Genomic DNA, 57,671 nt, shown 5'->3' with positions numbered 1-57,671 from the left:
GCCCTTCGAGCAGCGGCATGGTGACGATGTTCTGCGCTTCCTGACCATAGGCACGCTGCAGCTCGCGCCCCATCAGCAGGTTGAACTTCTGGTCGGTCCCGCCCAGTTCGACGTCCGCCTTGAGCGCAACCGAGTCGTACCCCTGCACCAATGGATAGAGGAACTCATGGATGGCGATGGGCTGATTGCTGGAGTAGCGCTTGTCGAAGTCGTCGCGTTCCAGCATACGGGCCACGGTGTACTGCGATGCCAGCCGGATGAAGTCGGCCGGCGTGAGCTGGTCCATCCACGTGGAATTGAACGCCACCTCGGTCTTGGCCGGGTCCAGGATCTTGAAGACTTGCTGCTTGTAGGTCTCGGCGTTGTCCAGCACCTGCTCGCGCGTCAGCGGCGGACGCGTGGCGCTCTTGCCGCTGGGGTCACCGATCATGCCGGTGAAGTCACCGATCAGAAAGATCACCTGATGCCCCAGCTCCTGGAACTGGCGCAGCTTGTTGATCAACACCGTATGCCCCAGGTGCAGGTCCGGCGCGGTCGGGTCGAAGCCGGCCTTGATGCGCAGCGGCTCGCCACGCTTGAGCTTCTCGACCAGTTCCGACTCGACCAGCACCTCTTCCGCACCGCGCTTGATAAGCGCCAGCTGTTCTTCAACCGACTTCATACACAGACCCGCAAGGCTCAGATTCAAAGGGAGCCAACCATACAAGATCGGCCATCAAAAACAAGTTCGACACACGATGTGACTCATAGCAGGCCTTGAGGCGTCTGCCGCCCTTGCGCCGAAAAGGATTTGGTTATATTTTATACAGTTATTTCATCTTCATCATGTCATTCATCTATTCCTTTTCACCTTTTCAAAGTCACCTCACCTATGACCAACGACACGCCTAAAGCGCCTCCGCTTTATCCGAAGAGCCATCTATTGGCCGCCAGCGGCCTCGCCGCCCTGCTCAGCCTGGCGCTTCTGGTCTTCCCTACCAGCGACGTGGAAGCCAAGAAGACCACCCTCAGCCTCGAACTGGACAGCCCGGTCGAGCAACTCAAGGACGACTCGCGCACGGCTCCGCTCGTTCAGTCGAACAACCAGCAGGCCTCGCCCTTCGCCCAGATCGACACACCGGAAGCGGTGGCCAAGCCTGCCCAGGAGACGGCCACTACAGCCCCTGCCAAAGCCCCGCCAAGCCATCGGGAAGTGAAGGTCGCCAAGGGCGATACGCTGTCCACACTGTTCGCCAAGGTCGGCCTGCCTGCCAACGTGGTTCACGACGTGCTTGCCAGCAGCAAGCAGGCCAAGCAGTTCAGCCAGCTCAAGCATGGCCAGGTGCTGCAGTTCGAATTCGACAAGGACGGTGCACTGGCCCTGCTGCACACCAAGGTCAACACCCTCGAAAGCATCCGTCTGGCGCGCACCGACAAGGGCTTCGCCTTCGAACGTGAAATCAGCAAGCCGATGGTACGCACGGCCTATGCCCATGGCGTGATCAACAGCTCGCTGGCCGCCTCGGCGCAGCGTGCCGGTCTGTCCCACAGCATGACCATGGACATGGCCCGCGTCCTGGGCTACGACATCGACTTCGCCCAGGACATCCGCCCTGGCGACGAATTCGACGTGGTCTACGAACAGAAGGTCATGGACGGCAAGGTCGTCGGTACCGGCAACATCCTCTCCGCCCGCTTCACCAACCGTGGCAAGACCTACACTGCGGTGCGCTACACCAACAAGCAGGGCAACACCAGCTACTACACTGCCGACGGCAACAGCCTGCGCAAGGCCTTCATCCGCACCCCGGTGGACTTCGCCCGCATCAGCTCGCGCTTCTCGGCCGGTCGCAAGCACCCGATCCTCAACAAGATCCGGGCACACAAGGGCGTCGACTACGCGGCGCCACGCGGCACGCCGATCAAGGCCGCAGGCGATGGCAAGGTGCTGCTGGCCGGACGTCGAGGCGGCTACGGCAACACCGTGATCATCAAGCATGGCAATGCCTACCAGACCCTCTACGGACACATGCAAGGCTTCGCCAAGGGCGTTACCACCGGCAGCACCGTGAAACAGGGCCAGGTGATCGGCTACATCGGTACCACGGGCCTGTCCACCGGCCCGCACCTGCACTATGAGTTCCAGGTCAACGGTGTGCACGTGGACCCGCTGAGCCAGAAAGTACCCATGGCCGACCCGATCGCCAAGGCCGAGCGTCAGCGTTTCCTGCAGCAGAGCAAACCCCTGATCGCCCGCATGGACCAGGAAAAAGCCACCTTGCTCGCCTCCAACAAGCGCTGACCATGGCCCTCTATATCGGGGTGATGTCCGGCACCAGCCTGGACGGGCTGGACATTGCCCTGGTCGAGCAAGGCCAGTCCATTCACCTGTTGGCCAGCCATTACCTGCCCATGCCAGGCGATCTTCGCCAGGCCTTGCTCGCCCTGTGCGCCAGCGGGCCGGATGAAGTGGCTCGTTCGGCCCTGGCCGAGAACCACTGGGCCAACCTGGCAGCCGACGGGATCAATGCCCTGCTCGCCCAGCAGAGCCTGTCAGCCAAGGACATTCGCGCCATTGGCAGCCACGGGCAAACCATCCGCCACGAACCCGCGCGGGGCTTCACGGTACAGATCGGCAACCCGGCCCTGCTGGCCGAGCGGACCGGCATCAGTGTCGTCAGTGATTTCAGGCGCCGCGACGTCGCCGCAGGCGGCCAGGGCGCGCCCCTGGTACCGGCCTTTCACGAAGCGCTGTTCGCCGCCCTCGAACAACCGATCGCGGTCTTGAATATCGGCGGCTTCAGCAACCTCAGTCTGGTCGAACCAGGCATGCCCGTGCGCGGTTTCGACTGCGGTCCCGGCAATGTCCTGCTGGATGCCTGGATCGAGCGTATCCAAGGCCAGCCCTACGATGCCGGGGGGCAATGGGCCCAAGAGCACCGGTCGCGAGGTCTTCAACCTGCCCTGGCTGGACAGCCACCTGGCAGCACAGGGTTCGATCGCCGACAACGACGTTCAGGCGACCTTGCTGGAACTGACCGCACGCAGCATCACCGACGCGCTCCAGCAAGCGCAGCCCCAGTGCCAGACGGTGCTGGTGTGCGGGGGTGGCGCACGCAACAACGCGCTGATGCAGCGTCTGGCCGACCTCTTGCCGGGGGTTCGTGTCGACAGCACGGCCGCCCAAGGGGTCGACCCGGACTGGATGGAGGCCATGGCGTTCGCCTGGCTCGCCCATTGCTGCCTGGAAGGTATCGCCGCCAACCGCCCCAGCGTGACGGCAGCGCGAGGGCTGCGCGTGCTGGGTGCCCTCTACCCTGCCTGATGCCGAGGCCCAGAAGACAGACAGCAAAACGCCGCGCAATCGCGCGGCGTTCTGGCCTCAAGCGCCCACTCAGATCGAGAAGGACGAACCGCACCCGCAGGTGGTGGTGGCATTCGGGTTCTTGATGATGAACCGCGAACCTTCCAGGCCTTCCTGGTAATCCACCTGGGCGCCTGCCAAGTACTGGAAGCTCATGGGATCGACCACCAACGCCACGCCTTCGCGCTCGACCACGGTATCGTCGTCGGCCACGTCCTCATCGAACGTGAAACCGTACTGGAAGCCCGAGCAACCGCCGCCCGTGACGAAGACGCGCAACTTGAGACGATCATTGCCTTCCTCGGTCACCAAGGTCTTGACCTTGTGCGCGGCCCCTTCGGTGAACTCCAGGATGGTAGGGGTGAAGGTTTCGACACTCATCAGACTCTCCCGGCGCAAGGCCGCCATAACACGTGATGGCGTGCATTATCCGCTTCCCCTAGAAAATTGGTCAACTATGGGGGCGTGAGTGGCAAGGTTTGAGCTACAAGCTTCAAGCTTCAAGTGGAAGCGAATCGCGGCGTTTCGCTGATCTGCTCCTGCTTGTAGCTTGTAGCTTGTGCCTCCCCATGGGCCTAGGGCAGCATGCCCGCGTGGGACAGGCCCAGACGCTCGTCCAGCCCAAACAGGATGTTCATGTTCTGCACTGCCTGGCCGGAAGCGCCCTTGACCAGGTTGTCGATGACCGACAGCACCACGACCAGGTCGCCATCTTGTGGACGGTGCACGGCGATGCGGCACATGTTGGCGCCCCGCACGCTGCGCGTCTCCGGATGACTGCCCGCTGGCATCACATCGACGAACGGCTCGTCGGCATAGCGCTTCTCGAATAGCGTCTGCAGGTCGACCGAGGTGTCGGCCACGGTCGCGTACAGGGTGGCGTGGATGCCGCGAATCATCGGGGTCAAGTGCGGCACGAAGGTCAGGCCGATCTCGCCGCCTGCCGCCAGTCGCAGCCCCTGGCTGATTTCGGGCATATGACGATGCCCTTTGACGGCGTAGGCTTTCATGTTCTCGCCTGCTTCACAAAACAGCGAGCCGACGGCGGCGCCACGCCCGGCACCACTGACGCCGGACTTGCAGTCGGCGATCAGGCGCAGCGGATCGGCCAGGCCAGACTCCAGCAGGGGCAGGAAGCCCAATTGCGTGGCCGTCGGGTAGCAACCCGGCACCGCGATCAGGCGTGCCTCACGAATCTGCTCGCGGTTGACTTCGGGCAGGCCATACACCGCCCCAGGCAACCGGTCCGGCGCGCCATGGGGCTGGCCATACCATTTTTCCCACTCGACGACGTCTTGCAGACGGAAGTCGGCGGACAGGTCGATGATCCGGGTGCCGGCATCCAGCAGCTCACCGGCCAGGGCATGGGCGACCCCATGGGGCGTGGCGAAGAACACCACGTCGCAAGCCGCCAAGGTCTTGGTGTCCGGTACGCTGAACTTCAGGCCATCGTAGTGGCCTCGCAGATTGGGGTACATGTCCTCGACCGGCAGGCCGGCTTCCGAGCGCGAGGTGATGACCACCACGTCGGCTTGTGGGTGCTGCGCCAGCAGACGCAGCAGTTCGACACCGGTGTACCCCGTGCCGCCGACGATACCGACCTTGATCATGACGCGTGCCCCTCTCAACGAACCGACTGTAAAGCCACGATGATAGGGATGCGCACGCCTGCTCACAACCGTTGTGATGGCTCCGACGCCCGATGCTCTCTACTATCTGACCACCGTGAAAAACCTCGAGGAAACCAACGATGCTCTATTTCTGGATCAAGGCGCTGCATATCGTCAGCATGGTGTGCTGGTTCGCCGGGCTGTTCTACCTGCCGCGGCTGTTCGTCTACCACGCCCAGAGCACCGACAGCGTCAGCCAGGAGCGCTTCGCCGTCATGGAGCGCAAGCTGTACCGGGGCATCATGAACCCCGCCATGATCGCCACCTACGTGTTCGGCATCTGGCTGCTGGTGATCAACCCAGGCTTCCTGAGCCAGGGCTGGATGCATGCGAAACTGACGCTGGTGCTGTTGCTGACCGGCTACCACCACATCTGCGGCGCACAGCGCAAACGCTTTGCCCTGGGTGAGAACCGCCGCAGTCACGTCTACTACCGCTGGTTCAACGAAGTGCCCGTGCTCATCCTGCTGGCCGTCGTGATCCTGGTGGTCGTCAAACCGTTCTGACCCCGCGCTGGGCGCCGGGCATGGCCGCCTGACCCGCGCCCACTCAGGCGCCCTTCAAAAGCCAGCGGCCGTCCTAGGCTCGCGGTACACTGGCGCTCTTTTGACCGCCCAGGAGCCGCGCATGACCCGTTACGCCATGATCACCGGCGCCTCCAGCGGCTTGGGTCTTTCCCTGGCCGAGGCCTTGGCGCGGCGCGGGCGCAACCTCATCCTGGTGGCACGCCACCGCGAAGCCCTGGAGCCCATTGCGCTCGAGCTGACCCAGCGGTTCGGCGTCGAGGTGCTGTTTCGTGCCTGCGACCTGAGTGAGCCGCTGCGGGTGTCGGGTTTCGTTCTCGAACTGGAAGAGGGCGAGCACCGTGTCGACCTGCTGGTCAACTGTGCGGGCCTGCGCTCCTACGGGCCGTTCCTGGCACAGGAGTGGGCCGACGAACAGGACCTGCTCGAAGTCAACATCATGACCCTGACACGTCTTTGCCACGCCGTGGGCAACCTCATGGCGCTGCAAGGCGGTGGGCAGATCCTCAACGTGGCGGCGCTGGCGGCCCATGCTCCAGGCCCATGGATGGCGGGCTACGCGGCCAGCAAGGCCTACGTCCTGAGTTTTTCCGAGGCCCTGCGCGAGGAACTCAAGCGGATCGGCATCCAGGTCTCGGTGCTCTGCCCGGGCCCGGTGCATTCGCCACGACGACGCATTCCACGGCTGGACGGCAGCCGCCGCTGCCTGAGCGCCGAGGAAGTCGCGCTGTACACCGTCCGAGCGCTGGACAAGAACCGCGCGCTGATCCAGCCGGATGGCCGCTACCGCTGGCTGGCGCTGGCACCGCGGCTATTGCCGCGCTGGCTGACCCGCAAGCTGGCAGGTGCCATCCATCAGCGCTATCGACCGCTGGAGACCGAATAGCACTGGGCGCAGGCGATCGCGCTGGTTACACTCGGCGCGACCCTCACCATGGAGACGTACTGTGGAGACTCTCTTCACCAAGATCATCAACCGGGAAATCCCGGCCAGGATCATCTACGAGGACGACCAGGTCCTGGCCTTTCACGACATCGCTCCGCAGGCCCCGGTGCACTTCCTGGTCATCCCCAAGAAGCCCATTCGCACCCTCAACGACCTGCAGGAAGACGACAAGCTGCTGGCCGGTCACATCCTGTTCACGGCGCAGCGCCTGGCCAAGGAACTGGGCTGCGAGGACGGTTTCCGTGTCGTCATGAACTGCAATGAATTGGGCGGCCAGACGGTCTACCACATCCACCTGCACGTGCTCGGCCAGCGCCAGATGAACTGGCCGCCGGGCTGATCCGGCGCACGCTCGTACCGGGCGATTGAGGTACACTGTCGGGCACACTCTTGCGGAGGTGCCCGATGGCTACCGAACGTCACTACTCGCCGCTCGACCGCGTGCTGTTACAGGCCGACACCGCCCTGCGCACGCTCTTGCCCTTCAGCGGCCAACCGTCCCGTCCCTCGCCCGCCGTCGTCAAGCCTGACGTCCAGCTGGACGAGCCCCAGGCCCGGCATGTCGCCGGCCTCATGCGGATCAATCACACCGGCGAAGTCTGTGCCCAGGCGCTGTACCAAGGGCAGGCGCTGACGGCGAAGCTGCCGCAGGTGCGCAAGGCCATGGAGCATGCCGCCGACGAAGAGATCGATCACCTGGCCTGGTGCGAGCAGCGCATTCGTCAGCTCAACAGCCATCCCAGTGTCCTCAACCCGCTGTTTTATGGGATGTCGTTCGGCATTGGCGCCTTCGCCGGCTTGGTGAGCGACAAGGTCAGCCTGGGGTTCGTCGCCGCGACCGAGCGGCAGGTGTGCAAGCACCTGGATGAGCACCTGGCGCAACTGCCCGCCGAAGACGAGAAGTCCCGTGCGATCCTCGAACAGATGCTCACCGACGAAGCCCACCACGCCGAGTCCGCGCTCGACGCCGGTGGCTACCGCTTCCCTGCGCCGGTGCGCTTCGGCATGAGCCTGTTGGCCAAGGTCATGACCAAGAGCACCTACCGCATCTAACGCGGCATTCGGGGGCCTGCGCGCCCCCGATCCTGCGTGCCTCAGTCCAGTTCGACGATTTCGTAGCCGTGGGTGACCTCTACCCCGGCACGTTCGAGCATGATGGACGCCGAGCAATACTTTTCCGCCGACAGCTCCACGGCACGCTTGACCTGCGTTTCCTTCAGCCCACGCCCCTTGATCACGAAGTTCATGTGGATGCGGGTGAAGACCTTGGGCTCTTCGTCGGCCCGATCGGCCTCGAGGAACGCCTCGCAACTTTCCACGCGCTGACGCGACTTCTTCAGGATGCTCACGATGTCGAAGCTGCTGCAGCCGCCCAGGCCTAGCAGCAGCATTTCCATCGGACGCACGCCCAGGTTCCGTCCTCCGGCCTCGGGTGGGCCGTCCATGACGACCACATGCCCGCTGCCCGACTCACCGAGGAACATGGCCTCGCCGGCCCACTGGATACGCGCCTTCATTGTGCCTGACTCCTGACTGACAAAAGGCCCTCAGCTTAGACGCTGTCGGTTCGCTTGGAAACGGTAAAGTCGCCTCGGTTAGCTACCGACGTGCAGTACACCGTCTGATAAGCTGGCGCCAATTAGCTGGCGGCTCACCGTCAAACAATCGATAGAAACTCTTCGTGCATGCGTGGACAGGACTCCGTGATGGTCGCCTCAGCGTTGGCTCCTCGAATCAAGAACATCGACAAGTTGCTGGCGCACTGTCAGCGACGCCGCCATGCGGCCAAAAGCAATCTCATCAACGCCGGCGACATCGCCGACAGCCTGTCCTTCATCCTCAAGGGTTCGGTCACCATCCTGATCGAAGACGACGACGGTCATGAAATGATCATCGCCTACCTCAACGTCGGCGACTTCTTCGGCGAACTGGGGCTGTTCGGCCCGGACGAAGAAGCGCGTCAACGCAGTGCCTGGGTACGTGCCAAGACCGATTGCGAGATTGCGGAAATCAGCTACGGGAAGTTTCGCGAATTGGCCGATCAGGATCCGCAGATCCTGTACGCCCTGGGCGCGCAGATGGCGCAACGGTTGCGCAACACCACACGCAAGGTCGGCGACCTGGCCTTTCTCGACGTGACCGGCCGCGTGGCCCGTTGCCTGCTGGAGTTGTGCCAGCAGCCTGACGCGATGACCCATCCAGAGGGCATGCAGATCAAGGTGACTCGCCAGGAGATCGGCCGCATCGTCGGCTGCTCCCGGGAGATGGTCGGACGCGTGCTCAAGGACCTCGAAGAGCGCAACCTGGTGCAGGTCAAAGGCAAGACCATGGTCGTGCTGGGTGCCCGCTGACCCTCAAGGCGTCACTCGCAGGGCAAGTCCTGCAGCACGTGCCGATACACCTCGACGAAGTCACGTGCCCAAGGCGCGTCGGGCACCACTTCGCTCAAGGCGATGTGACTCTCGACCCGGCAGCGTTGCGCCAGCGCGCAACAGGTGTTGAAACGGTTCACGGCCTGAATCATCGAGGCGCGCTCGTCCTCGAGCAGCAAGGCGCCATGGACCAGCACGACCGGTCGCTTGCCGCCCAGCCCCTGGCGCCAACGCTGAGCCGTACCGACCCACTTGCGCCCCTGGATGTTGACGTTGTAGCGGCCATCGCAGAAGGCGCCTTCCACCTCGCCCAGCGACGTGTCCACGCCCCAGACCCCGAGCAGATCGCACAGCGGAAGGCACAGCCGCTCGTAGGCCCGCTCGATCCGACCCTGATCGCCTTCACTGCGCGGCGCCACATAGACCAGCGCCAGGTTGACCGTCGCAGGCGATTGCGGCACGGGTTCGCCGCCGGTCTCGCGCAGCAGGATCGGCCAACCCGCGTCGGCGAGCTGCCGACGGGCGGCGTCGAAGCCCTCCAGACGGCTCATGCGCCGAGGCATGACCAGCGCTCGGTCGGTAGGTCGCCAGACCAGTAAGCCAGATTCGCGTTGCCCCTGACAGACCTCCGTCAGCAACGCCTGCTCGGCCTGCAGGCCCTGTTCCACCGCAAGGTTCAACACACCGTCCGTCATCGCGCTTCCTCGTCCGTGCCGTCGTGCGGCCTCAACAGTCCCTGTCGCGTGAAACCGGCCAGCAGGCTCAGTCCAGCGTGCCGCTCGACCCCTGCACCGGCAGTTCGGGGAAGAACAGACGCTGCAACTCCTGCCCCGGCAACTCGGCCCGCATGAAGGCCTCGCCGACCAGGAAGGCATACACCTCGTTGATCTTCATCAGGTCGACGTCGGCCCGGTTGAGCACGCCGCTCTCGGTGATCGCCAGGCGGTCGCGCGGAATGCGCGGCAGCAGGTCCAGCGTGGTTTCCAGGCTGACCTCGAAGGTGTGCAGGTTGCGGTTGTTCACGCCGATCAACGGCGTGTCCAGCGTGGCGAGCGCACGCTCCAGCTCGTCGCCGTCATGCACTTCCACCAGCACGTCCAGACCCACGTGCCGGGCCGTCGCGGCCAGTTCGGCCATGCGCACGTCGTCCAGTGCCGATACGATCAGCAAGATGCAGTCGGCCCCCAACGCGCGGGCTTCCACCACCTGATAGGGGTCGATCAGGAAGTCCTTGCGAATGACCGGCAGGGCACAGGCCGCACGCGCTTGCTGCAAGTACGCATCGGCGCCCTGGAAGAAATCGATGTCGGTCAGCACCGACAGGCAGGTCGCACCGCCCTTCTCGTAGCTGGCCGCGATGTCGGCCGGCTCGAACTGCTCGCGGATCACGCCCTTGCTCGGCGAGGCCTTCTTGATCTCGGCGATCACCGCCGGTTTCTTCTGCCCGGCCTGCTCGATCAGCGCCCTGGCAAACCCCCGCGGCGCATCGGCCGCGGCGGCCAGCCGCTCGAGTTCGTCCAGCCCCACCCGGCGGCGGCGCTCGGCCACTTCCTCGACCTTGCGCGCCAGAATCTTCTCCAACACCGTCGGTACGCTCATACTTCGTTCTCCTGCTTGAATACCGCAGTAAAGGCGCCCAGCTCCTGCACTTTTTCCCAGGCGAGCCCGGTGTGCAGCACATCGTGCGCCAGATCGACCCCTGACTTGAGGCTCATGGCATGGTCGGCCGCGTACAGCGCAGCGCCTGCGTTGAGCACGATCATTTCGGCCGCCTTCTGTCCTTCTTCGGTCTTGCGCCGGCCCAGGGCATCGCGGATCAGCGCCAGGGAGGCCTGCGGACCGTCCACTGCCAGACCATGCAGGCTCTGGCTCTTGATACCCAGATCTTCAGGCTCGACCCAGTACTCGGAAATCTCGCCCTTGTTCAGCTCGGCGACGAAGGTCGGCGCCGCCAGACTGAACTCGTCCAGACCATCCTTGGAGTGCACCACCAGCACATGCGTGCTGCCCATGCGCTGCAGCACTTCGGCCAACGGCCTGCACAGGGCCTGGCTGAACACGCCGACGACCTGGTGGCGCACACCGGCCGGATTCGTAAGCGGGCCCAGCATGTTGAACAGGGTGCGCAGGCCCAGGTCGCGTCGTGGCCCGGCAGCATGCTTCATCGCCGAATGGTGGCCCTGGGCGAACATGAAGCCGATGCCCAGCGCATCGACGCAGCGCGCCACCTGCACCGGGGTGAGGTTGAGGTAGATCCCGGCGGCTTCCAGCAAGTCGGCACTGCCGCTCTTGCCCGAGACCGCCCGGTTGCCATGCTTGGCCACCGGGCAGCCTGCCGCGGCCAGCACGAAGGCAGACGCCGTGGACACGTTGAAGATGTTGGCGCCATCGCCCCCGGTGCCGACGATGTCGACCACGCCCTCGAGGCTTGCCAGCTCGACCTTGTCGGCCAGCTCGCGCATCACCGACACGGCGCCGACGATCTCGTCGATGCTTTCGCTCTTCATGCGCATGGCCATGAGAAAGGCGCCGATCTGCGACTCGCTGCACTGGCCCGTCATGATCTGGCGCATGACATCGCGCATCTCGTCGGTCGACAGGTCCAGCTGGCCGACGATGCGGCTCAATGCATTCTTGATATCCATGGTCTGTCCTTAGCGCTGTCCGCCGGTCTGCTTGAGGAAGTTGGCGAACAGCTCGTGGCCTTGTTCGGTCAGGATCGATTCAGGGTGGAACTGCACGCCCTCGACGTTCAGGGTCTTGTGGCGCAGGCCCATGATCTCGTCCACCGAGCCGTCCTCGTGCGCCGTCCAGGCCGTGACCTCCAGGCACTCGGGCAAGGTCTCGCGCTTGACCACCAGCGAGTGGTAGCGCGTCACGGTGACCGGGTTGGCCAATTCGGCGAACACGCCCAGGTCGCGATGATGAACGGGGCTGGTCTTGCCATGCATCACCTGACGGGCGCGCACCACCTCACCGCCGAACGCCTGGCCGATGGACTGATGGCCCAGGCAGACGCCCAGGATCGGCAGCTTGCCGGCGAAATGCCGGATGGCGTCGAGGGAGATCCCGGCTTCGCTCGGGGTGCAGGGGCCGGGAGAGACGACGATGCGCTCCGGGGCCAGGGCCTCGATCTCGGCGAGGGTCAGCTCATCGTTGCGGATGACCTTGACCTCGGCCCCCAGCTCGCCCAGGTACTGGACCACGTTGTAGGTGAAGGAGTCGTAGTTGTCGATCATCAGCAGCATGGGGCACCTGTGCACTCGAGTCGATGAGAGAAACACCCTGGGGCAGCGACCTGCCGCGAACCTGCGCCGACCACCCGGCGCCATACAGCGCGCAGGGCAAGCCACACATCGCTGGCAGGGCGCGTGCGGGGTATCGTGCAAGGCATGGAACGGTGAATCGGCATGGGGCGTTCTCCTGGGGGTTGGAGCCGCCGTACCGGTGAGCTGTCTGGAATCTGGAACCTGCTGGCCGATGACGGCGGCAGGGTCCGGTTTCAAACCGCAACGACTTGCCGCTTCCTAGAGGAAGCGCCACCAACGGGTGAATGCAGTCGTCACGTGACAGGTCATGCTACCTAACCATCGAGGGTGTGCGAGCATGGCGTGATGCCATGGCCTGCGTGAAATGTGGCCCGAGTATAGCGTCGCGCCGAAGCGAGCGTCGATCACTTTTTCCGAGGTTTTTCCGCCTGATCGCAGGCTGTCCGCAGGCGCCGGATCTGCGCTGCATCGAGCGCCGGCCTCTGTACTGGGTCACAGGATGACGCACCTGTTCGAAGCGCTTTTTTCACCTCGATCGAAGCCCCCGCGTCTATCAGCGTACATGACGAGTTGCCTGGGAAATTTCCTAACCGAACTTGGGAAGCGTCTCCTATACCGGAGAAAACCGACTGCACCAGCATGCGCCTGGTTCACCGGCCGCGTTTCCAGGGTCGGCTATCGTTCCCTCACAACATCGATAACAAGGACCATCCCATGCGCACTCCCCCCTTCCTGCGCGCGCTGCTCGGCACGCTCATTCTGTCGGCGGGGCATGCCCTGGCCGCCCCGACGCCTTACTCGGGCATGGTCGTGTTCGGCGACAGCCTGAGCGACGCCGGTCAGTTTCCCGATACCCAGCACCTGCCCGGGGGCATGCGCTTCACCAATCGAGGGCCGGACGGTACGTATGGGCAGGTCTCGCCTACCCTGCTGGGCCAGCAACTGGGTATCGCACCGACGGCGCTACTGCCCTCCACCTCACCGCTGAATCCCACACTGGGCCTGCCGGATGGCGACAACTGGGCGGTCGGTGGCTATCGGACCGACCAGATCCTCGACTCGATCATCGGCACCTCCCTCGTGCAAAGTCCGGAAGCCGGCATCGACAGACGTCGGCCAGGCTACCTGGCCAATGGACGCAGGGCCGACCCCAACGCGCTGTATTACCTGACCGGAGGTGGTAACGACTTCCTGCAGGGACGGGTCACCAGTCCGGCAGGTGCAACTGCGGCCGCCTCGCGCCTGGCGGCCAGTGCCCAGGCGCTGCAACAGGCTGGCGCCCGCTACATCCTGGTCTGGCTGCTGCCCGACCTGGGGCAGACGCCCATTTTCAGTGGCTCGCCTCTGCAAGGGGCGCTGTCCCAACTGTCCGGGGCCTTCAACCAGGCGCTGGTCGGACAGCTGGGGCAAATCGATGCGCAGATCATTCCGCTCAACGTACCCGGGTTGCTGCAGGAAGCCATCCGCGACCCTGCGGCGTTCGGCCTGGCCCCGGACCAGAACCTGGTCGGCACCTGCTACAGCGGCAACAACTGCCTGCAGAACCCGGTCTATGGCATCGACGGCCTGACCCCCGACCCTGAGCGCCTGCTGTTCAACGATGCCGTGCACCCGACCACGGCAGGCCAGCGCCTGATCGCCGACTACGCCTACTCGATCCTCTCGGCACCCGGGGAACTGTCGCTGCTGCCCGACATGGCGCTGGGCAGCCTGGCGGTCCACCAGGACACCCTGCGCAGCCAGTGGCAGGCCCCCTGGCAGGCGACAGGCCAGTGGCAGGCGATCGTCGCCGCCAGCGGTCAGGACCTGGACATCGACGGGCAGCGCAGCGCCGCCAGTGGGGACGGCCGCGGCCACCAGCTGACCGTGGGCGGCAGCTACCGCGTGAACGAGGACTGGCGGCTGGGCGTGGCCGGTGGCGCAGGGCGACAGTCGCTGGAACTCGGCGCGCAAGACTCGCGCTACCGGTTGCACAGCTACCTGGCGACGGCCTTCGCCCAGTATGCGCATGACCGCTGGTGGGCCGATGCTGCCCTCACGGCTGGCCACCTGGACTACGACGACCTGAAACGGAGCTTCGCCCTGGGCGTCGGCCAGCGTACCGAGCGCGGCGACACCGACGGCCATGCCTGGGCCGCCATGGGCCGCCTGGGCGTGAACCTCATGCCCGAGACCAGCCGCTGGCAACTGTCGCCCTTCCTCAGCGCCGACTATGCCCGAGTCCATGTCGGGGGGTACGGCGAGCGCAGCGACCGCTCCACGGCTCTCGACGTCGAGACGCAGACACGTACGTCGAAACGCCTGGGCGCCGGCCTGCAAGCCGGCCTGGACCTGACGCCTCGCACGCGGCTGTTCGCAGAAGCGGCACGGGAGCACGAATTCGAAGACGACGCCCAGTCGGTGACGCTGAATCTCAAGCGCCTGCCAGGCAACCGCTTCAGCCTGGCCGGCTATCGCCCGGACAGCCAGCTGACGCGGGCCAGCCTGGGCCTCACCCAGGAGGTGGCGCCGGGCGTGCGCCTAGGGGCTCATTACGACTGGCGCAAACAGGGCGAACTCACCCAGCAAGGGGTGAACCTGGCCCTGAGCCTGGACTTCTGAGGCGGTTCACGGGGTCGGCCGCGCGACAGGATAGCGCCCCGTCGCACGGCTGACGGCGATCACGCCTGGCGCGTGGACTGCTCGGCGAGCGCCACGGCCCGGAACATGGCGCGGCGCTTGTTGATGGTTTCTTCCCACTCCAGCGCCGGTACCGAGTCGGCGACGATCCCGCCACCGGCCTGCACGTGCAGTTCGCCGTCCTTGATCACGGCGGTGCGAATGGCGATTGCGGTGTCCATGTTGCCGTTCCAGGCAAAATAGCCGACCGCACCGCCATAAACGCCGCGCTTGACCGGCTCCAGCTCGTCGATGATCTCCATGGCACGGATCTTCGGCGCCCCCGACAAGGTGCCGGCTGGCAGGATGGCGCGCAGGGCATCCATGGCCGTCAGGTCTTCGCGCAATTGCCCGGTGACGTTGGAGACGATGTGCATCACGTTGGAGTAGCGCTCGATCACCATCTTCTCGGTCAGGCGCACGCTGCCGGTCTGCGAGACACGTCCGGTGTCGTTGCGGCCCAGGTCGATGAGCATCAGGTGTTCGGCGATTTCCTTCTCGTCCGAGAGCAGGTCCTGCTCGAGCGCACGGTCGGCTTCCTCGGTCGCGCCCCGTGGCCGGGTGCCGGCGATCGGACGGACCGTGACCAGGTTGTCCTCGACCCGCACCAGCACTTCCGGCGAGCTGCCGACGACGTGGAAGTCGCCGAAGTTGAAGAAGTACATGTACGGCGTGGGGTTGAACGCTCGCAGCGCCCGGTACAGGTCGATGGGCGCTGCCTGGAAGTCGATCGACATGCGCTGGGACGGCACCACCTGCATGCAGTCGCCGGCCAGGATGTACTCCTTGATGGTATCGACCGCGCGCTCGTAGTCCTCGCGGGTGAAGCTGGAGCGGAACGCCGGTTCGGCAGCCTGTGGCCCACCCAGGTCGAGCCCACGACGCGGCAGGAGCGGCTCGCGCAGCGTGGCCAGCAAGGTCTGAAGGCGTGCCTGCCCTGCCTCGAAGGCGTTGTCCTGGGCCGGGTCGACCAGCACGATCGCATGCATCTTGCCCGCCAGGTTGTCGAACACCACGACGGCGTCGGACACCATCAGCAGGATGTCCGGCACACCCAGCGGATCGGGGTTGGGGCATGGGCCCAGGCGTGTCTCCACGTACCGCACGCAGTCATAGCCGAAATACCCGACCAGCCCGCCGTTGAAGCGCGGCAGGCCCGGAATGTCGGCGACCTTGTAGCGCTCCTTGAACTGCTCGACGAACGCCAGCGGGTCCTCGACATCATGGCACTCGACCTGCACGCCATCCTGCAGGACGCTGACCTGGTGATCGTGCACCCGCAGCACCGTGCGCGACGGCAGCCCGATCATCGAATAGCGCCCCCACTTCTCCCCGCCCTGGACGGACTCGAGCAGGTAGGTGTTGGGCTGGTCGGCCAGCTTCAGGTAGATCGACAGCGGCGTGTCGAAGTCGGCCAGGGTCTCGAAGGCCAGGGGAATGCGGTTGTAGCCGGCAGCGGCCAGGCGCAGGAATTCGTCGCGGGTCATGGGTCAGCCTCGTGGCAAGCAGCAATGGGTCGGGCAGGTGGAGCGGCCGGCGGTGCGCCGGCGGGCGAACGTCAGGCGCGCCAGCGCCAGCGGGCCAGTGCCTTGATGACTTTCATCCAGAGTGTGCCGTTGACCATCACGTCGGGATCCTTGTCCTGGGAGGCGTGAAGAGGCGTCAACGTTATCCCACTGTCGGTGACGACGCAACCAGGCACCAGCGCGCGCAGGTCATCGATCACCAGGTCCGGGGATTCCTCTTCGATCGGACGACCATGGTTGTAGCCGTAGCTCAGCGCCGCACAGGGCACGCCCGCCGCCTTGGCCGCCAGGACGTCGCTGCGCGAGTCGCCCACGAACAGCGATTCGCCCGGCTGGGCGCCGGCCATCTGCATGACCCGCAGCAAGGCCGCCGGGTCGGGCTTTTTCTGTGGCAGGGTGTCGCCGCCGATGATCCAGCGGAAATACCGGCCGAGCTTCATCTGGTCCAGCAAGGGCCCGACGAAGCGTTCGGGCTTGTTGGTGATCAAGGCCATCTCCACGCCCTGCCGGTTCAACCAGCGCAGGGTATCGACCACGCCCGGGTAGAGCGTGGTCAGCGTGTGCGGCTCGTCGTAGGCCTGCATGAACAGCTCGAGCCCGTGCGCCGCGTCGGCGTCGCTCACCTGGGCGTGCTCCAGGCTGCCGGCCAGGGCACGGCGGACCAGCACTTCGGCACCGTTGCCGACCCACTGGCGCACCGCCTCGAGCCCGGCCGGCGCACGCCCCAGGGCGACCAGCATGCGGTCGACCGCAGCGGCCAGGTCCGGCACCGAATCGATCAGGGTGCCGTCCAGGTCGAACATCACAAGCTTCGGCAGCGTCCCGGGAAACAGCTGCTCGAAGCCGCTCATGGGCGGGCCTGAGCCAGTTCGGCGCGCATCTGCGCGATGACGCTCTGGTAGTCCGGCGCGTTGAAGATCGCCGAACCGGCGACGAAGGTGTCGGCGCCGGCCGCTGCGATCTCGCGGATGTTGTTGACGTTCACGCCGCCGTCGATCTCCAGGCGGATGTCACGCCCGCTGGCATCGATCAGAGCCCGCGCTTCGCGCAGCTTGTCGAAGGTGCCGGGGATGAACTTCTGGCCGCCGAAGCCTGGGTTGACGCTCATCAGCAACACCATGTCGACCTTGTCCATCACGTACTTGAGCACGTCCAGGCCCGTGGCCGGGTTGAACACCAGGCCGGCCTTGCAGCCGCCGTCGCGGATCAGTTGCAGCGAGCGGTCGATGTGCTGGGTCGCTTCGGGGTGGAAGGTGATGTAGCTGGCGCCGGCCTCGACGAAGTCGCCGATGATACGGTCGACCGGGCTGACCATCAGGTGCACGTCGATCGGCGCGGTGATGCCGTATTTGCGCAGCGCCGTGCAGACCATCGGGCCGATGGTCAGGTTGGGCACGTAGTGGTTGTCCATCACGTCGAAATGGACGATGTCCGCCCCGGCCGCCAGGACCTTGTCGACCTCTTCGCCCAAGCGGGCGAAGTCGGCGGAAAGAATGGACGGGGCAATAGCGTAGGGCTGCATGGCGCACCTTTGGGCAGAATCACGGTGGCGCGCATTGTACCCCAGGCAGGCGGGTTGTCGCTGATTGGCGTCAACCCGGTTCGGCTGCCCTCCTCTGCCGTGGCCCGATGTGTCAGGTCGGCTGCTGGGTGCGCAGTTTCTCGCTGCGTCCGCGCAGCCACTCCAGCGTCAGCAGCAGGACCACGGAGAACGCGATCAGCAAGGTCGCCGCCGCCGCGATGGTCGGGCTGAGGTTCTCGCGGATGCCGCTGAACATCTGCCGCGGCAAGGTGGCTTGCTCGGGCCCGGCGAGAAACAGCGTCACCACCACCTCGTCGAACGAGGTGGCGAAGGCGAACAGGGCGCCGGAAATCACGCCCGGCGCGATCAGTGGCAAGGTCACCCGGCGGAACGCCAGCAAGGGCGATGCGCCCAGGCTGGCGGCGGCGCGCACCAGGTTGTGGTTGAAGCCCTGCAAGGTCGCCGACACGGTGATGATCACGAACGGCACGCCCAGCACCGCGTGCACCAGGATCAGCGACAGGAAGCTGTTGCCCAGACCCAGCGGTGCGAAGAACAGGTAGCTGGCCACACCGATGATCACCACCGGCACCACCATCGGCGAGATCACCAGCGCCATCACCAGCGACTTGCCCGGAAAGTCGCCTCGGGTCAGGCCGATCGCCGCCAGGGTGCCGAACACCATGGCCAGCACGGTGGCCGCCGGCGCCACGATGATGCTGTTCTTCAAGGCCCGCATCCATTCGGCCGAGGCGAAGAAGTCCTGGTACCACTGCAGGGAAAACCCTTGCAGCGGGTACACCAGGAAGCTGCCGCTGTTGAACGACAGCGGCACGATCACCAGCACGGGCAGGACCAGGAATAGCAGGATCAGGCCGCACAGGATGCGCAGGCCGTAGAACCAGGCCCGCTCGAGGGGCGACAGGTAAGGATGGGTCATGGCGAAGGCTCCTCAGCTCAGGCGCAGGCGGCTGGCGCCGACCAGCCAGCTATAGATCAGGTACAGCACCACGGTCGCCAGCAGCAGCAGGCCGCCCAGCGCGGTGGCCATGCCCCAGTTGATGCTGGTGTTGGTGTAGAACGCGACGAAGTAGCTGACCATCTGGTCGTTCGGGCTGCCGAGCAGCGCCGGGGTGATGTAGTAGCCGATGGCGAGGATGAAGACCAACAGGCAGCCGGCGCCGATGCCGGCATAGGTCTGCGGGAAGTACACCCGCCAGAAACTGGCGAACGGGTGGCAGCCCAGGGAGATCGCCGCGCGCATGTAGCTGGGCGAGATGCCTTTCATGACGCTGTACAGCGGCAGGATCATGAACGGCAGGAGAATGTGCACCATGGAGATGTACACCCCGGTGCGGTTGAACACCAGCTCCAGCGGCGCATCGATGATGCCCATGGCCATCAGCGCACTGTTGATCAGCCCGCCCGATTGCAGCAGCACGATCCAGGCCGCCACGCGCACCAGGATCGAGGTCCAGAACGGCAGCAGCACCAGGATCATCAACAGGTTGCTCTGGCGCGTGGGCAGGTTGGCCAGCAGGTAGGCCAGGGGGTAGGCCAGCAGCAGGCAGATGACCGTGATCACCGCGCCCATCCACAGCGTGCGCGCGAAGATGTCGAGGTAGATGGCCTGGTCGGGCGTGGCCTTGGCCACCTCGCCCAGGTCATCGATCCGATGGTCCACCGAGGCCAGCAGGTAGAACGGCGTCACCGTGCTGGTGTTGCGCCGGATGGCCTGCCAGTACGCCGGGTCGCCCCAGCGCTCGTCGAGCATCTGCAAGGCCTCCTTGTACGACACGGGCTCCTGCTTGAACGGCAAGGCGCGCGCCGTCTTGGCCAACAGGCTGCGGTAGCCGGCCAGCTCCATGTTCAGGCGCTTGGACAGGTCGCCCAAGGTCTGGCGCTTGCGCGCTTCGGCCAGGTCCTGGCTCAGTGCCCGGTAGGCCTCCTCACCCGGCAGGCCCTTGCCATCCCAGGCCGAAACCGCTTCGACCGTACGTGGCAGTCCGGCGACCACCTCCGGGTTGGCGACGCTCTTGAACAGCAGCGCGGCGATGGGGACCAGAAACACCAGCAGCAGGAACAGCGCCAGGGGCGCGATCAGGGCCTGGGCCTTCCAGCGGTTGACCCGCTCGGCGCGCTTGAGCCGCTGCTTGAGGGTTGGACCGGCGCCTTCGTTGACGGGCACTGCAATGGCCATGGCGAACTCCGAAATCAGAAAAGCGAGCGGCGCGGCCCCGTACGACACGGTCCGCGCTCCTGGGGTGCGGCTTACTTCTTCGCCGCCCAGGCGTTGAAGCGTTGCTCCAGGGCCTCACTGTTGTCGGCCCAGAAGGCCACGTCGATCTGCACCTGATTGGCGATGTTCTGCGGCGTGGTCGGCATGTCCTGCTTGATCGTGTCGGCGAGCAGGCTGACGGCTTTGGTGTTGGCCGGCCCGTAGGCGATGTTCTCGGAATAGATCTTCTGCTGCTCGGGCTGGACCGAGTAGGCGATGAACTGCTTGGCCTGCTCCTGGTTCTTGGCACCTTTGGGAATGGCCCAGGCATCGAAGTCGTAGATGCCGCCGTTCCACACCACCTTGAGGTTGCTGGCTTTCTGTACCGCGGCGATGCGACCGTTGTAGGCCGAACTCATCACCACGTCGCCCGAGGCCAGGTACTGCGGCGGCTGAGCGCCCGCTTCCCACCACTGGATGTTGGCCTTGAGCTGGTCGAGCTTCTTGAAGGCACGGTCCTGACCTTCCTTGGTACCAAGCACGCTGTAGACATCCTTCGGCGCCACGCCATCGGCCATCAGCGCGAACTCCAGGGTGTACTTGGCGCCCTTGCGCAGGCCACGCTTGCCGGGGAATTTCTCGGTGTCCCAGAAATCTGCCCAACTGGTCGGCGCGCTCTTGAGCTTGTCGGCGTTGTAGGCCAGCACCGTCGACCAGACGAAGAAGCCGACGCCGCACGGCTGGATGGCGCCCTTGACGTAGTCGCTCTCGGCGCCGAAGAGGGCCGGATCGAGCTCTTCGAACAAGCCCTCGTCGCAGCCGCGCGCCAGCTCCGGCGACTCGACCTCGACCAGGTTCCACGACACGCTCTGGGTGTCGACCATGGCTTTGACCTTGGCCATCTCGCCGTTGTACTCCCCGGCGACGATCTTGCCCTTGCCGGCCTTTTCCCACGGCTCGTAGAACGCCTTGACCTGGGCGGCCTTGTTCGCGCCCCCGAACGACACCACCGTCAGGTCGGTCGCCGAGGCCTGGGCGGCGGCCAGCAGGCCAAGGGTCAGGGCGGTCAGTTTCAGCTGTTTGCGCATTCTTGTTCTCTCCGCGGTACAGGGTTGGGTGAGGCAGGTGTGTTCAGTGGAGTTCGGTCACAGGGTCGAGCGCACGGGCATGCTCCACGGCCCAGCCCAGGGGGATGACGTCACCCACGGCCAGGGCCGGATCGAGTTCGGCGATGGGCTGCTTGACGAAGAAGTCGGCCTTGCCGCACACCTCCAGACGCACGCGCACGTGGTCGCCCAGGTAGATGAATTCGGCCACGCGCCCCGAGAACCGATTGACGCTGGCTTCGCTCTGCCCACCGAGGCGAACGCGCTCCGGCCTGATCGACACGGTCACCGGCTCGCCGACCTGCCCGACGTTCACTGCCAGGGCCTCGACCTGCTCGCCCTGGGCCAGGCGCACCTGGCAGCGGTCGCCGCTGCGTGCGACCAGGGTGCCGCCGAGGCGATTGTTCTCGCCGATGAAGTTGGCCACGAAGGTATTGCTCGGCGCCTCGTACAGGGTGCGCGGATCGGCGATCTGCTGGATCTCGCCCTGATGGAACACCGCCACGCGGTCGGACATGGTCAGGGCTTCGCCCTGATCGTGGGTCACGTAGACCACGGTCACGCCCAGGCGCTGGTGAATGTGCTTGATCTCCATCTGCATGTGCTCGCGCAGTTGCTTGTCGAGCGCACCGAGCGGCTCGTCCATCAGCACCAGCTGCGGCTCGAACACCAGCGCTCGTGCCAGCGCCACGCGCTGCTGCTGGCCGCCGGACAGCTGGCCGGGGTAGCGCTTGGCGAAGGTGTCCAGCTGGACCATGCCCAGCACCCGCTTGACCCGCTCGTCGAGCTCGGCCTTGCCCATGCCGCGCACGCTGAGCGGGAACGCCAGGTTTTCCGAGACGGTCATGTGCGGGAACAGGGCGTAGTTCTGGAACACCATGCCGATGTCACGTTTGTGCGGCGGCACACGATTGATCGAACGCCCGGCCAGCTGGATTTCGCCGGCGGTCGGGGTCTCGAAACCGGCCAGCATCATCAGGCTGGTGGTCTTGCCCGAGCCGGAAGGACCGAGCAAGGTGAGGAATTCGCCCTTGCGGATGTCCAGGTTGAGGTCTTTGACGATCAGCGACTCGCCGTCGTAGCTCTTCTGCACACCACGGAAGCTGACCAGCGTCTCGCCACTCGCGGCCCTCGGACTCGCCTCGCTCATACCTGCACCTTCTTGTTGGAATGACTGCCGTGTTCGCAGACTAGAGAAGGTCGAGCGCCAGGAAAATCGGGGCTGATGAGAGATTGCCATCATCCCGGTGGAAGGCTGGGGGTAGGGATTGCCCTACAGCAGTGGCAAGCGGCAAGCGGCAAGCGGCAAGCGGCAAGCGGCAAGCGGCAAGCGGCAAGCGGCAAGCGGCAAGCGGCAAGCGGCAAGCGGCAAGCGGCAAGCGGCAAGCGGCAAGCGGCAAGCGGCAAGCGGCAAGCCAGAGCGTCAGCGCCGCCTCGCCGTTCCGTCAACACCTGATTTACCGCGCCACCGTCCGCTTGTAGCTTGTAGCTTGTAGCTTGTAGCTTGTAGCTTGTAGCTTGTAGCTTGCAGCTTGCCACTCACACCAACCGATGCTCCATGGCATACCGCACCAGTTCGGCCAGCGAGTTGACCTTGAGCTTCTGCATCAGCCGCGCCTTGTGGGTGCTGATGGTCTTGCTGCTGAGCGCCAGCTGGTGGGCGATGTCGTTGACGTTGGCGCCTTGGGCCAGGCGTTCGAAGACCGAGAACTCGCGTTCCGACAGCAGCGTGTGCAGGGGGCGGGCGTCGGTCAGGCCGACTTCGAACACCATGCGGTCAGCCAGGGCCGGGTCGATGTAGCGCCCGCCCCCAGCCACCCGGCGGATGGCCGTAAGCAACAGCGCCGGGTCGCTGTCCTTGGTGGCATAGCCTGCCGCCCCGGCCTTGAGCGCGCGGGCCGCCATCTGCGCCTCGTCGTGCATGGACAGCATCAGGATCGCCGGTGCAGGCGCCAGGGCGCGAATCCGGGGAATTGCCTCCAGGCCGCTGCTGCCGGGCATGGAAATGTCCAGCAGAACGACGTCGCAGGGCGTGTGCCGCAACGTCTCGAGCAAGTGCTCCACGGTGCTCGCCTCGCCCACCACCTGCAGGTCCTTGGCCAGGCCGATCAGTTGCTTGATGCCCTCGCGGACGATGGTGTGGTCTTCGGTCACCACTACACGAATCACGGTCGTTTCTCCTGCAAGGGAAGGGTCACGCTCAGGCTGGTGCCCTCGCCGGGCTCACTGTCCAGCGTCAGCTCGCCGCCGAGCATCAGCACGCGCTCGCGCATGCCGACCAGCCCGAAGGAGGTGGGTCGCGGGCAGTGCGGGTCGAAGCCGACGCCATCATCGGTGACGGTCATGCTCAGGCGCTCGCCTCGGCAGGTCAGGGCGATCTGCACCGTATGGGCCTGCGCATGGCGTATCACGTTGGTCAGCGCCTCCTGAAGAATACGAAACAGGCCCGTGGCCTTGGCGTCGCTCAAGGCCGGCGGGTGATCGGGCACCTGGACCAGGCACGGGATCTGTGTGCGCGCCTCGAAACGCCGCGCCTGCCACTCGATCGCCGAGGCAATGCCCGCGTCCAGAATCGGCGGGCGCAGGGCCGAGGCCACATCCCGCACCAGCTGGAACAACTGCGCGATCAGCCGCTTCATGGCTTCAAGGCGCTCGCCCAGGCCAGGGTCGAGCCCGGCATAGGCCAACTCGCACATCGACACCTCGAGCTTGAGCACCGTCAGCATCTGCCCCAGCTCATCGTGCACCTCACGGGCGATGCGCGCCTTTTCCTCTTCTCGCACGCTCTCCAAGTGCGCCGACAGCTCACGCAACTGCTCCTGGGAACGCGCCAGCGCCAGCTCCGCACGCTTGCCCTGGGTGATGTCCCAGACGACCCCGTCCCACACCACCCGGCCGTCGTCCAGGCGTCGGCTGCTGGCCTTGATGTCGGCCCAGCGCTGTTCACCGGTACGGGTCAGGATACGCCCCTGCCACGACCAGTCCTGATCGTTGGCCAGCGCCAGGTCCTGCACGCGATGATAGTCGGCGCGGTCCTCGGGGTGCACCAGGTTTCGCAGGCCCATGCCCGGCTGCTGGATGGCGGCGGGCGTGTAGCCGACCAGGGCCTCGCTGCCTTCGCTGACATAAGGGAACTCCAGCTCGCCCTCGGCCGGGTCGCGTTCGAGGCGAAACACCAGCCCCGGCACGTTGCCGGCAATGCCCTTGAGCCGTGCCTCGCTTTCCCGGACGGCCTCGAGGGAACGCTGGCGCTCGGTGACGTCGGTCATGAACACCACCAGGTATTCCGCATCGCGAAAGCGCAGGAAGCTCAGTGACAGGTCGACCGGCAGCAGGTTGCCGTCCGCTGCACGGCAGTGGATCTCGACCTGTTCGACCTGGTCGCGACCGGCGCGGGCCTGGTTCCACACGGCGAGCCAGCGGTCCATGTCCAGTGTCGGGTCCAGGTCGCGCAAGGTGCGCTCCAGCAGCGACGGTGTCGTGTCGCCGAACAGGCGCTCGGCGGCCTGGTTGGCATAGCGGATGCGACTGTCCCAGGTGATCCAGAGGATGCCGACGGTGTTCTGGTCGATGGAAAACTGGCTCAGGCGCAAGGCCTCCTCACGGGCCTGGCGCTCGATCAACTGGTCACGCAAGGCGGACACCTGGCGCTCGGCCTGGCGCATCTGCCGCCGCTGCCATGACAGCGTGGCCAGGCCGACCAGTAACAGCAGGCCGAACAGGCACGCCAGGTTGCGCCAGAACTCGGGCGACTCGCCCACAGGGGACGCCGGCGGTTGCAGCCAGCGGTGATGCAGCTGCTCCAGTGTCTTGGCGGGCATGGCTTGCAGCCCTTGCTCAAGGATGTCGGCCAGCATCGGCCAGTCACGACGCGAGCCGAGGCGCAACAGCTGCGGCAGACCGACGTCGCCCAGCACCACGAGGTCGGTGAACTCGCCTTCGCGGGACAGGCGGCCGAACTGCGCCTCGTCCAGCACCGCATAGCTCGCCTGCCTGCCGACGACGCCTTGCAGGGCCGCGCGCTCGTCCGGGACGCCTTGCAGGTTGAGGCCCGGGTAGGTGGTGCGCAACGCATCGGCCAGTGCGCTCGGCATGCGCACCGCCACGCGCGCCTCGGCGCCCAGGCGCTCCAGGTCGACCTGGGGGGTCCCGCCTCGCAGGCCGATCAGTCGCTGGGGGATCCGCATGTAGGGGTCGGAGAACAGCCACAGGCGCAAGCCCGCAGGCGTCTGGACCTGACCTGGCGCGAAGTCGACCTCGCCGGCCTGAAGCGCACGCTCGAGCGCCGCCTGATCGGGAAAGTGCCGCCAGGTCAGGTCGAGGGACAAGGCCTGGGCCAGCCAGCCGACCAGCTCCACGTTGGCCCCATAGAGCTGCTGCAATCGGCGGTCGAACTGCGCATAGGGTGCTTGCAGCACCAGTCCGACGCGCAGGTCGCGGTGCGTGTCGAGCCAGCGCTGCTGCGCAGGTTGCAACACGACCTGTGCCGGGGGCGCATCCGCAGCGATGACCAGCCAGGGCAACAGCCACCCACCCACGATCCACAGCCAACGCATTCGCTTCATCTGTCTTGTTCGTCCTGGCGCATCGACTTGGCGTGGCCGACTGCGGAAAATACGATTAGGCTGGCGGTAACATTCTGGCCTGGGAGAGCGCCATGTCCACACTGTACCGCACTGCGCTCGGCATGCTTTGCCTGACCTCACTGTTCGGCCTGGGCGCATACGCCGCCGACCCGGCGCCTGAGGCCAGCCCGACGCCCGATGCCAGCACGGCGCCAGCGCCGGCGCCCACGCGCCCGCCCCTGCTCGAACGCAGCCAGGAAGAGGCCGCAGCGCTCGAACGCCAGGTCCCCAAGGCTGAACAGCAGACGCTCGACGCCGGCGAAGAACGCTTTCTGGCCCTGTGGAAGCCGGCCAATAGCGGCGACCCCAAAGGCGCGGTGATTCTCGTCCCAGGCGCGGGCGAGACGCCCGACTGGCCACGCTCGGTGGGGCCTTTGCGGCAGAAATTCCCCGACGCCGGCTGGCACAGCCTGAGCCTGTCGCTGCCCGATCTGCTGGCCGACGCCCCCCAGGCGCGCGTGGAGCCCTCCCCCGCCCCGCCCAAGGCTGCAGGTCAGGACGAGCAGGCGCCGGCCAAGGATACCCCTGCCGACGCCAACGCCAATGTCGCCCAAGCCACCGCACCCGATGCCGACGTGGCCGAAAGCACCGATGCCGTCGACGCCAGCGACCAGAACGATGCGGCGGACGCGGCGCGCATCTTCGCCCGCCTCGACGCGGCCGTGGCCTTCGCCCAGCAGCAGAATGCCCGCACCGTGGTCCTGCTCGGCCATGGCAGCGGCGCCTATTGGGCAGCGCGCTACATGAGCGAAAAACAACCGGCGCAGGTCGCCAGGCTGGTGCTGGTCTCGCCGCAGACCCCCGCGCGGGTCGAGCATGGGCTCGACAGCCTGGTGCCGACCCTCAAGGTACCGACGGCGGACCTGTACTACGCCACCGACGAGCAGGCCCGCCGTGCGGCGGCCCAACGCCTGCAGATCAGTCAGCGCGAGAAGGACAGCACCTACCGGCAGATGCTGCTGATCGCCTTGCCGGGCAACCTGGCGGTCGAGCAGGAGCAGCTGTTCCGACGCATACGCGGCTGGCTCAGCCCTCATGGCGCCAGCTGAGCCGGCAGCATCCCGGTCAGGCGCGCCGCTCAGCGTGCTTGGCGCGATTTGACCAGGGCATAGGCCTGGTGCAGTTCACGGGTGCGCTCGGTGGCCTGCCGTACCTGGGCCTCGGTGGCACCACTACCGGTCAGCTTGTCGGGGTGGTGCTGGCTCAGCAGCCGACGGTAGGCGTGCTTGACCTGCTGGGCACTGGCCGTGTCGGTGACGCCCAACAGTCGCAAGGCCGCCCTATGGTCCATGCCTGCGACAGGGGCCGGCGTGCTGGCGCGAGGCTGATAGTCACGCCCCAGGGCCCGTACCTGGGCCAGGCTCAGCCCGAGCGTCTTGCCCCAGCTCAGCAGCAGCTCACGTTCCCGAGATCCGGCCTGGCCATCGGCCCAGACCATGCGCCAGCACGCCCGCAGCGTGCCTTCGGCGGCATGGTCCTGGGTGCTCAGATGGCGCAGGTGATGGGTCAGGCGATCCTTGCCGACCTTGCCACGGTTGAACGCCGCGATCGCTCGCTGGCGTCCCGGCTCATCCAGACCGAGGCGCGCCATCTCGTCACGCGCCTGGCGGATGTGGGCCTCATCGACTCGGCCATCCTGCTTGGCCAGGCGCCCTAGCAGGACGAACAGCAACTCGTCGTCCTGCAGCCGGGAGCGACCCGCCAGCCGCTCGCGCAGATCGCCCCAGCCCTGTACACGCCAGCGGCGATCCAGCACCTGGCCCAACAGTCCGCCGAGCAGCGCCCCTGGAATGCTGGCGACAGCGAACCCGGTCCCGGCGCCCAGCAACGTGGCTGGCCACCACACCTCAGGCGCGCTCCGCGAGTACACGCTCGACCTGGGCCAGACGCTCCGGGGTCCCGACATCGATCCACTGTCCACGGTAATGCTCACCGCTGACCTGGCCCTGGGCCATGGCCCGACGCAGCAGCGGGGCCAGCTTGAAGGCACCGGCCTGGCAGCCGTCGAACAGCGCAGGGTGCAGCACCGACAGCCCGCTGAAGGTCAGGCACGTACCCTCCTCCGACGCATCGCTGACCTGGCCCTGCGCCAGGCTGAAATCACCCTGGCCGTGGTGCTCGGGGTTGTCGACCAGCACCAGGTGGGCCAGCCCGGTCAGGGGGCGACGCAACCCGGCCAGGTCGTAGTCGGTCCAGACATCACCGTTGATCAGCACGAAGGGCTGGTCACCCAGCAGCGGCAACGCCTTGAAGATGCCGCCGCCGGTTTCCAGCGGCTCGGCCTCGGCCGAATGGGCGATGCGCAGGCCCCAGCGACGGCCATCGCCCAGGTAATCCTCGATCTGTTGTCCGAGCCAGGCATGGTTGACGACCACCTCGTCGAAGCCGGCAGCGGCCAGACCCCGCAGGTGGTACTCGATCAGCGGCACGCCTGCCACCGGCACCAGCGGCTTGGGCGTGTGCAGGGTCAAGGGGCGCATGCGCTCACCCTTGCCGGCGGCGAGGATCATCGCCTTCATGGACGCGCTCCGGCCGCAGCCTGCCACTCGCCGATCAGGCTCTGCAGCTCGGCCAGCTCGGGACGACGGGCAATCACTTCTTCTATATAGGCGAAGAACCGCGGCACATCGGCCAGGTAACGCGGCTTGCCGTCGCGGTGACAGATCCGCGCGAAAATGCCGATCACCTTCAGGTGCCGCTGCACGCCCATCAGGTCGCTGGCCCGGTGAAAGGCCTCGAACGTCGACTGCACGGGGATGCCGGCGGTCCGGGCCCGCTCCCAGTAACCGCGCAGCCAGCCCTCGACCCTGACGGCAGGCCAGCTCAGGAAGGCATCCTTGAACAGGCAGGTGATGTCGTAGGTGACCGGGCCGTAGACCGCGTCCTGGAAGTCCAGCACGCCAGGGTTGGGCGTGCTGAGCATCAGGTTGCGCGGCATGAAGTCGCGGTGCACCAGCACCTGGGGCTGGGCCAGGGCGCTGTCGATCAGTTGCTGGCAGACACGTGCCCAGGCCGCCTGCTGGTCGGCGGTCGGGGTCAGGCCCAGTTCACGGCCGACGTACCACTCCGGGAACAGCTGCAGCTCGCGGCGCAGCAGGGCGTCGTCGTAGTGGGGCAACGGCGCTTCGCGCGGCAGACGCTGGATGGCCAGCAGGGCGTCGATGGCGTCGGCGAACAGCGCATCGGCGTTGTCCGCATCGATCACGTCCAGGTAGGTCTGCAGGCCCATGTCCCCGAGCAGCAGGAAGCCACGCTCCAGGTCCTCGGCATGCAGGACGGGCACATGCACCCCGGCGCTGGCCAGTAACCGGTCGATCTCGACGAACGGTCGGCAGTTCTCCTGGGGTGGTGGGGCGTCCATCACCACGAACGAGCGGCCCTCGCCCTGCCAGCGGAAGTAGCGGCGGAAGCTGGCGTCGCTGCTGGCGGCGCTCAGCGTACCCGGGGAGACGTCGCCCCAGCCTTCGCGTGCGTAGAGCTGGCGCAAGGCAGTGTCGAGCCACGGGGTGAGGTGTTGCAGGCGTGCATCGTGTTCGGGCATTACGTGGGTCTCCGACGGCCCTAGCCGTCAAGCGGGTCATGCTTTATTATCCAGCATCTTTTTCAGACCATCGAGAGGCGTGCGGCCCCACACGCGGGCAGATGGCACGCAGGAAGCCCGGACTAATAAGATGGCATTGAAATCCCCCGCGTTTCGTAGAAAGTTCCCGTTGCTGGTGACAGGCGGCCTGCTGGCGCTGCAACCTCTGGCCACGCCGTACGTGGTGGCTGCCGAGCAGTTCGACTGCCAAGTGTCCGCCTCTGGAGGCTGGGACTGCAACCCCAAGACCCCGGCTGCCACGCTGCCGCCGCGCCCCGTACACAATGGCGCTGCCTTGTCGTCCGGCACTGCCGCACGCGACAGCGACGCCAGTCAGTCCGCGTCCGACGACGAGGCGTCCAAGCCGGTGCTGGTCACCGAGAGCAAAGGCCGTGGCCTGAAATCGCGCAGCGAAGACTACAGTCACCTCGACTGGGTCCCGCGCGAGAAGCTCACCCCTGCCCAGCTGGCCGAGACCGGCCCCTACTGCGGTGGCGCCTACATCGAGCCGACCCGTCCAGGCATGAACGACAGCACGCCCAAGGACGAGTCGCCGACCTACCTGAACGCCAAGGTCTCCCGCTACCAGCAGGATCAGCAGATCGCGACCCTGGCCGGTGACGTGGTCATGCGCCAGGGCAGCATGCAGCTGCAGGCCGATGAAGCCAACCTCTACCAGACCGAGAACCGCGGCGAGCTCAAGGGCAACGTCAAGCTGCGCGACAACGGCTCGCTGGTGGTCGGCGACAAGGCCCAGGTGCAGCTCGACACGGGCGAGGCCCAGGTCGACAACGCCGAGTACGTGATGCACAAGTCGCGCATTCGCGGCAGTGCGCTGTACGCCAAGCGTGGCGAAAACGCCATCATCCGCTTGAAGGACGGCACCTACACCACGTGCGAGCCGGGCAGCAACGCCTGGCAGCTCAAGGGCAACAACATCACGCTGAACCCGGCCACCGGTTTCGGCACCGCGACCAACGTCACCCTGCGGGTCAAGGATATTCCGGTGTTCTACACACCGTACATCTACTTCCCGATCGACGACCGTCGCCAGTCCGGCTTCCTGCCGCCGTCGTTCAGCAGCAGCAGCGACACCGGCTTCACCCTGGTCACGCCGTACTACTTCAACCTGGCACCGAACTACGATGCCACGTTGTACCCACGCTACATGACCAAACGCGGCATGCTCGTCGAAGGCGAGTTCCGCTACCTCACCGAATCCAGCGAAGGCCAGATCGGTGGCGCCTACCTCAACGATCGGGAGGACGACCGCAAGGACCAGACCGATTACAAGGACCAGCGCTGGATGGTCAACCTGCAGCACAAGGGCGGCCTGGACGATCGCCTGATGACCGAGGTGAACTACACCGACATCAGCGACCCGTTCTACTTCCAGGACCTGGAGTCCGACCAGATCGGCGTCGAAGACAAGGACATCCTCGACCAGCAGGGCGCCGTCACCTGGCGCGGCGACAGCTACACCGCGCGCCTGAACCTGCACGCCTACGAGATGGCCACCATCTCGCAGATCACGCCGTACGACCGCCTGCCGCAGATCACCTTCAACGGCATGCTGCCGTACCACCCGAACGGCCTGGATTTCAGCTACGAGACCGAGGCCGTGCGCTTCGAGCGTGACCTGAAGAACGATTTCGTTCTGGACAAGGACGGCAATCCGGACACTAGCGTAGGCATTCCAGGTCGCCGTCTGGACCAGAACGTTACCGGTATCGCCCGGGCCAACGGCACACGTCTGAACGTCGCACCGGCCATCAGCCTGCCGATGGAAGCCAGCTACGGGTTCATCACGCCCAAGCTCAAGTACGCCTACACCCAGTACGACCTGGACCTGGACGGCAAGGGCAAGCAAGAGGCCCTCGTACAGGCGAACGATCCTGCCTACGGCAACTACAGCAGCTCGGTCAGCCGCAGCGTTCCGATCCTGAGCGTGGACAGCGGCCTGTACTTCGACCGCAACACGCAGTTCTTCGGCACCAACTACCGCCAGACCCTCGAGCCGCGGCTGTTCTACCTCTACGTCCCGTACAAGGACCAGAAGGACATCCCGATCTTCGACTCGACGGAGAACACCTTCAGCTACGCGTCGCTGTTCCGCGACAACCGCTTCGCCGGCACCGACCGCATCGGTGACGAGAACAAGCTGTCGCTGGGCGTGACCAGCCGCTGGATCGAAGACAACGGCTTCCAGCGTCAGCGCGTGAGCATCGGCCAGGCGCTCTACTTCAAGGACCGCAAGGTCCAGCTGCCGGGCATCAACTACCGCGATCGCCAGAACGCACGGTCGGACGTCTCGCCGTATGCCCTGGAATACGAATACGCCTTCAACCGCGACTGGCGCTTCAATTCCGATTTCAACTGGGATCCGGACAGCCGCAGCACCCAGTCGGGCAGCGCGATGTTCCACTACCAGCCGGAAGACAACCCGAACAAGGTGGTCAACCTCGGTTACCGCTACCGCAACGACATGGTCACCTACGACTCGCTGACCGGTAAGTGGAAAGTGGGCGGTGGCGACTACGGTCAGCCGGGCGATGCGAACTACATCAAGGACTACTACAAGATCCAGCAGCATGACTTCTCAGTCATCTGGCCGATCGTCCCGCAGTGGAGCGCGATCGCACGCTGGCAGCACGACTACAACCGCAACCGTACCCTGGAAGCCTTCGGTGGTTTCGAGTACGACAATTGCTGCTGGAAACTGCGCGTGATCAACCGGTACTGGATCGACTACGACGATTACAGCCAGGCGATTCCACAGAACGAGAAAGGCGACCACGGCATCTTCCTGCAAGTCGTGCTCAAGGGCCTCGGCGGTGTAGTGGGCAAAAAGGTCGAGTCCTTCCTCGACCAGGGCATTCAAGGTTACCGCGAACGTGAAGACCAAGCTTTTTGATCGAATCCGCCCAGCGCTGCTGGGCCTCGCCATGCTGAGCGGCGCGGTACATGCCGCGGTTCAGCCCCTGGACCGCGTCGTGGCCATCGTCGACAACGACGTGGTGATGCAGAGCCAGCTGGACCAGCGCACCCGTGAGGTGCAGCAGACCATCGCCAAGCGTGGCGGCGGTGTGCCGCCGGCCAGCGCCCTGCAGCAGCAGGTGCTGGAGCGCCTGATCGTCGAGAACCTGCAACTGCAGATCGGCGAGCGTTCGGGTATCCGCATCACCGACGAGGAACTGAACCAGGCCATCGCCACCATTGCCCAGCGCAACGGCATGACCCCGGATCAGTTCCGTGCGGCGCTGACCCGCGACGGCCTGTCCTTCGACGACGCTCGCGAGCAGGTCCGTCGCGAGATGGTGATCAGCCGTGTGCGCCAGCGCCGGGTGGCCGAGCGCATCCAGGTCTCCGAGCAGGAAGTGAAGAACTTCCTCGCCTCCGACCTGGGCAAGATGCAGCTGTCGGAAGAATTCCGCCTGGCCAACATCCTCATCCCCACGCCTGAAAGCGCCAGCTCCGATGCCATCCAGGCGGCGGCCCGTCAGGCCGGCGAGGTCTACCAGCAACTGCGTCAGGGCGCCGACTTCGGCCAGCTGGCCATCGCCCGTTCGGCGAGCGAGAACGCGCTGGAAGGCGGCGAGATGGGCTGGCGCAAGGCCGGCCAGCTGCCACCGGACTTCGCCAAGATGCTGGCGAGCATGGGCACGGGTGACATCACCCAGCCGATCCGCATCCCCAACGGCTTCATCATCCTGAAGCTGGAAGAGAAGCGCGGCGGTGCCGCCAACGTGCTGCGCGACGAAGTGCACGTACGCCACATCCTGATCAAGCCGAGCGAGATTCGCAGCGAAGCGGCGACCCAGCAACTGGCCGAGCGTCTCTACGAGCGCATCAAGAACGGTGAAGATTTCGCCGAGCTGGCCAAGAGCTTCTCGGAAGACCCAGGTTCCGCGCTCAACGGCGGCGACCTGAACTGGGTCGACCCGAACAGCCTGGTGCCGGAGTTCCGCGAGCAGATGGCCAACGCGCCGCAAGGCGAAGTGACCCGTCCGTTCCGTACCCAGTACGGCTGGCATGTGCTGGAAGTGCTGGGCCGCCGTGCCACCGACAGCACCGAGCAGGCGCGCGAGCAACAGGCCCTGAACGTGCTGCGCAACCGCAAGTACGATGAAGAGCTGCAAACCTGGCTGCGTCAGATCCGCGACGAAGCCTACGTCGAGATCAAGCTGCCTGGCGCCGACCAGGCCGCGCAGTGACCCCGCTGCGTTTCGCCGTCACGCCTGGCGAGCCAGCCGGCATAGGTCCCGACCTGTGCCTGCTGCTCGCCGCACAGGCCCATCCCCACGTCCTGATCGCCATCACCAGTCGTGTCCTGCTCCAGGAGCGGGCCGCGCAGCTGGGGGTGACGGTCGACGTGCGCGCGGTCGACCCACAGGCCTGGCCCGAGCAGCCCGCCCCGGCCGGCAGCCTGTATGTCTGGGACACGCCCCTGGCAAGCCCGGTACGCACAGGGCAACTGGACACGGCCAACGGGCCGTTCGTGCTCGAGACCCTGACCCGCGCCGCCCAAGGCTGCCTGGCCGGCGACTTCGCCGGGATGATCACCGCTCCGGTGCACAAGGGCGTGATCAACGACAGTGGCATCGCCTTCTCGGGACACACGGAGTTCCTGGCCGACCTGACTGCCACCGAGCAGGTGGTGATGATGCTGGCCACCCGTGGCCTGCGCGTCGCCCTGGTGACCACTCACCTGCCCCTGCGTGACGTGGCCGACGCCATCACGGCCGAGCGCCTGGAGCGCGTGACACGCATCCTGCACGCCGACCTGCAAGGCAAGTTCGGCCTGTCTCACCCGCGCATCCTGGTCTGTGGACTCAACCCGCACGCCGGCGAAGGCGGCCACCTGGGCCGCGAAGAGATCGAGCTCATCGAGCCGACGCTCGAACGGCTGCGCGGCGAAGGCATGGACCTGCGCGGACCGCTGCCGGCCGACACCCTATTCACCCCCAAATACCTGGAGCACTGCGACGCAGTGCTGGCGATGTACCACGACCAAGGCCTGCCCGTCCTCAAGTACAAGGGCTTCGGCGCTGCGGTCAACGTGACGCTGGGGCTGCCGATCATCCGCACGTCGGTGGACCATGGCACGGCCCTGGACCTGGCCGGCACCGGACGGATCGACACCGGCAGCCTGCAGGTCGCGCTGGAAACCGCCTACCAGATGGCCGAGAGCTGAGCATGAACGAGCATTACCAACACCGGGCGCGCAAGCGTTTCGGGCAGAACTTCCTGCACGACGCAGGCATCATCGACCGCATCCTGCGTGCCATCAACGCCAAGCCTGGCGAGCACCTGCTGGAAATCGGGCCGGGCCAGGGCGCCCTGACCGAAGGCCTGCTGGGCAGCGGCGCGCAGCTGGACGTGGTGGAGCTGGACAAGGACCTGGTGCCGGTCTTGCAACACAAGTTCGGCCTGCGCGACAACTTCCGCCTGCACCAGGGCGATGCCCTGAAGTTCGACTTCAATCAGCTGGGCGTGCCGCCGCGCAGCCTGAAGGTCGTGGGCAACCTGCCGTACAACATCTCCACGCCGTTGATCTTCCACCTGCTGCAGCACGCTTCGCTGATCCGCGACATGCACTTCATGCTGCAGAAGGAAGTGGTCGAGCGCATGGCGGCCGGCCCTGGCGGCGGCGACTGGGGGCGGCTGTCGATCATGGTGCAGTACCACTGCCGGGTCGAGCACCTGTTCAACGTCGGCCCCGGAGCCTTCAACCCGCCGCCGAAAGTGGACTCGGCCATCGTGCGCCTCGTCCCCCACGAAACGCTGCCGCACCCGGCCAAGGATGCCCGGCTGCTGGAGCATGTCGTGCGCGAAGCCTTCAACCAGCGCCGCAAGACCCTGCGCAACACGCTCAAGGGCGTGCTCGACAGCCAGGCGATCGAAGCGGCCGGGGTGGATGGCAGCCTGCGACCAGAACAGCTCGACCTGGCCGCCTTCGTGCGCCTGGCCGACCGACTGGCCGACCAGAACGCCTCCGCCTGACCCCTCCCCGTCCGCAGGCCTTCGGCTGCGGACGTCTGCCCTGCGGGCCGCCGCCTGCCCGCATCGCTGGCCTATCCCCCCCGCAATGCCCTAGACTGCCTGGACAGCCCCCTTCGCGTCTGCTCGTCCAAGGCCCCTTCGAATGTCCGACCCCCGTTACCAGATCGACGTCAGCGTCGTGACCCGTTACCTCACCGAACAATCCGATCCCGACAGCGATCGCTACGCGTTCGCCTACACCATCACCGTCAACAACCGGGGTTCGCTCAAGGCGCGGCTGATGAGCCGTCACTGGCTGATCACCAACGGCGATGGCGAGGTCGAGGAAATCCGCGGCGATGGCGTGGTGGGCCAGCAGCCGGTGATCGAGCCCGGCGGCAGCCATACCTACAGCAGCGGCGCGGTGATCGGGACCCACGTCGGAGTCATGCAAGGCAGCTACGCGATGCAGGCCGACGATGGCCAGCGCTTCGAAGCGACCATCGCGCCCTTCCGCCTGGCCGTACCAGGGGCCTTGCACTGATGGCGGTGTATGCCGTCGGCGACCTGCAGGGCTGCCTGCAGCCGCTCAAGTGCCTGCTCGAGCGCGTCCGCTTCGACCCCAAGGTCGACCGCCTGTGGCTGGTCGGGGATCTGGTCAACCGCGGCCCCGAGTCCCTGGAGACCCTGCGCTACCTGTACGGCATCCGCGATTCGCTGGTGTGCGTGCTCGGCAACCATGACCTGCACCTGCTGGCCGCCTGGCACGACGTCGGCCGGCTGAAGAAGGGCGATACCCTGCGCGAGATCCTGGACGCGCCCGACGCCCCGCAGCTGCTCGACTGGCTGCGGCGCCAGAAACTGCTGCACTACGACGAGGCGCGCAGTGTGGCCATGGTCCATGCGGGCATCCCGCCGCACTGGACCCTGGGTACAGCGTTGGCGCTGGCTGCGGAGGTCGAAGAAGCGCTGCGCGACGACACGCGCCTGAAGCTCTACCTCGAAGGCATGTACGGCAACGAGCCGAACAAGTGGAGCAAGCGCCTGACGGGGGTCGAGCGCCTGCGCGTGATCACCAACTACCTTACGCGCATGCGCTTCTGCACCGCTGAAGGCAAGCTCGACCTCAAGAGCAAGGAAGGCCTGGGCAGCGCACCGAAGGGCTACAAGCCCTGGTTCGCCCACGAACGTCGGCGCTCGCGCCACGTGAAGCTGATCTTCGGTCACTGGGCCGCGCTCGAAGGCCGTGTCGAAGTGCCTGACGTGATCGCCCTGGACACCGGTTGCGTGTGGGGCGGTGCCATGACCCTGTACAACGTCGATACCGGCGACTACCACCGCTGCGACTGCACCGACCAGGGCACGCCTGGCAGCGCCCCTACTCCACCGGCCCAGACAGGCCCTACCGAAGGACACCCCTGATGAGCGAGTTCAAACGCATCCCTCCCGAAACCGCCAAGGCCTTGCGCGAAGACGGCGCCGTGGTCGTCGACATCCGCGATGTCCAGGCCTATGCCGCCGATCATATCGAGGGGTCGCAGCACCTGGACAACCAGTCGGTCGCCGACTTCATCCGCAACGCCGACCTCGACGCGCCCACCGTGGTGGTCTGCTACCACGGCAACTCCAGCCAGAGCGCCGCGGCCTACCTGATCGGCCAGGGCTTCTCCGACGTCTACAGCCTCGACGGCGGCTTCGAGCTGTGGCGCAGCACCTATCCCCAGGACACCGCCCGCGACCTGTCCGAATAAATTTTCATCTTGCCTCAGCCCGCGTGTCATGCGGGCTTGCGCGCTTCCAGACGACGCGGCAGGACACGTTGTCCGGCGCGCGGCCTTGACCTCTGAAATTACCAACTATCCTTAAGCGCAGGCCATCCAGGAAAGGGGAGAGCCGGTACACCGGCGCGCGGGTCATTGGTCAGTGTTTTACAGGTTCTGGGGGGTAACAGCGATCGACTCTGTCGTTCGTATGCCAGCATCCGCTGAATGATCCGGCGTCGGCTCCACGTATCGAGCGAGGTGACGTCATGAGTATCTTTAGCCACTTCCAACAACGTTTCGAGTCAACGCGCCAGGAAGAAATGTCCTTGCAAGAGTACCTCGAACTCTGCAAGCAAGACCGCAGTGCCTACGCTTCGGCGTCAGAACGCCTGTTGATGGCGATCGGTGAGCCCGAGCTGATCGATACCTCGACCAACTCCAGGCTGTCACGGATCTTCTCCAACAAGGTGATCCGTCGCTACCCGGCCTTTGCCGACTTCCATGGCATGGAAGAGTGCATCGACCAGATCGTGTCGTACTTCCGCCACGCTGCCCAAGGCCTGGAAGAGAAGAAGCAGATCCTCTACCTGCTCGGCCCGGTCGGCGGCGGCAAATCGTCGCTGGCTGAAAAACTCAAGCAGCTGATGGAAAAGATCCCGTTCTACGCGATCAAGGGCTCGCCGGTCTTCGAGACCCCCCTGGGCCTGTTCAACGCGGCAGAAGACGGCGACATCCTCAGCGAGGAATACGGCATCGACCGCCGCTACCTCAACACCATCATGTCACCGTGGGCCACCAAGCGCCTGCAGGAGTTCGGCGGCGACATCTCCAAGTTCCGGGTGGTCAAGCTCTATCCCTCGATCCTCAACCAGATCGCCGTGGCCAAGACCGAGCCGGGCGACGAGAACAACCAGGACATCTCGGCCCTCGTGGGCAAGGTGGATATCCGCAAGCTCGAGGAATTCCCGCAGAACGACGCCGACGCCTACAGCTATTCGGGCGCCCTGTGCCGGGCCAACCAGGGCCTGATGGAATTCGTCGAGATGTTCAAGGCGCCGATCAAGGTCCTGCACCCGCTGCTCACCGCCACCCAGGAAGGCAACTACAACAGCACCGAGGGCCTGGGGGCGATCCCCTACTCCGGCATCCTGCTGGCCCACTCCAACGAATCGGAATGGCACAGCTTCCGCAACAACAAGAACAACGAAGCCTTCATCGACCGTATCTACATCGTCAAGGTGCCGTACTGCCTGCGGGTCAGCGACGAGATCAAGATCTATGACAAGCTGCTGGTCAACAGCTCGCTGTCCAAGGCCCATTGCGCACCCGACACCCTGAAGATGCTGGCGCAGTTCACTGTCCTGTCGCGGCTCAAGGAGCCGGAAAACTCCAACATCTACTCGAAGATGCGGGTCTACGACGGCGAGAACCTCAAGGACACCGACCCCAAGGCCAAGTCGATCCAGGAGTACCGTGATTCAGCGGGCGTCGACGAGGGCATGAACGGGCTTTCCACCCGCTTCGCCTTCAAGATCCTGTCCAAGGTATTCAACTTCGATTCGGTCGAGATCGCCGCCAACCCGGTGCACCTGCTCTATGTGCTCGAACAGCAGATCGAACAGGAACAGTTCCCGGCCGAAGTGCGCGAGCGCTACCTGCGCTACCTGAAGGAATACCTGGCACCCCGCTACGTCGAGTTCATCGGCAAGGAAATCCAGACCGCCTACCTCGAGTCCTATAGCGAATACGGCCAGAATATCTTCGACCGCTACGTGCTGTACGCCGACTTCTGGATCCAGGACCAGGAATACCGCGACCCGGAAACCGGCGAGATCCTCAACCGCATCGCGCTCAACGAAGAACTGGAGAAGATCGAGAAACCGGCCGGCATCAGCAACCCGAAAGACTTCCGTAACGAGATCGTCAACTTCGTGCTGCGCGCCCGCGCCAACAACAACGGCAAGAACCCGACCTGGCTGAGTTACGAGAAGCTGCGCGTGGTGATCGAGAAGAAGATGTTCTCCAACACCGAGGACCTGCTGCCGGTCATCAGCTTCAATGCCAAGGCCAGCAAGGAGGATCAACAGAAGCACAACGACTTCGTGACCCGGATGGTGGAGCGTGGCTACACCGACAAGCAGGTCCGCCTGCTCTCGGAATGGTACCTGCGCGTCAGGAAATCGCAGTAACGCAAGCGGCAAGCGGCAAGCGGCAAGCGGCAAGCGAGTGTGGCGCACGCCATGCGCAGCGCGTCATGCCTGCCGCTGCCATCTTGAGCCTGTTTTGGCCGGCATCTGCGACAGCGACACCTGCTTTTCCTTGCAGCTTGCGGCTTACCGCTTGCAGCCCCCAGCCCCCGTGCCGCTGCATCCGGAGGATCCATGAGTTACGTAATCGACCGACGCCTGAACGGCAAGAACAAAAGCACGGTCAACCGCCAGCGATTCCTGCGGCGCTACCGTGACCACATCAAGAAGGCCGTCGAAGAGGCGGTCAGTCGTCGTTCCATCACTGACATGGAGCACGGCGAACAGATCAGCATCCCGGGCCGGGACATCGATGAACCGGTCCTGCATCATGGCCGCGGCGGACGGCAGACGGTCGTGCATCCCGGCAACAAGGAATTCGTGACGGGTGAGCGTATCCCACGCCCGCAAGGGGGAGGTGGAGGCGGCAGCGGTCAGGGCAAGGCCGGCAACGGTGGCGAGGGCATGGATGACTTCGTGTTCCAGATCACCCAGGAGGAGTTCCTCGAGTTCATGTTCGAGGACCTCGAGCTGCCCAACCTGGTCAAGCGCCACCTGACCGGGATCGACACCTTCAAGACCGTGCGCGCGGGCATCAGCAGCGAGGGCAATCCCTCGCGCATCAACATCGTCCGCACCCTGCGCTCCGCCCATGCCCGACGTATCGCGCTCACCGGCAGCAGCCGCGCCGCCTTGCGCGAAGCCCAGGCCGAGCTGGCCCGACTGAAGGTCGAGGAGCCCGACAACTTCACCGACATCCAGGCGATCGAAGCTGAAATCGCACGATTGAGCGTACGGATCAACCGTCTGCCGTTCCTGGACACCTTCGACCTCAAGTACAACCTGCTGGTCAAGCAACCGAACCCCAGCTCCAAGGCGGTCATGTTCTGCCTGATGGATGTCTCGGGGTCGATGACCCAGGCCACCAAGGACATCGCCAAGCGCTTCTTCATCCTGCTGTACCTGTTCCTCAAGCGGAACTACGAACGCATCGAAGTGGTGTTCATCCGCCATCACACCAGCGCCCGGGAAGTGGACGAGGAAGAGTTCTTCTACTCGCGGGAAACCGGCGGCACCATCGTCTCCAGCGCCCTGAAACTGATGCAGGAGATCATGAGTGCCCGCTACTCGGCCAGCGACTGGAACATCTATGCCGCACAGGCCTCGGACGGCGACAACTGGAACGACGACTCGCCGGTCTGCAGTGACATCCTGGCCAAGCAGATCATGCCGCACGTGCAGTACTACACGTACGTCGAGATCACCCCCCGTGAACACCAAGCCCTGTGGTACGAATACGAGCGCATCGCCGACGCCTTCGCCGACAGTTTCGCTCAGCAGCAACTGGTCTCGGCCGGCGACATCTACCCGGTCTTCCGTGAACTCTTTCAGCGCAGGTTAGCCACATGAGCGCCAGAGAACAGCGACGCCAGCCGATCTCGACGGGGTCCGAGTGGACCTTCGACCTGATCCGCACCTACGACCGTGAAATCAGCCGCCTGGCCGAGCGCTACGCGCTGGACACCTACCCCAATCAGATCGAGGTGATCACCGCCGAGCAGATGATGGATGCCTATGCTTCCGTCGGCATGCCCCTGGGCTACCACCACTGGTCCTACGGCAAGCAGTTCCTCAGTACCGAGAAGTCCTACACCCGCGGGCAGATGGGCCTGGCCTACGAGATCGTGATCAACTCCGATCCGTGCATCGCCTACCTCATGGAAGAGAACACCATGTGCATGCAGGCACTGGTCATCGCCCATGCCTGCTATGGCCACAACAGTTTCTTCAAGGGCAACTACCTGTTCCGCACCTGGACCGACGCCAGCTCGATCATCGACTACCTGGTGTTCGCCAAGCAGTACATCGCGCAGTGCGAAGAGCGCCACGGCATCGACGCGGTCGAGGACCTGATCGACTCCTGCCATGCCCTGATGAACTACGGCGTCGACCGCTACAAGCGCCCCTATCCGATTTCCGCGGAAGAAGAACGCCGACGCCAGAAAGACCGTGAAGAACACCTGCAACGGCAGATCAACGACCTCTGGCGCACCATCCCCAGGAGCGCCGAAAAGGTCAGCGAGCATGACGAGGCGCGCTTCCCAGCCGAGCCGCAGGAAAACATCCTCTACTTCATCGAGAAGCATGCGCCGCTGCTCGAGCCCTGGCAGCGCGAAGTGGTGCGCATCGTGCGCAAGATTGCCCAGTATTTCTACCCACAACGCCAGACCCAGGTGATGAACGAAGGCTGGGCGACGTTCTGGCACTACACGTTGATGAACGACCTGTACGACGAGGGGCTGGTGACCGACGGCTTCATGATGGAGTTCCTGCAATCCCACACCAGCGTGGTGTTCCAGCCAGGCTTCGACAGCCCTTACTACAGCGGCATCAACCCTTATGCGCTGGGTTTTGCCATGTACACCGACATTCGCCGGATCTGCGAGCACCCCACCGAGGAAGACCGGCGCTGGTTCCCGGACATCGCCGGCAGCGACTGGCTGGCCACCGTCAAGTTCGCCATGAGCAGCTTCAAGGACGAGAGCTTCATCCTGCAATACCTGTCGCCGAAGGTGATTCGCGACCTGAAGCTGTTCAGCATTCTCGACGACGATCAGCGCGACGACCTGACGGTCCCGGCCATTCACGACGACGACGGTTATCGCACCATCCGTGAGAGCCTGGCGGCGCAGTACAACCTGGGCAACCGTGAACCCAACGTGCAGATCTGGAGTATCGACCGGCGTGGCGATCGCTCGCTGACCCTGCGTCACCAGCAGCACAACCGCAAGCCGCTGGGCGAGTCGACCGACGAAGTCCTCAAGCACCTGCATCGCCTGTGGGGCTTCGGCATCCACCTGGAGTCCGTGCAGGACGACAAGGTCGTCAAGACCCACCACATGCCGCAGAACGAGCGTGAGGGCGGCGAGCTACGCCCGCCCACGGGCATCGTCCATCACATCTGACTGCGCCCCGGTGCGGCCGACAGGGTATCCTGTGGACCGCACTGGAGGTGACACATGCACATCTACAAAGTAGGCGGCGCCGTACGCGACCGTTTGCTCGGCCTGCCCGTGAGCGATATCGACTGGCTGGTGGTCGGCGCCAACGTCGAGCAGATGCAAGCGCTCGGCTATCGCCCGGTGGGCGCGGATTTTCCCGTCTTTCTTCACCCTGACACGGGCGAGGAGTACGCCCTGGCCAGGACCGAGCGCAAGAGCGGTCGTGGCTACGGCGGCTTCACGTTCCACGCCAGCCCCGAGGTCACGCTCGAGCAGGACCTGATGCGTCGGGACCTGACCATCAACGCCATGGCCGAAGACCCGCAGGGCGTGCTGCACGACCCCTACCATGGCCGGCAGGACCTCGAGCGACGCTGGTTGCGCCACGTTTCGCCCGCCTTTGCCGAAGACCCCCTGCGTGTGCTGCGCGTGGCCCGTTTTGCGGCGCGTTACGCGCCCCTGGGCTTTCGCATCGCCGACGAGACCCTGGCCTTGATGCGCCAGATCAGCGACTCGGGCGAGCTGCAGGCCCTGACCGCCGAGCGTAGCTGGAAGGAAATCGAGCGCGCGCTGATGGAGGCCCAACCCCAGGTGTTCGTCCAGGTGTTACGCGAATGCGGGGCATTGGCGCACCTGATGCCCGAAGTGGACGCGCTGTTCGCCCCGGTGGCACGACGCGGGGAGCGGACCCTGGCCGTGCTGGCACAGGCGGCACGCGACGAGCAGCCCTTGCCGGTACGCTGGGCGTGCCTGCTGCATGATGTCGCAGGCACGGACCCGGATGCCCAGGGGCAGGCCGATCTGAGCACCATCGACGCCGTCAGTCGACGTTTCAAAGTGCCCAGAGAATGCCAGGAGCTGGCGGCGCTGGTGGCTCGGTTCCAGGAAGAGGGCCATCGCGCCCCGACGCTGTCAGCCGCAGCGTTGCTGGAGATGCTGCAGCGCTTCGACGTCTATCGTCGACCCCAACGCTTCGAGGCGTTCATCGCCGCCTGCCAGACCCAGGCGCGGGCCTGTGCCGATTCAGTACCAGGGAACTACGCGCCAGGTGATTACCTGCGTGGCGCCGCCGCCGCAGCGCGCGCCGTGCAGGCCAGGCCGCTGGTCGAACGAGGCCTGACGGGCCTGGCGCTCGGCGAAGCGATGAAGGCCGAGCGACTGGCGGCGCTGGAAGCCTTCCGACGGGCGCACGGCGAGGCCTGAAAACCTTCGACGGTGACGTCAGTCGATGGACGGGGCAGGCGTCAGCGACTGGCCCCGCCATTCGAACGGCACAGGCTTGAGCACCTGATCGATCCGGGCGTGCGCCCACAGCTCGGCCAAGGGCTTGCCGGCGACAGGGTGCACTACATCCGGGGCGATCAGCGACAATGGCCACAGGACGAAGGCGTTTTTCAGGATTTCGGCACGGGGCAGGACCAGACCGTCGAAGGTGCCGTTCAGGTCGTCGAACATCAAGACATCGATGTCCAGCGGCAGGCCCTGGCGGTTCGGTGCATAGCGACCGTTGTCGGCTTCGATGAACTTGAGCCGGCGATCCAGCTCCAGCAACGGCAAGCGGGTCTGCCCGGTCACCACCAGGTTGTAGAACGGCCCGCTCTTGATGCCCACGGCCTGGCTCTCGAACACCGGCGAGCAGCGCAGGTCGTCGAGGATAGCGGCCAACGCGTCGAGGCCCGCGCACAGGTGCGCCTCGCGCTCGACGTTACTGCCCAGCCCCAGGTAGACGGTACTCACAGGCATCCGCGTTCGATCTCCACACCGACCCCACCGCGTGCAGCCGGCACCGCGCCAGGCTTGGTCAGGCGCAGGCGCAACCAGGGGATGCCGAACTCGGCCATCAGGACCGCCGCCAGCCGTTCGGCAAAGGTCTCCACCAGTTCGAAGCGGGCCTGCTCGGCGAACGCCTGGATACGCGTCGAGACACTGGCATAGTCCAGCGCCAGGTTCAGGTCGTCATCAGCCGCAGCGGGCCGGTTGTCCCAGGCGAAGCTCAGGTCCAGGCGCAGGCACTGACGAATGTCGCGCTCCCAGTCATAGGCGCCGATCACGGTGTCGACTTCCAGGCCTTCGATGAACACTCTGTCCAAGCACTTCTCTCCACAGCACGACAAGGGCGACGGGCGCCGTTAGAATCGGGGCGTCCTCGCCCGGAATAGTAAGCATGTTTTGGTCATTGGCGCTGCTCGCCTACCTGCTCGGCTCGCTGTCCTTCGCCATTGTGCTGAGCCGGCTCAATGGCCGACCCGACCCGCGCGTCAACGGCTCCGGCAATGCAGGCGCCACCAACATGCTACGCCTGGCCGGACGCAAGTTGGCGATCCTGACGCTGCTGGGCGACCTGTGCAAGGGGCTTGCGCCCGTACTGATCGCACGCCAGCTCGGCCTGGACCTGCAAGCGCAGGCCTGGATCGGCCTGTGCGCGGTGCTCGGCCACCTGTACCCGGTGTACTTTCGGTTCCAGGGCGGCAAGGGCGTGGCCACGGCGGCCGGCCTGCTGCTGGGGGTCTATCCACCCGCCGCGCTGCTGGCAATGGGGGTCTGGTCGCTGACTCTCTACCTGACCCGTACCAGCTCGCTGGCCGCCTTGATCGCCACCCCGCTGGCCCTGCCGCTGCTGGCCTGGCGCGCGCCGGAAGCCCTGCTGCCGGCGACCGTGCTCACGGTACTGATCGTCTGGCGTCACCGCCGTAACCTGCGCGACCTGTGTTCGGGCCGCGAGCGACATTTCTGACCCAACCCCGCTGCATCGACGTCAGAGCGCCGGCAGCTGTTCCATCGGCCAGCGCGCCTGCACGCTGATCGCCAGGTCCTGACGCTGCCCGGCCAGCAGGCGCTGGCAACCGGCATAGGCGATCATCGCGCCATTGTCGGTGCAGAACTGCGGGCGCGCGTAATAGACGGCGCCCTTGAGGTCGCCCAGCATCTGCTCCAGCGATACGCGCAGGGCCTTGTTGGCGCTCACGCCGCCGGCGATGACCAGGCGCTTGAGGCCGGTCTGCTTGAGCGCGCGCTTGCACTTGATCGTCAGCGTCTCGACCACCGCCTGCTGGAACGCCAGGGCCACGTCGCAGCGCGTCTGCTCGCCGTCGTCGCCACTCTGCTGGCAGTGCTGCCAGGTGTTGAGGGCGAAGGTCTTCAGCCCGCTGAAGCTGAAGGCCAGGCCTGGACGGTCGGTCATCGGCCGTGGGAACACGAAGCGCCCCGGGGTGCCCTGCTCGGCCAGGCGCGCGATTTCCGGCCCGCCTGGGTAGTTGAGACCCATCAGCTTGGCGGTCTTGTCGAAGGCCTCGCCCGCCGCATCGTCCAGGCTCTCGCCCAGCAACGCGTACTGGCCGATGCCATCGACACGCACCAGCTGAGTGTGCCCACCGGACACCAGCAAGGCGACGAACGGGAACTGCGGTGGCTGCGTCTCGAGCATGGGCGCCAGCAGGTGGCCTTCCATATGGTGCACACCGAGCGCCGGGATGCCCCAGGCGAAGGCCAGCGCCTGGGCGCACGAGGCGCCGACCAGCAGTGCGCCGACCAGCCCGGGGCCGGCGGTGTAGGCGATGGCGTCGATGTCGGTGGGTACGCGCCCTGCGTCGTGCAGGACCTCGCGGATCAGCGGCAGCATGCGCTTGACGTGGTCACGCGAGGCCAGCTCGGGCACCACGCCGCCATAGACGCGGTGCAGGTCGATCTGGCTGAACAGCGCGTCGGCCAGCAGGCCGTGCTCGCTGTCGTACAAGGCGACGCCGGTTTCGTCGCATGATGTTTCCAATCCCAGTACTAGCATGGGTCCCGTGCCTGTCGGCGGCTCAATTCGAAGGCGCGCATGATAGTCCGCGTGTCGGGTGCCGACCAGCGGTTTTCGATCAGAGGCTTTGCATTCCGGCGCGCCAGGGGTTAACATCCGCAACCCTTGAAAACCGACGTTCTCCAGCGCACCTTTTGTTCAGGAGTAACGTCCACCCCGGTCATGAATTAAGGTAGCCCTGGATGCCAGCCGTCAAAGTTAAAGAGAACGAACCCTTCGACGTAGCTCTGCGTCGTTTCAAGCGCTCCTGCGAAAAAGCCGGTGTACTGGCTGAAGTTCGTAGCCGCGAGTTTTACGAGAAGCCGACGTCCGAGCGCAAGCGCAAGGCTGCTGCAGCCGTCAAGCGTCACGCCAAGAAAGTCCAGCGCGAACAGCGCCGCGCCGTTCGTCTGTACTGATACAGACGTTCATCGCACAGCTTCTGCCCTGCCCGGTCACGCACCGGGCCGATGGCAGCAGTCGATTCAAGCCTTGGGCCATGCGCCTTGGGTGCCCCGGCAGAAGCCAGCGGGCAAGCGGTACTCTACGTCAGAGCTGGTCCATGACCAGTCGTGCACGTCCTCACTGACGGGCCTTCGTGGCTGCCGGCGAGCACACCTCCCCTCATGTATTTAGCATCACTCGCCTCGAACCGCGTATTCGCGCTTAGACTTGCAGTTGCCAGATGACGAGACTGCCATGGCCGGGCTGATTCCCCAGAGCTTCATCGACGACCTTCTCAACCGCACCGACATCGTCGACGTGGTGAGTTCGCGCATCCAGCTGAAAAAGGCCGGCAAGAACCATTCGGCCTGCTGCCCGTTCCACAAGGAAAAGACCCCGTCCTTCACCGTCAGCCCCGACAAGCAGTTCTACTACTGCTTCGGCTGCGGCGCTGGTGGCAATGCGCTCGGCTTCATCATGGACCACGACAACCTGGACTTCCCCCAGGCCGTCGAGGAACTGGCCCGCGCAGCGGGCATGGAGGTACCGCGCGAGGACAGCCGACGCGGACAGAAGCCTCGGCAACCGGTGGATTCGCCGCTCTACCCCCTGCTGGAGGCCGCGGCCGAGTTCTATCGCCAAGCCCTGCGCAGCCACCCGACGCGCAAGTCCGCGGTCGACTACCTCAAGGGCCGCGGCCTCTCCGGCGAGATCGCCCGGGATTTCGGCCTGGGCTTCGCACCGCCAGGCTGGGACAACCTGGGCAAGCACCTGGGCAGCGACAGTTTGCAGCAAAAGGCCATGATCGATGCCGGCCTGCTGATCGAGAACGCCGACAGCGGCAAGCGCTACGACCGCTTCCGTGACCGGGTCATGTTCCCGATCCGCGATACGCGTGGCCGGGTCATCGCCTTTGGCGGCCGGGTGCTGGGGGACGACAAGCCCAAGTACCTGAACTCGCCGGAGACGCCGGTCTTCCACAAGGGCCAGGAACTGTATGGGCTTTACGAAGCCCGCAAGTTCAACCGCAACCTCGACGAGATCATCGTGGTCGAGGGCTACATGGACGTCATCGCCCTGGCTCAGCAGGGCCTGCGCAATGCCGTGGCGACCCTGGGCACGGCCACCAGCGAGGAGCACCTCAAGCGCCTGTTCCGGGTGGTGCCGCACGTGCTGTTCTGCTTCGACGGCGACCAGGCCGGGCGCAAGGCCGCCTGGCGTGCGCTGGAGTCGACCCTGTCGAGCCTGCAGGACGGGCGGCGCGCGCGCTTCCTGTTCCTACCGGAGGGCGAGGACCCGGACACTTTGGTCCGCGCCGAGGGCACCGATGCCTTCCGGGCCCGTATCCAGCAGCATGCACAGCCGCTGGCCGATTATTTCTTCGAGCAACTGAGCCTGGAGGCCGACCCCCGCTCGCTAGAGGGCAAGGCGCACATGGTGACGCTGGCCGCGCCGTTGATCGACAAGGTGCCGGGCGCCAACCTGCGCGCCTTGATGCGCAATCGGCTCAAGGAAATCACCGGCCTGGACCTGCAGCAGATCGAAGAGATGGCCCAGCGGGCATCCGTCGACAGCCCGCCCAACCATGAGCCGGGGCTGGACTATGGCGCACCGCCCGGCTACCTGCCCGACACGGACGCGTTCGATCCCTATGCCTTCGATCAAGGCGCCGCGCAGCCCGCCTGGGCGACGCCCTCGGCCGGTGGCAAGAAGCCCTGGGACGGCAAGCCTTGGGACAAGAAGGGCAAGAAGCCCTGGCAACGCGACGGCCAGCGCCAGGAGGCACCGCCCCGTGTGCCGGCACCCGTGGAACCGCCGACCCTGGCCGCCCTGCGCAGCCTGCTGCACCATCCGCAACTGGCCAGGAAGGTCGAGGATGCCAGCCACTTCGCTGCCGAGGACCACCTCTACGCACAGTTGCTGGTGGCCCTGCTCGAAGCCTTGCAGAAGAACCCCGACCTGCGCTCGCTGCAGTTGATCGCCCGCTGGCACGGCACCGAACAGGGCCGGCTGCTGCGGGCATTGGCCGAGAAAGAATGGCTGATCGACGCCGACAACCTTGAACAACAGTTTTTCGACACCATTACTCGATTGTCCGCCCGTCAGCGCGAGCGATCCTTGGAACATCTGCTCAGGAAAGCGCGTCAAAGCGACTTGAGCGCGGAGGAAAAGAACCAGCTGCGCGAACTGCTCAGCCGGAACATCTCTGCACAAAACCCGACCTCATCTGGCGCGTGAGGTCCATGCTCGGGTATAATCCTCGGCTTGTTTTTTGCCCGCCAAGACCTTCAGTGGATAGGGTGTTATGTCCGGAAAAGCGCAACAGCAGTCTCGTATCAAAGAGTTGATCACCCGCGGTCGTGAGCAGGGCTACCTGACTTACGCGGAGGTCAACGACCATCTGCCCGAGGATATTTCAGATCCGGAGCAGGTGGAAGACATCATCCGCATGATCAACGACATGGGGATCAACGTATTCGAGAGTGCTCCGGATGCGGACGCCCTTCTGTTGGCCGAGGCCGACACCGACGAAGCTGCCGCTGAAGAAGCCGCCGCCGCGTTGGCAGCCGTTGAAACCGATATCGGCCGCACCACCGACCCGGTGCGCATGTACATGCGTGAAATGGGTACCGTCGAGCTCCTGACCCGTGAAGGCGAGATCGAAATCGCCAAGCGCATCGAGGAAGGCATCCGCGAAGTGATGAGCGCCATCGCTCACTTCCCGGGCACCGTCGACCACATCCTCAGCGAATACGAGCGTGTCACCACCGAAGGTGGCCGCCTGTCCGACGTGCTCAGCGGTTACATCGACCCCGATGACAACATCGCCACGCCGAACGAGGAAGCGCCTCAGATCGCCGCCAAGGCCGCCACGGCCAAGGATGACGACGAGGAAGAAGAAGAGAGCGGCGACAGCAGCGACGACGAGGAAGAGACCGAGAGCGGTCCCGACCCGGAAATCGCTCGACAGCGCTTCGGCGCGGTGGCCGAGCAGCTCGAGCTGACCAAGAAGGTCCTGAAGAAGCACCCGCGCGAGAGCAAGGAATCGGTCGAGGCGCTGCTGGCGCTGACCGACCTGTTCATGCCGATCAAGCTGGTGCCCAAGCAGTTCGAAGCGCTGGTTGAGCGCGTTCGCGGTGCCCTGGACCGTCTGCGTGCCCAGGAGCGTGCGATCATGCAGCTGTGCGTCCGTGATGCGCGCATGCCACGTGCCGACTTCCTGCGCCTGTTCCCCGGCAACGAAGTCGACCAGACCTGGAGCGGCGACCTTTCCCGTCGCAGCACCAAGTGGGCGGCTGCCCTGGGCGAGAAGGACGCGGCCATCGTCGCCTGCCAGCAGAAGCTGATCGACCTGGAGACCGAAACCGGTCTGACCGTCGCCGAGATCAAGGACATCAACCGTCGCATGTCGATCGGTGAGGCCAAGGCACGGCGCGCCAAGAAGGAAATGGTCGAGGCCAACCTGCGTCTGGTGATCTCCATCGCCAAGAAGTACACCAACCGCGGCCTGCAATTCCTCGACCTGATCCAGGAAGGCAATATCGGCCTGATGAAGGCGGTAGACAAGTTCGAATACCGTCGTGGCTACAAGTTCTCGACGTATGCGACCTGGTGGATTCGTCAGGCGATCACCCGTTCGATCGCCGACCAGGCCCGCACCATCCGTATTCCGGTGCACATGATCGAGACGATCAACAAGCTCAACCGTATCTCCCGGCAGATGCTGCAGGAGATGGGTCGTGAACCGACCCCGGAAGAGCTGGGTGAGCGCATGGAGATGCCCGAGGACAAGATCCGCAAGGTCTTGAAAATCGCCAAGGAGCCCATCTCCATGGAGACGCCGATCGGTGACGATGAAGACTCCCACCTGGGCGACTTCATCGAGGACTCCACCATGCAGTCCCCGATCGACGTGGCCACGGTCGAGAGCCTCAAGGAAGCGACCCGCGACGTGCTGTCGGGCCTGACCGCGCGTGAAGCCAAGGTCCTGCGCATGCGCTTCGGCATCGACATGAACACCGACCACACGCTGGAAGAGGTCGGCAAGCAGTTCGACGTGACCCGCGAGCGGATCCGTCAGATCGAAGCCAAGGCCCTGCGCAAGCTGCGTCACCCGACGCGCAGCGAGCACCTGCGCTCGTTCCTCGACGAGTAACTGGCGCCACGAGGCACCTTGAAGAGCCCACTCTTGGTAGTGGGCTTTTTTATGGGCGCCCTTTGACGATCACGACACCCATCGTGCGAAAAACCCTCTCCAGTTGGCGTTTCTGTCACTCTGGCAGAACGATGCACGTCTACACTCGAAACAGTTCAATTGATCGAGACCCCAGAATGCCCTTTTTGCCGGCCCTTCTGTTGCCGCTCCTGCTGGTATGGAGCGCAACCGCCGGCGCCCTTGCCCTGACAGATGAAGAACACGCCTGGCTCAAGGCGCATCCGCGCGTGCGCCTGGGCGTTGACAGCGCTTGGCCGCCTTTCGAGTACCGTGGCCAGGACGGTCGTTACCAGGGATTGGCTGCCGACTATGTAAAACTGATCGAAAAACGGTTGGGCATTCGCTTGGAGCCCGTGCAGGCCAGTGATTGGCCGCAGGTCATCGAGCAGGCGCGCACCCAGCAGGTGGACGCGCTGCCCAGCATCATGCCAACGGTGCAGCGCCAGCGGATTCTGACCTTCACACGCCCGTACCTGGACTTCCCCATCGTGATCCTGGCGCGCGACGGTGGCCCGCAGCCGCGCCACATCGACGACCTGCAAGGGCTGCGTGTGGGTGTGCTGGCCAGCCGAGCCCCGTATGAGCTGCTGCACGACAGTGGCCTGGCCATCACCCTGGCCCCCATGCCCAATGTCGGCTCCGCCCTGCAAGCCCTGGCCACCGGCGAGGTCGATGCCGTGGTCAGCGACCTTGCTTCCAGCATCTGGAGCCTGCGCCAGTTGAAACTCAACGGGCTGCACGTCAGTGGCGAGACGCCCTTGCGTTATCAGCTGGCGATGGCCGTGCCGCGTGGCCACGAGGTGCTGGCCAGCATCCTCGACAAGGCGATCGCCGACCTCGATCCGGCGGAAGTCGCCGCCCTGCAACAGCGCTGGGTGGGCAATGTGGTGGACCAGCGCACGCTCTGGCACGACTCGCTGGTCTATGGGCTGCCCGGCATCGTGCTGTTGCTGATCATGTTGCTGACGGTCATCCGCACCAACCGCAAGCTCACCTCGGAGAACGCACGGCGCATTGCCCTCGAAAAGGAGCTGCGCCGTAGCGAGCACCATTACCGCGGGCTGGTCGAGGGCCTGTCCGCCATCGCCTGGGAGGCCGATGCCGAGCATTTCACGTTCGGCTACGTCTCGCCCCATGCCGAGGGCTTGCTGGGCTACCCGCTCAACGAGTGGCTTAGGCCGGGCTTCTGGCACGCCATCATGCATCCCGACGACGCCCCTTGGGTCCACGCGTTCTGTTACCGGAAAATCGCTGCCGGTCGTGACTTCAACTTCGACTGTCGGCTCGTGCGGGCCGACGGCCAGTGTCTATGGGTGCACACGGTGATCGACCTGATCGAGCGTGGCGACCGCCCCTTGATGCAAGGGCTGCTGATCGACATCAGTGAAGCCAAACGGACCGAGACCGCCCTGCGCCTGTCGGAGCAGAAGTTTTCATCGGTCTTTGCCCAGTGCCCGGACATCCTGGTCATTGCCCGGCACAGTGACGGCGCGCTGCTGGAGGTCAACAAGGCATTCGAGGAACAGATCGGCTTCAAGGCCGAGCAGGTCGTCGGCCGTACCCCCACCGAACTCAACCTGTGGGGCACCGACGACACTGCCCCCGCCCTGCTCGCCCGCCTGCAGGCCGGCGGTATCCGCAACCTGGAAATGACCTTCCGGCGCAGCGACGGCGAGCTGTTCACTGGCCTGACCTCGGCCGAGAACTTCCAGCTCGACAACATGCTGGCCTCGGTGGTGACGGTGCGCGACATCACCGAGCTGAAGCGCACACAGCAGCAGTTGCAGACCTCCGAGGAGAAATTCGCCAAGGCGTTCCATGCCTCGCTCGACGGGCTGCTGCTGACCCGGCAGAGCGATGGCCTGCTGATGGAAGTCAACGACGGCTTCTATCGACTGACCGGCCACCGCATCGACCCGGCCCGTGAAGAGACCTCGGTGGACATCGACCTGTGGGTAAACCCCGAAGACCGCCTGCGCATGATCGAACGGCTCGCCCGCGACGGTTTCGTTCGTGACTTCACGGCCCTGATCCGGCGCAAGGACGGCGAGGTCCGCCTGTGCGAGCTGTCTGCACGCCCTCTGCCCATCGGCGGCGTGGACTGCATCCTGAGCATCGCCCGCGACGTCACCGAACGGCACCTGATGCAGGAAAAGCTGCACCTGGCCGCTACCGTTTTCGAGAACACCGCCGAAGGTGTGCTGATCACCGACACCGAACAGCGCATCACGGCGGTCAACCGCGCCTTCAGCGAGATCACCGGTTACGGCGAGCTGGAAGCCCTCGGCCAGACCCCCAGGCTGTTCGCCTCCGGCCAGCACGACAGCGCCTTCTACGCCGCCATGTGGCACCAGCTCAACGCCGAAGGCCACTGGCAGGGCGAGATCTACAACAAGCGCAAGAACGGTGAAATCTACCCCGGCTGGCTGACCATCAGCGCCGTGCGCACCACGGAGCGCAAGCTGACCCACTTCGTGGCAGTGTTCGCCGACATCTCCAGCATCAAGCACGCCCAGGCCAAGCTCGACCACCAGGCGCACCACGACTCGCTGACCGGTCTGCCCAACCGCGCCCTGTTCGAGAAACGCCTGCATGCCACCCTCGCCAGCGAACAGACCTCCAACCGCCAGGGCGCCGTGCTGTTCCTCGACCTGGACCGCTTCAAGCACATCAACGACAGCCTCGGCCACCCGGTCGGCGACCTGCTGCTCAAGGGCATCGCCCATCGCCTCAAGGAGCAGGTGCGCGACGTCGATACCGTGGCACGGCTGGGCGGCGACGAGTTCATCATCCTGTTGCCCGGCCTGCACAAACCGAGCGACGCCAGTGCCATCGCCGACAAGCTGCTGACCTGCTTCCACGCACCGTTCCAGGCCGGCGAGCACGAGTTCTTCACCAGCGCCAGCATCGGCATCAGCCTGTACCCCCAGGACGGCACCGATGTCGCCACCCTGATCCGCAATGCCGACGCCGCCATGTACCGCTCCAAGGCCAAGGGCCGCAACCGTGTCGAAGCCTACACGCGCGACCTCACCGTGCAGGCCAGCGAACGCATCGCCCTGGAACACGAACTGCGCCGCGCCATCGAGCGCGGCGAACTGAGCCTGCGCTTCCAGCCCAAGCTCAGTCTCAAGACCCAGACACTGGTCGGCGCCGAAGCCTTGATCCGCTGGACCCACCCGACCTTCGGCGAGGTGTCGCCCGAACACTTCATCGGCCTGGCCGAGGAGAACGGCAGCATCCTGCAACTGGGCGACTGGGTGCTGGAGCAGGCCTGCCAGCAGATGCATGCCTGGAAACAGCACTACCAGCCTTTCGGCCCGCTCTCGATCAACCTGGCCGGCGCGCAATTGCGCCAGACCCAACTGGCCGCACGCATCGAGCACCTGCTCGAGCGCTATCAGCTGAATGCAGGCGACCTGCAGCTGGAAATCACCGAGAACTTCATCATGAGCCAGGCCGAGGAAGCCCTGGCGATCCTGTACCAGCTCAAGGACTTGGGCGTGCAGCTGGCCATCGACGACTTCGGCACCGGCTACTCCTCGCTCAGCTATCTCAAGCGCCTGCCGCTGGACATCCTCAAGATCGACCAGTCGTTCATCCGCGGCCTGCCGGACGACCCGCACGACGCCGCCATCGCCCGGGCCATCATCGCCCTGGGCAGGAGCATGCAGCTGACCATCATCGCCGAGGGCGTGGAGAACCCGGCCCAGCAGCAATTCCTGGCGGACGAAGGGTGCGAGCAGATCCAGGGGTACATCGTCGGGCTGCCCATGCGGGCGGACGAGTTCGCCCAGACGTTTCTACGCATAGCATTTTCCGATCTTTCGGATGGCACCTACCCGCAACCGCCGTTATAATCGGCCGACCACTGGGGCCTATAGCTCAGTCGGTTAGAGCAGAGGACTCATAATCCTTTGGTCCACGGTTCGAGTCCGTGTGGGCCCACCATCTTCAAAGCCGCGCACTGCGCGGCTTTCGTGCTTCTGGAGGGGTACGAACTCAACGTGACATTGCCTGACGATTCGCTGCCATCGATCAGTCAGGAAAAGTGGTGTAACAGCAGACAACCTATCGGTTCGTACACTGTGTGCACTCACGCCTGAGAAGCATCCCTCCGACCGTTCTGGCACACCTTTCCCGTTCTCATCGTACGGCGCCATCACTTGAAACACAGTCTCCCTCAATCAAAAATGCCATGGATCTCATCGAGAGTAGGCAGGACGGCAGGTATGACAGTGAACTCACAACCCAAGGCCCCTAACGCACGTGCGTAGGCTGCCATACCCACGGAAAGATCACCTTTTTCGATAGCAATGATTTTCTGCCGCGTGACGCGGGCCAAGGCAGCGAGCCTGGCTTGCGTCAGTCCACGGTTGACTCGACGTTGCCGAATCTGGGTACCGAGACGAGTAGCGATCAATTCGTAATCCATGTTCTTCATACGTGACATTTGAATGGAAATGTACAGTATGCGTGACTTTCGAAACATCCAAAGTGCCTGCTATCTCCAACGATCCCAGCTTCTGGCACGATGGCCTGTCCGCGCTTGCACAAACGCCATGAATACCTTGGTCATCGAGACTGTGCAGCTCACCACAACCTCGATCATTTCAGCAGCAAGCTAGATGGCAATCAGCCCAGCCTAAGTCACTGTTTGTCCTAATCTCACGCAACGGGCGGCAGCCGTACGCGGGGTAAGAACCGGCGATACAGGAGGCTGACTCCAGCCAGGCAATGCCTGCCCGCGCACAGCTGCCATGACAGCATGCCTCCCAACAGAATCGGCGGGGCCTCACGCCCGATCGCCGAAGTTGCGGCGGCGGGAAGACTTTAGCGATGAGCGCCTGTCCTGGCAGCCAGACCTTGGAGACAGTGGATGTGGGATAGGTCCGAAGATTGTGGATCGCTGTAGGAAAGAGGCCAAACACGAGAGGCAATTTCGGGGAAGATCGCTCGCTCGGTCTATCCGTTGTCGATGTCCAGCCTGATGTCGATACCGCACTCATCGCATGGGCGCTCTCGGCGCACGCCCAGCGCGCACATTCTCTTGTTTTTACACCTGCGCCACCCTGTACCGCGTACTACGCCCTCCCCCCGGCAGCTTCACCAGACACCCCTTCTGCACCAGATCGCTCAGATGCCGTGTCGCCGTCGCTTTCGAGACCTTCGCCACCGCCTAATACTGCGCCGCGTTGAGGCCTTCCTCGAAGCCCCGTTCTCCGCCATCGAGCAGACGGTTGAGGACCTTGATCTGCTCCGCTGAAAGCATCTGCCCACGGTACACGTGCCAGAACCGGGCTTTCGTCAACACCCTTTCGATACGACCCAGCGCCTGCTCCAGACCGTTCAGCAGTGTGTTCACGAACCACTGCAGCCAGGCGGTAATGTCGAGGCCGCCTTTCTGGCTGGCTTCGAGCACGCGGTAATAACCGGCACGGTCCTCCAGAATGCTTGCCGACATGGCATAGAAACGAATGCTCCGTCCTTCGCCTTGGGCAAGCGCTCTGTCGGTGATGGCACGTGTCAGGCGGCCGTTGCCGTCATCGAAAGGATGGAGGGTCACGAACCAGAAGTGCGCGATACCTGCACGCAAGACCGGATCGAGGCTTGCATCACCCTGGCTGCGCTCTAACCAGGCATGACGTGTTCTCACGCGACGGAACAAGCCAGTCATTGTATTCGGCTCATCCGGTGAGCCGAATAGCCGCGCTAATCGGCTCACGGTCGAGTCGCTTCAGGCAACACACGCCCAGACACTTGCCGATCTGAACCGGTACGCCGTACGGTATTGCCTTCCCCATCGAGCCTTCCCATGTCCGACCTGCACGCTATCCCTCTGGACAACATCGACCGCAAGCTGATCGATCTCCTTCAACTCGACGCCCGCGAGACCGTCGCCAACCTCGCCCGTCAGCTCGGCATCGCTCGGACCACGGTGGACGCGCGCCTGACACGGCTGGAACGGGCCAGGGTCATCACGGGGTATGGGGTGAGGCTTGGTCGGCGCATGAGCGAGGGGGGCTTGCAGGCTTACGTCGGGATCAGTGTCAGGCCGCGGTCGGGCAAGGAGGTGGTGCGCCGCCTGAGCGCCATGGGGCAGGTGCGGCAGCTGTGTGCGGTCAGTGGGGAATATGACTATGTGGCGTGGCTGCGCAGCGATTCGCCCGAGGCGCTGGATGAGCTGCTGGACCAAATCGGCATGGTCGAGGGGGTGGAGCGGACGACCACGTCGATCATCCTGAGTCACAAGGTGGATCGGGGGGAGCCGGTGTGAAGCTGTCGGGTGGCGGAGCGCTCGACTGCGCTCGCCAGGGTGTACCTGATCGGCTGGTGGTGCTGGATGCGCGGGCCCTGTGGCTCACGTGCGGCAGGTCCGGCGTCCGGCAAGGGCCGTGCAATGTGAACCTCATTGCTGGCCTGAAGGACCGATACAATCCATTGATCAGAGTGGGCTTGCCTGTGATGCAGGCGGTGATGGAAAGGACGCTATCGCGGGCAAGCCCGCTCCCACAAGCTGCTTGCGCAGCCATGCCTACACCGACGGCTGCAGAGGTCTGGGTGGGAGCTGGCTTGCCAGCGATAGGGCCCTGTCAGGCGCCGCCTGCGTCGCGGGTGGCAAAAACCATAGGATCTCCCACACAGGCTGTGTTGAAACGCTGAGAACCCATATGAAGAGCAAAAAACGGGGAATCCGATTGCGGTACAGGGACCGTTTCAGGGGATAAGTGATCGCCTGTACCACAGCGGAAGAGGGTGTCAGAAATTTTGTGTTCGGGCATAACATGAGTAAGAGGTGCATGTATGCCAACCAAAAAGAAACCCTTGCGTGACCTGCCCAAAATCCCCAAAGAACTGCTGGAGCAGTTTGGTGAGGG

At 64.9% G+C, this 57,671-nt stretch carries 50 protein-coding genes, 1 tRNA gene and 2 pseudogenes (1 of these 53 running past the window's edge); 27 read left to right on the top strand and 26 right to left on the bottom strand.

Annotated elements, in window-relative coordinates:
• Positions 1–661 carry the 5' portion of a tyrosine--tRNA ligase gene (tyrS, locus tag G7007_RS15765; RefSeq protein ID WP_181103114.1) on the bottom strand. Its footprint begins 539 nt before the window's first position, so 661 of the gene's 1,200 nt are visible here — the first part of the coding sequence; the start codon lies at positions 659–661; its stop codon lies off the left edge, out of view.
• Positions 662–871: 210 nt separating this feature from the next.
• Here tyrS and G7007_RS15760 point away from each other — a divergent pair, with 210 nt between their 5' ends.
• Positions 872–2,281, top strand: a complete 1,410-nt coding sequence (locus G7007_RS15760) for a peptidoglycan DD-metalloendopeptidase family protein (protein WP_181103112.1) — start codon at positions 872–874, stop codon at positions 2,279–2,281.
• 2 nt (positions 2,282–2,283) lie between these two features.
• Positions 2,284–3,304 (top strand): annotated as a pseudogene (locus G7007_RS15755) (anhydro-N-acetylmuramic acid kinase).
• A 69-nt stretch (positions 3,305–3,373) separates the two neighbouring features.
• Here the strand turns inward: G7007_RS15755 and erpA are convergent.
• Together erpA and argC are read right to left on the bottom strand one after the other, a co-directional pair.
• Positions 3,374–3,724, bottom strand: coding sequence for an iron-sulfur cluster insertion protein ErpA (gene erpA, locus G7007_RS15750; RefSeq protein WP_060392292.1), 351 nt, complete (start codon positions 3,722–3,724; stop codon positions 3,374–3,376).
• 194 nt (positions 3,725–3,918) lie between these two features.
• A complete protein-coding gene (argC, locus tag G7007_RS15745; protein WP_181103110.1) occupies positions 3,919–4,953 on the bottom strand; it encodes an N-acetyl-gamma-glutamyl-phosphate reductase in 1,035 nt (344 codons plus the stop codon).
• Positions 4,954–5,093: 140 nt separating this feature from the next.
• Here argC and hemJ point away from each other — a divergent pair, with 140 nt between their 5' ends.
• From hemJ to coq7, 4 genes are all read left to right on the top strand, one after another.
• The gene (hemJ, locus tag G7007_RS15740; protein WP_181103108.1) at positions 5,094–5,519 is read left to right on the top strand and encodes a protoporphyrinogen oxidase HemJ; all 426 of its coding nucleotides are present in this window, start codon (positions 5,094–5,096) and stop codon (positions 5,517–5,519) included.
• A gap of 121 nt (positions 5,520–5,640) precedes the next feature.
• The gene (locus G7007_RS15735; protein ID WP_181103106.1) at positions 5,641–6,423 is read left to right on the top strand and encodes an SDR family NAD(P)-dependent oxidoreductase; all 783 of its coding nucleotides are present in this window, start codon (positions 5,641–5,643) and stop codon (positions 6,421–6,423) included.
• 61 nt (positions 6,424–6,484) lie between these two features.
• On the top strand, positions 6,485–6,823 hold the full coding sequence (locus G7007_RS15730; RefSeq protein ID WP_181103103.1) for a histidine triad nucleotide-binding protein: 339 nt from the start codon (positions 6,485–6,487) through the stop codon (positions 6,821–6,823).
• Between the two features lie 65 nt (positions 6,824–6,888).
• Positions 6,889–7,536, top strand: a complete 648-nt coding sequence (coq7, locus tag G7007_RS15725) for a 2-polyprenyl-3-methyl-6-methoxy-1,4-benzoquinone monooxygenase (RefSeq protein ID WP_181103101.1) — start codon at positions 6,889–6,891, stop codon at positions 7,534–7,536.
• A 41-nt stretch (positions 7,537–7,577) separates the two neighbouring features.
• Here coq7 and G7007_RS15720 read toward each other — a convergent pair whose 3' ends face one another.
• On the bottom strand, positions 7,578–8,000 hold the full coding sequence (locus G7007_RS15720; protein ID WP_181103099.1) for an OsmC family protein: 423 nt from the start codon (positions 7,998–8,000) through the stop codon (positions 7,578–7,580).
• A 189-nt stretch (positions 8,001–8,189) separates the two neighbouring features.
• On the opposite strand from G7007_RS15720, the gene crp reads away from it, so the two are divergent.
• A complete protein-coding gene (gene crp, locus G7007_RS15715) occupies positions 8,190–8,834 on the top strand; it encodes a cAMP-activated global transcriptional regulator CRP (protein ID WP_181103097.1) in 645 nt (214 codons plus the stop codon).
• A gap of 11 nt (positions 8,835–8,845) precedes the next feature.
• On the opposite strand, the gene G7007_RS15710 is transcribed toward crp, so the two are convergent.
• From G7007_RS15710 to G7007_RS15695, 4 genes are all read right to left on the bottom strand, one after another.
• A complete protein-coding gene (locus G7007_RS15710) occupies positions 8,846–9,550 on the bottom strand; it encodes a lipoate--protein ligase family protein (RefSeq protein WP_181103095.1) in 705 nt (234 codons plus the stop codon).
• A 67-nt stretch (positions 9,551–9,617) separates the two neighbouring features.
• Entirely contained in the window at positions 9,618–10,454 is an 837-nt protein-coding gene (gene trpC / locus G7007_RS15705) for an indole-3-glycerol phosphate synthase TrpC (protein WP_181103093.1), read from the bottom strand.
• The gene (gene trpD / locus G7007_RS15700; protein WP_181103091.1) at positions 10,451–11,500 is read right to left on the bottom strand and encodes an anthranilate phosphoribosyltransferase; all 1,050 of its coding nucleotides are present in this window, start codon (positions 11,498–11,500) and stop codon (positions 10,451–10,453) included. The genes trpC and trpD overlap by 4 nt, the downstream gene beginning before the upstream one ends.
• Positions 11,501–11,509: 9 nt before the next feature.
• Positions 11,510–12,103 carry an aminodeoxychorismate/anthranilate synthase component II gene (locus tag G7007_RS15695; protein ID WP_181103089.1) on the bottom strand — a complete coding sequence of 198 codons (594 nt, stop codon included), beginning with the start codon at positions 12,101–12,103 and terminating at the stop codon, positions 11,510–11,512.
• A 735-nt stretch (positions 12,104–12,838) separates the two neighbouring features.
• On the opposite strand from G7007_RS15695, the gene G7007_RS15690 reads away from it, so the two are divergent.
• Positions 12,839–14,725, top strand: coding sequence for an autotransporter domain-containing SGNH/GDSL hydrolase family protein (locus tag G7007_RS15690; RefSeq protein WP_181103087.1), 1,887 nt, complete (start codon positions 12,839–12,841; stop codon positions 14,723–14,725).
• Between the two features lie 59 nt (positions 14,726–14,784).
• Here the strand turns inward: G7007_RS15690 and trpE are convergent, their stop codons facing one another.
• The 9 genes from trpE to G7007_RS15645 all read right to left on the bottom strand — a co-directional run bounded on the left by trpE (position 14,785) and on the right by G7007_RS15645 (position 25,719).
• Entirely contained in the window at positions 14,785–16,269 is a 1,485-nt protein-coding gene (trpE, locus tag G7007_RS15685; protein WP_181103085.1) for an anthranilate synthase component I, read from the bottom strand.
• A gap of 71 nt (positions 16,270–16,340) precedes the next feature.
• Positions 16,341–17,159 (bottom strand): phosphoglycolate phosphatase, encoded by an 819-nt coding sequence (locus tag G7007_RS15680; protein WP_181103083.1) that lies wholly within the window; start codon positions 17,157–17,159, stop codon positions 16,341–16,343.
• Positions 17,156–17,830, bottom strand: a complete 675-nt coding sequence (gene rpe / locus G7007_RS15675) for a ribulose-phosphate 3-epimerase (RefSeq protein WP_181103081.1) — start codon at positions 17,828–17,830, stop codon at positions 17,156–17,158. Before rpe ends, G7007_RS15680 begins: the two co-directional genes overlap by 4 nt.
• A 112-nt stretch (positions 17,831–17,942) precedes the next feature.
• Positions 17,943–18,770 carry an ABC transporter permease gene (locus G7007_RS15670; protein ID WP_181103079.1) on the bottom strand — a complete coding sequence of 276 codons (828 nt, stop codon included), beginning with the start codon at positions 18,768–18,770 and terminating at the stop codon, positions 17,943–17,945.
• A 12-nt stretch (positions 18,771–18,782) separates the two neighbouring features.
• Positions 18,783–20,030, bottom strand: a complete 1,248-nt coding sequence (locus tag G7007_RS15665) for an ABC transporter permease (protein WP_181103077.1) — start codon at positions 20,028–20,030, stop codon at positions 18,783–18,785.
• A 71-nt stretch (positions 20,031–20,101) separates the two neighbouring features.
• Positions 20,102–21,136: an ABC transporter substrate-binding protein gene (locus G7007_RS15660; protein WP_181103075.1), complete on the bottom strand. Its 1,035-nt coding sequence runs from the start codon at positions 21,134–21,136 to the stop codon at positions 20,102–20,104.
• Positions 21,137–21,179: 43 nt separating this feature from the next.
• The gene (locus G7007_RS15655; RefSeq protein WP_181103074.1) at positions 21,180–22,304 is read right to left on the bottom strand and encodes an ABC transporter ATP-binding protein; all 1,125 of its coding nucleotides are present in this window, start codon (positions 22,302–22,304) and stop codon (positions 21,180–21,182) included.
• A 389-nt stretch (positions 22,305–22,693) separates the two neighbouring features.
• A complete protein-coding gene (locus tag G7007_RS15650; protein WP_181103072.1) occupies positions 22,694–23,323 on the bottom strand; it encodes a response regulator in 630 nt (209 codons plus the stop codon).
• Positions 23,320–25,719, bottom strand: coding sequence for a PAS domain-containing sensor histidine kinase (locus G7007_RS15645; RefSeq protein WP_181103071.1), 2,400 nt, complete (start codon positions 25,717–25,719; stop codon positions 23,320–23,322). The genes G7007_RS15650 and G7007_RS15645 overlap by 4 nt, the downstream gene beginning before the upstream one ends.
• A gap of 92 nt (positions 25,720–25,811) precedes the next feature.
• Here G7007_RS15645 and G7007_RS15640 point away from each other — a divergent pair, with 92 nt between their 5' ends.
• Positions 25,812–26,828 (top strand): alpha/beta hydrolase family protein, encoded by a 1,017-nt coding sequence (locus G7007_RS15640; RefSeq protein WP_181103070.1) that lies wholly within the window; start codon positions 25,812–25,814, stop codon positions 26,826–26,828.
• 29 nt (positions 26,829–26,857) lie between these two features.
• Here the strand turns inward: G7007_RS15640 and G7007_RS15635 are convergent, their stop codons facing one another.
• Genes G7007_RS15635 through G7007_RS15625 form a run of 3 tightly spaced genes read right to left on the bottom strand, consistent with a single transcriptional unit; the run spans position 26,858 to position 29,320 of the window.
• Positions 26,858–27,625, bottom strand: coding sequence for a DnaJ domain-containing protein (locus G7007_RS15635; RefSeq protein ID WP_181103069.1), 768 nt, complete (start codon positions 27,623–27,625; stop codon positions 26,858–26,860).
• A 1-nt stretch (position 27,626) separates the two neighbouring features.
• A complete protein-coding gene (gene murU / locus G7007_RS15630; RefSeq protein ID WP_181103068.1) occupies positions 27,627–28,298 on the bottom strand; it encodes an N-acetylmuramate alpha-1-phosphate uridylyltransferase MurU in 672 nt (223 codons plus the stop codon).
• On the bottom strand, positions 28,295–29,320 hold the full coding sequence (locus tag G7007_RS15625; RefSeq protein WP_181103067.1) for an aminoglycoside phosphotransferase family protein: 1,026 nt from the start codon (positions 29,318–29,320) through the stop codon (positions 28,295–28,297). Before G7007_RS15625 ends, murU begins: the two co-directional genes overlap by 4 nt.
• A gap of 130 nt (positions 29,321–29,450) precedes the next feature.
• On the opposite strand from G7007_RS15625, the gene G7007_RS15620 reads away from it, so the two are divergent.
• From G7007_RS15620 to G7007_RS15570, 11 genes are all read left to right on the top strand, one after another.
• Positions 29,451–32,273, top strand: a complete 2,823-nt coding sequence (locus G7007_RS15620; protein WP_181103066.1) for an LPS-assembly protein LptD — start codon at positions 29,451–29,453, stop codon at positions 32,271–32,273.
• Positions 32,254–33,573, top strand: a complete 1,320-nt coding sequence (surA, locus tag G7007_RS15615) for a peptidylprolyl isomerase SurA (RefSeq protein ID WP_060392266.1) — start codon at positions 32,254–32,256, stop codon at positions 33,571–33,573. The genes G7007_RS15620 and surA overlap by 20 nt, the downstream gene beginning before the upstream one ends.
• Complete coding sequence (pdxA, locus tag G7007_RS15610) at positions 33,570–34,553, top strand: 4-hydroxythreonine-4-phosphate dehydrogenase PdxA (protein ID WP_181103064.1); 984 nt, start codon at positions 33,570–33,572, stop codon at positions 34,551–34,553. Before surA ends, pdxA begins: the two co-directional genes overlap by 4 nt.
• 2 nt (positions 34,554–34,555) lie before the next feature.
• A complete protein-coding gene (gene rsmA, locus G7007_RS15605; RefSeq protein WP_181103062.1) occupies positions 34,556–35,362 on the top strand; it encodes a 16S rRNA (adenine(1518)-N(6)/adenine(1519)-N(6))-dimethyltransferase RsmA in 807 nt (268 codons plus the stop codon).
• Positions 35,363–35,504: 142 nt separating this feature from the next.
• Positions 35,505–35,885 (top strand): Co2+/Mg2+ efflux protein ApaG, encoded by a 381-nt coding sequence (apaG, locus tag G7007_RS15600; protein WP_181103060.1) that lies wholly within the window; start codon positions 35,505–35,507, stop codon positions 35,883–35,885.
• Positions 35,885–36,763 (top strand): symmetrical bis(5'-nucleosyl)-tetraphosphatase, encoded by an 879-nt coding sequence (locus tag G7007_RS15595; RefSeq protein ID WP_181103058.1) that lies wholly within the window; start codon positions 35,885–35,887, stop codon positions 36,761–36,763. The genes apaG and G7007_RS15595 overlap by 1 nt, the downstream gene beginning before the upstream one ends.
• Positions 36,763–37,092: a thiosulfate sulfurtransferase GlpE gene (glpE, locus tag G7007_RS15590; protein ID WP_181103056.1), complete on the top strand. Its 330-nt coding sequence runs from the start codon at positions 36,763–36,765 to the stop codon at positions 37,090–37,092. The genes G7007_RS15595 and glpE overlap by 1 nt, the downstream gene beginning before the upstream one ends.
• Before the next feature lie 278 nt (positions 37,093–37,370).
• A complete protein-coding gene (locus G7007_RS15585) occupies positions 37,371–39,293 on the top strand; it encodes a PrkA family serine protein kinase (RefSeq protein WP_181103054.1) in 1,923 nt (640 codons plus the stop codon).
• Positions 39,294–39,485: 192 nt separating this feature from the next.
• Positions 39,486–40,760 (top strand): YeaH/YhbH family protein, encoded by a 1,275-nt coding sequence (locus tag G7007_RS15580; protein ID WP_181103052.1) that lies wholly within the window; start codon positions 39,486–39,488, stop codon positions 40,758–40,760.
• Positions 40,757–42,316, top strand: coding sequence for a SpoVR family protein (locus G7007_RS15575; protein ID WP_181103050.1), 1,560 nt, complete (start codon positions 40,757–40,759; stop codon positions 42,314–42,316). Before G7007_RS15580 ends, G7007_RS15575 begins: the two co-directional genes overlap by 4 nt.
• 54 nt (positions 42,317–42,370) lie before the next feature.
• The gene (locus G7007_RS15570; protein ID WP_181103049.1) at positions 42,371–43,555 is read left to right on the top strand and encodes a multifunctional CCA addition/repair protein; all 1,185 of its coding nucleotides are present in this window, start codon (positions 42,371–42,373) and stop codon (positions 43,553–43,555) included.
• Positions 43,556–43,573: 18 nt separating this feature from the next.
• Here the strand turns inward: G7007_RS15570 and folK are convergent, their stop codons facing one another.
• A complete protein-coding gene (gene folK, locus G7007_RS15565; RefSeq protein ID WP_181103047.1) occupies positions 43,574–44,095 on the bottom strand; it encodes a 2-amino-4-hydroxy-6-hydroxymethyldihydropteridine diphosphokinase in 522 nt (173 codons plus the stop codon).
• Positions 44,086–44,442, bottom strand: a complete 357-nt coding sequence (gene folB, locus G7007_RS15560; RefSeq protein WP_181103046.1) for a dihydroneopterin aldolase — start codon at positions 44,440–44,442, stop codon at positions 44,086–44,088. The genes folK and folB overlap by 10 nt, the downstream gene beginning before the upstream one ends.
• Positions 44,443–44,516: 74 nt before the next feature.
• Here folB and plsY point away from each other — a divergent pair, with 74 nt between their 5' ends.
• Positions 44,517–45,086 (top strand): glycerol-3-phosphate 1-O-acyltransferase PlsY, encoded by a 570-nt coding sequence (gene plsY, locus G7007_RS15555; protein ID WP_181103045.1) that lies wholly within the window; start codon positions 44,517–44,519, stop codon positions 45,084–45,086.
• Between the two features lie 21 nt (positions 45,087–45,107).
• Here plsY and tsaD read toward each other — a convergent pair whose 3' ends face one another.
• On the bottom strand, positions 45,108–46,133 hold the full coding sequence (gene tsaD, locus G7007_RS15550; protein WP_181103044.1) for a tRNA (adenosine(37)-N6)-threonylcarbamoyltransferase complex transferase subunit TsaD: 1,026 nt from the start codon (positions 46,131–46,133) through the stop codon (positions 45,108–45,110).
• A 203-nt stretch (positions 46,134–46,336) separates the two neighbouring features.
• Here tsaD and rpsU point away from each other — a divergent pair, with 203 nt between their 5' ends.
• The 5 genes from rpsU (at position 46,337) to G7007_RS15525 (ending at position 54,744) form a co-directional block, all read left to right on the top strand.
• The gene (gene rpsU / locus G7007_RS15545; protein WP_002551877.1) at positions 46,337–46,552 is read left to right on the top strand and encodes a 30S ribosomal protein S21; all 216 of its coding nucleotides are present in this window, start codon (positions 46,337–46,339) and stop codon (positions 46,550–46,552) included.
• A gap of 280 nt (positions 46,553–46,832) precedes the next feature.
• Entirely contained in the window at positions 46,833–48,815 is a 1,983-nt protein-coding gene (gene dnaG, locus G7007_RS15540) for a DNA primase (RefSeq protein ID WP_181103043.1), read from the top strand.
• 67 nt (positions 48,816–48,882) lie between these two features.
• Positions 48,883–50,733, top strand: a complete 1,851-nt coding sequence (rpoD, locus tag G7007_RS15535; protein WP_181103042.1) for an RNA polymerase sigma factor RpoD — start codon at positions 48,883–48,885, stop codon at positions 50,731–50,733.
• Between the two features lie 176 nt (positions 50,734–50,909).
• Entirely contained in the window at positions 50,910–54,653 is a 3,744-nt protein-coding gene (locus G7007_RS15530; protein ID WP_181103041.1) for a bifunctional diguanylate cyclase/phosphodiesterase, read from the top strand.
• A 14-nt stretch (positions 54,654–54,667) separates the two neighbouring features.
• Positions 54,668–54,744: transfer RNA gene (locus G7007_RS15525), tRNA-Ile, on the top strand.
• Between the two features lie 232 nt (positions 54,745–54,976).
• Here G7007_RS15525 and G7007_RS15520 read toward each other — a convergent pair.
• Both G7007_RS15520 and G7007_RS15515 read right to left on the bottom strand, forming a co-directional pair.
• Positions 54,977–55,228 (bottom strand): helix-turn-helix transcriptional regulator, encoded by a 252-nt coding sequence (locus G7007_RS15520; RefSeq protein WP_181103039.1) that lies wholly within the window; start codon positions 55,226–55,228, stop codon positions 54,977–54,979.
• 621 nt (positions 55,229–55,849) lie between these two features.
• Positions 55,850–56,434, bottom strand: a pseudogene (locus tag G7007_RS15515) (Fic family protein); the annotation flags it as partial.
• Between the two features lie 174 nt (positions 56,435–56,608).
• Between G7007_RS15515 and G7007_RS15510 the strand changes: the two are divergent.
• On the top strand, positions 56,609–57,070 hold the full coding sequence (locus tag G7007_RS15510) for an Lrp/AsnC family transcriptional regulator (protein ID WP_181103037.1): 462 nt from the start codon (positions 56,609–56,611) through the stop codon (positions 57,068–57,070).
• Between the two features lie 316 nt (positions 57,071–57,386).
• Here G7007_RS15510 and G7007_RS22010 read toward each other — a convergent pair.
• Positions 57,387–57,671 (bottom strand): hypothetical protein (locus G7007_RS22010; RefSeq protein ID WP_219859121.1); only part of this gene is annotated, 285 nt, incomplete at its 5' end.

Source organism: Pseudomonas entomophila, assembly GCF_013523125.1.
GTDB lineage: Bacteria > Pseudomonadota > Gammaproteobacteria > Pseudomonadales > Pseudomonadaceae > Aquipseudomonas > Aquipseudomonas entomophila_B.
This window is presented reverse-complemented; position numbering and strand designations above follow the sequence as displayed.

Bases quoted from the DNA above. Each gene is read 5' to 3' on its own strand.
- trpC (WP_181103093.1), bottom strand. From the start codon at position 10,454: ATGAGCGTACCGACGGTGTTGGAGAAGATTCTGGCGCGCAAGGTCGAG.
- G7007_RS15575 (WP_181103050.1), top strand. From the start codon at position 40,757: ATGAGCGCCAGAGAACAGCGACGCCAGCCGATCTCGACGGGGTCCGAG.
- G7007_RS15760 (WP_181103112.1), top strand. From the start codon at position 872: ATGACCAACGACACGCCTAAAGCGCCTCCGCTTTATCCGAAGAGCCAT.
- tsaD (WP_181103044.1), bottom strand. From the start codon at position 46,133: ATGCTAGTACTGGGATTGGAAACATCATGCGACGAAACCGGCGTCGCC.
- G7007_RS15665 (WP_181103077.1), bottom strand. From the start codon at position 20,030: ATGGCCATTGCAGTGCCCGTCAACGAAGGCGCCGGTCCAACCCTCAAG.
- G7007_RS15720 (WP_181103099.1), bottom strand. From the start codon at position 8,000: ATGAAGGCGCGTATCCAGTGGGCCGGCGAGGCCATGTTCCTCGGTGAG.
- G7007_RS15520 (WP_181103039.1), bottom strand. From the start codon at position 55,228: ATGGATTACGAATTGATCGCTACTCGTCTCGGTACCCAGATTCGGCAA.
- dnaG (WP_181103043.1), top strand. From the start codon at position 46,833: ATGGCCGGGCTGATTCCCCAGAGCTTCATCGACGACCTTCTCAACCGC.
- erpA (WP_060392292.1), bottom strand. From the start codon at position 3,724: ATGAGTGTCGAAACCTTCACCCCTACCATCCTGGAGTTCACCGAAGGG.
- G7007_RS15660 (WP_181103075.1), bottom strand. From the start codon at position 21,136: ATGCGCAAACAGCTGAAACTGACCGCCCTGACCCTTGGCCTGCTGGCC.
- hemJ (WP_181103108.1), top strand. From the start codon at position 5,094: ATGCTCTATTTCTGGATCAAGGCGCTGCATATCGTCAGCATGGTGTGC.
- rpe (WP_181103081.1), bottom strand. From the start codon at position 17,830: ATGCAGCCCTACGCTATTGCCCCGTCCATTCTTTCCGCCGACTTCGCC.
- G7007_RS15570 (WP_181103049.1), top strand. From the start codon at position 42,371: ATGCACATCTACAAAGTAGGCGGCGCCGTACGCGACCGTTTGCTCGGC.
- murU (WP_181103068.1), bottom strand. From the start codon at position 28,298: ATGAAGGCGATGATCCTCGCCGCCGGCAAGGGTGAGCGCATGCGCCCC.
- G7007_RS15625 (WP_181103067.1), bottom strand. From the start codon at position 29,320: ATGCCCGAACACGATGCACGCCTGCAACACCTCACCCCGTGGCTCGAC.
- G7007_RS15710 (WP_181103095.1), bottom strand. From the start codon at position 9,550: ATGACGGACGGTGTGTTGAACCTTGCGGTGGAACAGGGCCTGCAGGCC.
- G7007_RS15690 (WP_181103087.1), top strand. From the start codon at position 12,839: ATGCGCACTCCCCCCTTCCTGCGCGCGCTGCTCGGCACGCTCATTCTG.
- G7007_RS15695 (WP_181103089.1), bottom strand. From the start codon at position 12,103: ATGCTGCTGATGATCGACAACTACGACTCCTTCACCTACAACGTGGTC.
- trpE (WP_181103085.1), bottom strand. From the start codon at position 16,269: ATGACCCGCGACGAATTCCTGCGCCTGGCCGCTGCCGGCTACAACCGC.
- G7007_RS15680 (WP_181103083.1), bottom strand. From the start codon at position 17,159: ATGAGCGGCTTCGAGCAGCTGTTTCCCGGGACGCTGCCGAAGCTTGTG.
- G7007_RS15655 (WP_181103074.1), bottom strand. From the start codon at position 22,304: ATGAGCGAGGCGAGTCCGAGGGCCGCGAGTGGCGAGACGCTGGTCAGC.
- rsmA (WP_181103062.1), top strand. From the start codon at position 34,556: ATGAACGAGCATTACCAACACCGGGCGCGCAAGCGTTTCGGGCAGAAC.
- G7007_RS15640 (WP_181103070.1), top strand. From the start codon at position 25,812: ATGTCCACACTGTACCGCACTGCGCTCGGCATGCTTTGCCTGACCTCA.
- apaG (WP_181103060.1), top strand. From the start codon at position 35,505: ATGTCCGACCCCCGTTACCAGATCGACGTCAGCGTCGTGACCCGTTAC.
- G7007_RS15735 (WP_181103106.1), top strand. From the start codon at position 5,641: ATGACCCGTTACGCCATGATCACCGGCGCCTCCAGCGGCTTGGGTCTT.
- rpoD (WP_181103042.1), top strand. From the start codon at position 48,883: ATGTCCGGAAAAGCGCAACAGCAGTCTCGTATCAAAGAGTTGATCACC.
- G7007_RS15620 (WP_181103066.1), top strand. From the start codon at position 29,451: ATGGCATTGAAATCCCCCGCGTTTCGTAGAAAGTTCCCGTTGCTGGTG.
- crp (WP_181103097.1), top strand. From the start codon at position 8,190: ATGGTCGCCTCAGCGTTGGCTCCTCGAATCAAGAACATCGACAAGTTG.
- G7007_RS15670 (WP_181103079.1), bottom strand. From the start codon at position 18,770: ATGACCCATCCTTACCTGTCGCCCCTCGAGCGGGCCTGGTTCTACGGC.
- G7007_RS15595 (WP_181103058.1), top strand. From the start codon at position 35,885: ATGGCGGTGTATGCCGTCGGCGACCTGCAGGGCTGCCTGCAGCCGCTC.
- glpE (WP_181103056.1), top strand. From the start codon at position 36,763: ATGAGCGAGTTCAAACGCATCCCTCCCGAAACCGCCAAGGCCTTGCGC.
- folK (WP_181103047.1), bottom strand. From the start codon at position 44,095: ATGCCTGTGAGTACCGTCTACCTGGGGCTGGGCAGTAACGTCGAGCGC.
- rpsU (WP_002551877.1), top strand. From the start codon at position 46,337: ATGCCAGCCGTCAAAGTTAAAGAGAACGAACCCTTCGACGTAGCTCTG.
- G7007_RS15510 (WP_181103037.1), top strand. From the start codon at position 56,609: ATGTCCGACCTGCACGCTATCCCTCTGGACAACATCGACCGCAAGCTG.
- trpD (WP_181103091.1), bottom strand. From the start codon at position 11,500: ATGGATATCAAGAATGCATTGAGCCGCATCGTCGGCCAGCTGGACCTG.
- coq7 (WP_181103101.1), top strand. From the start codon at position 6,889: ATGGCTACCGAACGTCACTACTCGCCGCTCGACCGCGTGCTGTTACAG.
- G7007_RS15530 (WP_181103041.1), top strand. From the start codon at position 50,910: ATGCCCTTTTTGCCGGCCCTTCTGTTGCCGCTCCTGCTGGTATGGAGC.
- argC (WP_181103110.1), bottom strand. From the start codon at position 4,953: ATGATCAAGGTCGGTATCGTCGGCGGCACGGGGTACACCGGTGTCGAA.
- G7007_RS15580 (WP_181103052.1), top strand. From the start codon at position 39,486: ATGAGTTACGTAATCGACCGACGCCTGAACGGCAAGAACAAAAGCACG.
- G7007_RS15645 (WP_181103071.1), bottom strand. From the start codon at position 25,719: ATGAAGCGAATGCGTTGGCTGTGGATCGTGGGTGGGTGGCTGTTGCCC.
- G7007_RS15585 (WP_181103054.1), top strand. From the start codon at position 37,371: ATGAGTATCTTTAGCCACTTCCAACAACGTTTCGAGTCAACGCGCCAG.
- plsY (WP_181103045.1), top strand. From the start codon at position 44,517: ATGTTTTGGTCATTGGCGCTGCTCGCCTACCTGCTCGGCTCGCTGTCC.